The organism is Hydrocarboniphaga effusa AP103 (assembly GCF_000271305.1).
GTDB classification, from domain to species: Bacteria; Pseudomonadota; Gammaproteobacteria; order Nevskiales; family Nevskiaceae; genus Hydrocarboniphaga; species Hydrocarboniphaga effusa.
Map to the genome: position 1 here is coordinate 403701 of NZ_AKGD01000003.1, position 56513 is coordinate 460213.

At 65.9% G+C, this 56513-nt stretch carries 51 protein-coding genes and 4 pseudogenes (2 of these 55 cut by a window edge); 24 read left to right on the plus strand and 31 right to left on the minus strand.

Annotation, left to right across the window (positions count from 1 at the left end; translation table 11 throughout):
• Positions 1-846, minus strand: the 5' portion of a protein-coding gene (locus WQQ_RS18150; protein WP_007186711.1) for a DUF817 domain-containing protein. 51 nt of this gene lie to the left of the window's left edge; 846 of the gene's 897 nt are visible here — the first part of the coding sequence; its start codon is at positions 844-846; its stop codon lies off the left edge, out of view.
• On the opposite strand from WQQ_RS18150, the gene WQQ_RS18155 reads away from it, so the two are divergent.
• Positions 845-1573 (plus strand): RNA pseudouridine synthase, encoded by a 729-nt coding sequence (locus WQQ_RS18155; RefSeq protein WP_007186710.1) that lies wholly within the window; start codon positions 845-847, stop codon positions 1571-1573. The genes WQQ_RS18150 and WQQ_RS18155 overlap by 2 nt on opposite strands.
• Positions 1574-1582: 9 nt before the next feature.
• On the opposite strand, the gene WQQ_RS18160 is transcribed toward WQQ_RS18155, so the two are convergent.
• From WQQ_RS18160 to WQQ_RS18170, 3 genes are all read right to left on the minus strand, one after another.
• Positions 1583-2449, minus strand: a complete 867-nt coding sequence (locus WQQ_RS18160) for a CHAD domain-containing protein (protein WP_007186712.1) — start codon at positions 2447-2449, stop codon at positions 1583-1585.
• A 78-nt stretch (positions 2450-2527) separates the two neighbouring features.
• Positions 2528-3967 carry a DHA2 family efflux MFS transporter permease subunit gene (locus WQQ_RS18165; RefSeq protein ID WP_007186713.1) on the minus strand — a complete coding sequence of 480 codons (1440 nt, stop codon included), beginning with the start codon at positions 3965-3967 and terminating at the stop codon, positions 2528-2530.
• 74 nt (positions 3968-4041) lie between these two features.
• Positions 4042-4938 (minus strand): class I SAM-dependent methyltransferase, encoded by an 897-nt coding sequence (locus WQQ_RS18170; RefSeq protein WP_007186714.1) that lies wholly within the window; start codon positions 4936-4938, stop codon positions 4042-4044.
• Positions 4939-5105: 167 nt separating this feature from the next.
• On the opposite strand from WQQ_RS18170, the gene WQQ_RS18175 reads away from it, so the two are divergent.
• The 3 genes from WQQ_RS18175 (at position 5106) to WQQ_RS18185 (ending at position 8153) form a co-directional block, all read left to right on the plus strand.
• A complete protein-coding gene (locus tag WQQ_RS18175) occupies positions 5106-6836 on the plus strand; it encodes an N-acyl-D-amino-acid deacylase family protein (protein WP_007186715.1) in 1731 nt (576 codons plus the stop codon).
• 220 nt (positions 6837-7056) lie between these two features.
• Complete coding sequence (locus tag WQQ_RS18180) at positions 7057-7524, plus strand: metallophosphoesterase family protein (protein WP_007186716.1); 468 nt, start codon at positions 7057-7059, stop codon at positions 7522-7524.
• Between the two features lie 71 nt (positions 7525-7595).
• Positions 7596-8153, plus strand: coding sequence for a hypothetical protein (locus WQQ_RS18185; RefSeq protein ID WP_040454837.1), 558 nt, complete (start codon positions 7596-7598; stop codon positions 8151-8153).
• A 71-nt stretch (positions 8154-8224) separates the two neighbouring features.
• Here WQQ_RS18185 and WQQ_RS18190 read toward each other — a convergent pair whose 3' ends face one another.
• A complete protein-coding gene (locus WQQ_RS18190; RefSeq protein ID WP_007186718.1) occupies positions 8225-8710 on the minus strand; it encodes an Hsp20 family protein in 486 nt (161 codons plus the stop codon).
• Between the two features lie 186 nt (positions 8711-8896).
• On the opposite strand from WQQ_RS18190, the gene WQQ_RS18195 reads away from it, so the two are divergent.
• The 3 genes from WQQ_RS18195 to WQQ_RS18205 all read left to right on the plus strand — a co-directional run bounded on the left by WQQ_RS18195 (position 8897) and on the right by WQQ_RS18205 (position 10774).
• Positions 8897-9454, plus strand: a complete 558-nt coding sequence (locus WQQ_RS18195) for a DUF3228 family protein (protein ID WP_007186719.1) — start codon at positions 8897-8899, stop codon at positions 9452-9454.
• A gap of 70 nt (positions 9455-9524) precedes the next feature.
• Positions 9525-10103: a 2'-5' RNA ligase family protein gene (locus WQQ_RS18200; RefSeq protein ID WP_040454838.1), complete on the plus strand. Its 579-nt coding sequence runs from the start codon at positions 9525-9527 to the stop codon at positions 10101-10103.
• Between the two features lie 152 nt (positions 10104-10255).
• Complete coding sequence (locus tag WQQ_RS18205) at positions 10256-10774, plus strand: hypothetical protein (RefSeq protein WP_007186721.1); 519 nt, start codon at positions 10256-10258, stop codon at positions 10772-10774.
• Between the two features lie 52 nt (positions 10775-10826).
• Here WQQ_RS18205 and WQQ_RS18210 read toward each other — a convergent pair whose 3' ends face one another.
• Entirely contained in the window at positions 10827-11309 is a 483-nt protein-coding gene (locus WQQ_RS18210; RefSeq protein WP_007186722.1) for a GNAT family N-acetyltransferase, read from the minus strand.
• A 228-nt stretch (positions 11310-11537) separates the two neighbouring features.
• On the opposite strand from WQQ_RS18210, the pseudogene WQQ_RS25295 reads away from it, so the two are divergent.
• From WQQ_RS25295 to dbpA, 3 genes and pseudogenes are all read left to right on the plus strand, one after another.
• A pseudogene (locus tag WQQ_RS25295) lies at positions 11538-13154 on the plus strand (GMC family oxidoreductase); the annotation flags it as partial.
• Positions 13155-13301: 147 nt separating this feature from the next.
• A pseudogene (locus WQQ_RS25300) lies at positions 13302-14369 on the plus strand (enoyl-CoA hydratase/isomerase family protein); the annotation flags it as partial.
• 100 nt (positions 14370-14469) lie between these two features.
• Positions 14470-15888 carry an ATP-dependent RNA helicase DbpA gene (gene dbpA, locus WQQ_RS18220; protein ID WP_007186724.1) on the plus strand — a complete coding sequence of 473 codons (1419 nt, stop codon included), beginning with the start codon at positions 14470-14472 and terminating at the stop codon, positions 15886-15888.
• 208 nt (positions 15889-16096) lie between these two features.
• Here the strand turns inward: dbpA and WQQ_RS18225 are convergent, their stop codons facing one another.
• Positions 16097-16480, minus strand: a complete 384-nt coding sequence (locus WQQ_RS18225; RefSeq protein WP_007186725.1) for a hypothetical protein — start codon at positions 16478-16480, stop codon at positions 16097-16099.
• Positions 16481-16653: 173 nt separating this feature from the next.
• Here WQQ_RS18225 and WQQ_RS18230 point away from each other — a divergent pair, with 173 nt between their 5' ends.
• Positions 16654-17556 (plus strand): universal stress protein, encoded by a 903-nt coding sequence (locus tag WQQ_RS18230; RefSeq protein WP_007186726.1) that lies wholly within the window; start codon positions 16654-16656, stop codon positions 17554-17556.
• 87 nt (positions 17557-17643) lie between these two features.
• Here the strand turns inward: WQQ_RS18230 and WQQ_RS18235 are convergent, their stop codons facing one another.
• The gene (locus WQQ_RS18235; protein WP_007186727.1) at positions 17644-18159 is read right to left on the minus strand and encodes an Lrp/AsnC family transcriptional regulator; all 516 of its coding nucleotides are present in this window, start codon (positions 18157-18159) and stop codon (positions 17644-17646) included.
• A 114-nt stretch (positions 18160-18273) separates the two neighbouring features.
• Between WQQ_RS18235 and WQQ_RS18240 the strand changes: the two genes are divergently transcribed.
• From WQQ_RS18240 to WQQ_RS23275, 5 genes are all read left to right on the plus strand, one after another.
• Positions 18274-19335 carry a Glu/Leu/Phe/Val family dehydrogenase gene (locus WQQ_RS18240; RefSeq protein ID WP_007186728.1) on the plus strand — a complete coding sequence of 354 codons (1062 nt, stop codon included), beginning with the start codon at positions 18274-18276 and terminating at the stop codon, positions 19333-19335.
• A gap of 2 nt (positions 19336-19337) precedes the next feature.
• Positions 19338-20570 (plus strand): 3-methyl-2-oxobutanoate dehydrogenase (2-methylpropanoyl-transferring) subunit alpha, encoded by a 1233-nt coding sequence (locus WQQ_RS18245; protein ID WP_007186729.1) that lies wholly within the window; start codon positions 19338-19340, stop codon positions 20568-20570.
• Entirely contained in the window at positions 20567-21583 is a 1017-nt protein-coding gene (locus WQQ_RS18250; protein ID WP_007186730.1) for an alpha-ketoacid dehydrogenase subunit beta, read from the plus strand. Before WQQ_RS18245 ends, WQQ_RS18250 begins: the two co-directional genes overlap by 4 nt.
• On the plus strand, positions 21583-22860 hold the full coding sequence (locus tag WQQ_RS18255) for a dihydrolipoamide acetyltransferase family protein (protein ID WP_007186731.1): 1278 nt from the start codon (positions 21583-21585) through the stop codon (positions 22858-22860). The genes WQQ_RS18250 and WQQ_RS18255 overlap by 1 nt, the downstream gene beginning before the upstream one ends.
• 161 nt (positions 22861-23021) lie before the next feature.
• Positions 23022-24125 carry a GGDEF domain-containing protein gene (locus WQQ_RS23275; RefSeq protein WP_157534768.1) on the plus strand — a complete coding sequence of 368 codons (1104 nt, stop codon included), beginning with the start codon at positions 23022-23024 and terminating at the stop codon, positions 24123-24125.
• A gap of 13 nt (positions 24126-24138) precedes the next feature.
• Here the strand turns inward: WQQ_RS23275 and WQQ_RS18265 are convergent, their stop codons facing one another.
• From WQQ_RS18265 to WQQ_RS18295, 7 genes are all read right to left on the minus strand, one after another.
• Positions 24139-25335, minus strand: coding sequence for an AGE family epimerase/isomerase (locus WQQ_RS18265; RefSeq protein WP_007186733.1), 1197 nt, complete (start codon positions 25333-25335; stop codon positions 24139-24141).
• Positions 25336-25343: 8 nt separating this feature from the next.
• Entirely contained in the window at positions 25344-26507 is a 1164-nt protein-coding gene (locus WQQ_RS18270) for a glycoside hydrolase family 1 protein (RefSeq protein WP_007186734.1), read from the minus strand.
• Positions 26504-27940 (minus strand): MFS transporter, encoded by a 1437-nt coding sequence (locus WQQ_RS18275; RefSeq protein ID WP_007186735.1) that lies wholly within the window; start codon positions 27938-27940, stop codon positions 26504-26506. Before WQQ_RS18275 ends, WQQ_RS18270 begins: the two co-directional genes overlap by 4 nt.
• A 25-nt stretch (positions 27941-27965) precedes the next feature.
• Positions 27966-29531 carry a carboxylesterase family protein gene (locus WQQ_RS23280; protein ID WP_007186736.1) on the minus strand — a complete coding sequence of 522 codons (1566 nt, stop codon included), beginning with the start codon at positions 29529-29531 and terminating at the stop codon, positions 27966-27968.
• Between the two features lie 26 nt (positions 29532-29557).
• Positions 29558-31015, minus strand: coding sequence for an AMP-binding protein (locus WQQ_RS18285; protein WP_007186737.1), 1458 nt, complete (start codon positions 31013-31015; stop codon positions 29558-29560).
• A 1-nt stretch (position 31016) separates the two neighbouring features.
• Entirely contained in the window at positions 31017-33452 is a 2436-nt protein-coding gene (locus tag WQQ_RS18290; RefSeq protein WP_007186738.1) for a TonB-dependent receptor, read from the minus strand.
• 88 nt (positions 33453-33540) lie between these two features.
• On the minus strand, positions 33541-34182 hold the full coding sequence (locus tag WQQ_RS18295) for a TetR/AcrR family transcriptional regulator (protein ID WP_007186739.1): 642 nt from the start codon (positions 34180-34182) through the stop codon (positions 33541-33543).
• 182 nt (positions 34183-34364) lie between these two features.
• Between WQQ_RS18295 and WQQ_RS18300 the strand changes: the two genes are divergently transcribed.
• Entirely contained in the window at positions 34365-35204 is an 840-nt protein-coding gene (locus tag WQQ_RS18300) for a class I SAM-dependent methyltransferase (RefSeq protein WP_007186740.1), read from the plus strand.
• Positions 35205-35236: 32 nt separating this feature from the next.
• Here the strand turns inward: WQQ_RS18300 and WQQ_RS18305 are convergent, their stop codons facing one another.
• The 11 genes and pseudogenes from WQQ_RS18305 to WQQ_RS18350 all read right to left on the minus strand — a co-directional run bounded on the left by WQQ_RS18305 (position 35237) and on the right by WQQ_RS18350 (position 44855).
• Complete coding sequence (locus WQQ_RS18305) at positions 35237-36349, minus strand: DUF1615 domain-containing protein (RefSeq protein WP_007186741.1); 1113 nt, start codon at positions 36347-36349, stop codon at positions 35237-35239.
• A gap of 14 nt (positions 36350-36363) precedes the next feature.
• Positions 36364-37242 carry an oxygen-dependent tRNA uridine(34) hydroxylase TrhO gene (gene trhO, locus WQQ_RS18310; RefSeq protein ID WP_007186742.1) on the minus strand — a complete coding sequence of 293 codons (879 nt, stop codon included), beginning with the start codon at positions 37240-37242 and terminating at the stop codon, positions 36364-36366.
• A 94-nt stretch (positions 37243-37336) separates the two neighbouring features.
• On the minus strand, positions 37337-37603 hold the full coding sequence (locus WQQ_RS18315) for a hypothetical protein (RefSeq protein ID WP_040454839.1): 267 nt from the start codon (positions 37601-37603) through the stop codon (positions 37337-37339).
• A 28-nt stretch (positions 37604-37631) separates the two neighbouring features.
• Positions 37632-37754: an NAD(P)-binding protein gene (locus WQQ_RS24455; RefSeq protein ID WP_007186743.1), complete on the minus strand. Its 123-nt coding sequence runs from the start codon at positions 37752-37754 to the stop codon at positions 37632-37634.
• Between the two features lie 166 nt (positions 37755-37920).
• A complete protein-coding gene (locus tag WQQ_RS18320; protein ID WP_007186744.1) occupies positions 37921-38763 on the minus strand; it encodes a ferritin-like domain-containing protein in 843 nt (280 codons plus the stop codon).
• A gap of 36 nt (positions 38764-38799) precedes the next feature.
• Positions 38800-39963 carry a ferritin family protein gene (locus WQQ_RS18325; RefSeq protein ID WP_007186745.1) on the minus strand — a complete coding sequence of 388 codons (1164 nt, stop codon included), beginning with the start codon at positions 39961-39963 and terminating at the stop codon, positions 38800-38802.
• 133 nt (positions 39964-40096) lie between these two features.
• Positions 40097-42046, minus strand: coding sequence for an ATP-binding protein (locus WQQ_RS18330; RefSeq protein ID WP_007186746.1), 1950 nt, complete (start codon positions 42044-42046; stop codon positions 40097-40099).
• Positions 42043-43570 (minus strand): annotated as a pseudogene (locus tag WQQ_RS25305) (ATPase domain-containing protein). Before WQQ_RS25305 ends, WQQ_RS18330 begins: the two are co-directional and overlap by 4 nt.
• 46 nt (positions 43571-43616) lie before the next feature.
• A complete protein-coding gene (locus WQQ_RS24460; protein ID WP_007186749.1) occupies positions 43617-43898 on the minus strand; it encodes a hypothetical protein in 282 nt (93 codons plus the stop codon).
• A gap of 315 nt (positions 43899-44213) precedes the next feature.
• On the minus strand, positions 44214-44471 hold the full coding sequence (rpoZ, locus tag WQQ_RS18345; protein WP_007186750.1) for a DNA-directed RNA polymerase subunit omega: 258 nt from the start codon (positions 44469-44471) through the stop codon (positions 44214-44216).
• Between the two features lie 201 nt (positions 44472-44672).
• Complete coding sequence (locus WQQ_RS18350; RefSeq protein WP_007186751.1) at positions 44673-44855, minus strand: hypothetical protein; 183 nt, start codon at positions 44853-44855, stop codon at positions 44673-44675.
• A 117-nt stretch (positions 44856-44972) separates the two neighbouring features.
• On the opposite strand from WQQ_RS18350, the gene WQQ_RS18355 reads away from it, so the two are divergent.
• The 3 genes from WQQ_RS18355 (at position 44973) to WQQ_RS18365 (ending at position 46746) form a co-directional block, all read left to right on the plus strand.
• A complete protein-coding gene (locus tag WQQ_RS18355) occupies positions 44973-45614 on the plus strand; it encodes a hypothetical protein (protein WP_157534769.1) in 642 nt (213 codons plus the stop codon).
• 3 nt (positions 45615-45617) lie between these two features.
• The gene (locus WQQ_RS18360) at positions 45618-46205 is read left to right on the plus strand and encodes a nitroreductase family protein (RefSeq protein WP_007186754.1); all 588 of its coding nucleotides are present in this window, start codon (positions 45618-45620) and stop codon (positions 46203-46205) included.
• A 112-nt stretch (positions 46206-46317) separates the two neighbouring features.
• Positions 46318-46746 carry an anti-virulence regulator CigR family protein gene (locus WQQ_RS18365; RefSeq protein WP_007186755.1) on the plus strand — a complete coding sequence of 143 codons (429 nt, stop codon included), beginning with the start codon at positions 46318-46320 and terminating at the stop codon, positions 46744-46746.
• 87 nt (positions 46747-46833) lie between these two features.
• Here the strand turns inward: WQQ_RS18365 and WQQ_RS24465 are convergent, their stop codons facing one another.
• Both WQQ_RS24465 and WQQ_RS24470 read right to left on the minus strand, forming a co-directional pair.
• Positions 46834-46977: a hypothetical protein gene (locus WQQ_RS24465; protein WP_007186756.1), complete on the minus strand. Its 144-nt coding sequence runs from the start codon at positions 46975-46977 to the stop codon at positions 46834-46836.
• A gap of 101 nt (positions 46978-47078) precedes the next feature.
• Positions 47079-47246 carry a hypothetical protein gene (locus tag WQQ_RS24470; protein ID WP_007186757.1) on the minus strand — a complete coding sequence of 56 codons (168 nt, stop codon included), beginning with the start codon at positions 47244-47246 and terminating at the stop codon, positions 47079-47081.
• A gap of 522 nt (positions 47247-47768) precedes the next feature.
• Between WQQ_RS24470 and WQQ_RS18375 the strand changes: the two genes are divergently transcribed.
• On the plus strand, positions 47769-49832 hold the full coding sequence (locus WQQ_RS18375; RefSeq protein ID WP_007186759.1) for an amidohydrolase: 2064 nt from the start codon (positions 47769-47771) through the stop codon (positions 49830-49832).
• 190 nt (positions 49833-50022) lie between these two features.
• On the opposite strand, the gene WQQ_RS18380 is transcribed toward WQQ_RS18375, so the two are convergent.
• Together WQQ_RS18380 and WQQ_RS18385 are read right to left on the minus strand one after the other, a co-directional pair.
• The gene (locus WQQ_RS18380; protein ID WP_007186760.1) at positions 50023-51159 is read right to left on the minus strand and encodes a hypothetical protein; all 1137 of its coding nucleotides are present in this window, start codon (positions 51157-51159) and stop codon (positions 50023-50025) included.
• Positions 51160-51677: 518 nt separating this feature from the next.
• Positions 51678-51884, minus strand: coding sequence for a hypothetical protein (locus WQQ_RS18385; RefSeq protein WP_007186761.1), 207 nt, complete (start codon positions 51882-51884; stop codon positions 51678-51680).
• 531 nt (positions 51885-52415) lie between these two features.
• Here WQQ_RS18385 and WQQ_RS18390 point away from each other — a divergent pair.
• Entirely contained in the window at positions 52416-53462 is a 1047-nt protein-coding gene (locus WQQ_RS18390) for a PLP-dependent cysteine synthase family protein (protein ID WP_007186762.1), read from the plus strand.
• Positions 53463-53584: 122 nt separating this feature from the next.
• Here WQQ_RS18390 and WQQ_RS18395 read toward each other — a convergent pair.
• Positions 53585-54262 (minus strand): annotated as a pseudogene (locus tag WQQ_RS18395) (IS5/IS1182 family transposase); the annotation flags it as partial.
• On the opposite strand from WQQ_RS18395, the gene WQQ_RS24475 reads away from it, so the two are divergent.
• Complete coding sequence (locus WQQ_RS24475; protein WP_157534771.1) at positions 54170-54493, plus strand: hypothetical protein; 324 nt, start codon at positions 54170-54172, stop codon at positions 54491-54493. The pseudogene WQQ_RS18395 and the gene WQQ_RS24475 sit on opposite strands and share 93 nt — an antisense overlap.
• Positions 54494-54697: 204 nt before the next feature.
• Positions 54698-56513 carry the start of an RHS repeat-associated core domain-containing protein gene (locus WQQ_RS24480; RefSeq protein ID WP_007186764.1) on the plus strand. Its footprint extends 2585 nt past the window's final position, so only the first 1816 of its 4401 coding nucleotides appear in the window; it begins with the start codon at positions 54698-54700; its stop codon lies beyond the right edge, outside the window.

Genomic DNA, 56513 nt, shown 5'->3' on the forward strand with positions numbered 1-56513 from the left:
CGAAAAGGTCATGATCACGAGCAGTGACCACGATCCCCACTTGCCGAGATGCACCGTGGCCCAGGCGCCGAACTGGTTCGGGTACTGCCAGATGCCGAAGAAGGTGCCGAAGTTTTCGGCGAGCCACAGGAAGAATCCGATCAGCACGAAGGCCAGCACCAGCGGCATGCGGCGGTCGCGATCGAGCGGCCGGAACACCACGCCGCAGCGCGCGTAAAGCCCCAGCGTGAGCGCCGCCAGCGGAACACGGATGTCGGCGATGTAGTGATGCGTGAAGAAGTTGAGGTAGATCAGGATCGAGACGGTCCAGGTCATCCAGTACGGCGGATGGCGCTCGATGCGCAGATCGAGCAGTCGCCAGGCCTGGATCATGTAGCTGCCGACCGCGGCGTACATGAAGCCCGAGAACAGCGGCACGCCGAGCAGCTTGCTGTAAGCCGCATCGGGATAGCGCCAGGAGCCGATCGCCGCCGACACCTTGAAGGCTTCGAGCGCGAAGCCGAGCGCATGGAACACCATGATCGCCTTGAACTCGTCGACGCTTTCGAGCCGGCTCCAGAGCAGCCAGGCCTGAGTGACCAAAGCAATCACGAGCAGCAGGTCGTAGCGCGCCAGGCCGAACAGCCCGGCCTTCGGAACCAGCACGACGGCACCGAAGATGATCACCGCGAACAGACAGGCGCGGGCCTCCTTGATGCCGAACCAGAGCAGTTCGAGCAGGCCGCGGCGCCAGCCTTCGACGATCGAACGGCGGTCGGGATCGAGCAGGACGCGGTCGAGGCTGGCGAGCATGCGCGAATGATGCCTGCGGAGCGCCTTGCGCGAAACGCGCGACAATGCGCCCATGAGTGAACCGATCCGTTTGTCCAAGGCTGTCATCGCCCTCACGGGCTGTTCGCGGCGCGAGTCCGAGCTGTACATCGAAGGCGGCTGGGTAACGGTGGATGGCGAAGTCGTCGACGCGCCGCAGTTCATGGTCGCCGAAGGCCAGCAGGTGGAGCTGCTGCCGGGCGCCAGGCCGGATGAAGCCGAGCCGGTGACGATCCTGCTGCACAAGCCGGCCGGCATCGAGTCCGACAGCGGCGAGCAGCGGGCCGCGAGCCTGCTGGGCGCCGACACCCGCGTGAGCGAGCACACCGAGCCGCCGATGCGCGTGCTGCGCCGGCATTTCACGCGACTCGACGTGCCGATGCCGCTGACGCGCCAGGCCAGCGGCCTGCTCGTGCTGACGCAGGACTGGCAGGTCAAGCGAAAGCTCACCGAGGACGCGGGCCGGCTCGAGCAGGAGTACGTTGTCGACGTCGGCGGAACGATCGCCGAAGGCGGTCTCGAGCGGCTCAATCGCGGCGAATCATCGGGCAAGTGGAAGCTGCCGGCCTGCAAGCTCAGCTGGCAGAGCGAGAACCGCCTGCGCTTCGCCGGCAAGGACTTGTCGGCCGAACGCATCGAGGCGATGTGCGCCTCGGTGGGGCTCTCGGCGAGCGCGATCAAGCGCATTCGCATCGGCTCGATCGCGATGGCCAGGCTGCAGCCCGGCCAGTGGCGTTACCTGCACAAGGGCAAGCGCTTCTGAAGCGGCGCCTCAGTGCTTCCAGGGGCGCAGCGAATGCCCGAGCCTGAGCGTCGCCAGGCGCCCGCGTTCGCAACGCAGGCTCGACAAGGCCCAGCCTTCGACGAGCGCAGCGGCGGGCGCATCGGTGTTCGTGAGCACCGGGTCGCTCGCGAGCTCACGGGCGACGCTTTGATCTTGCAGCTGGCCCAGATGCGATTGAATGAGCTTGAGCTGCTTCACGTAGCGCGCCGTCGCGGCTTCGTCGAATAGCGGGCCGAAGAACTCCGCCGTGTAGCGCAGCTTCTTGAAGCGTTTGCGCAACTCGTGCAGATCCAGGTCCGACAGCTTCGCGCGTTGCCGCCAGAGCTTGCGAACCCGGCGATGCTGCTTGCGCAGCAGTTTCAGTGCGTGCTGCTCAAGCGTGACTTCGGAGCCGTCGATCGTCGCACGCGCCTGGTCGCTGCCGAGTTCGCGCAGTGATTCGATCACGTGCCTGAACGCCGGTTGCGAGATCGCATCGACGCAGGCCTGCAAGGCCTGTTCGCCCTGTTTCTGCGCCGCCCGGCGCAGCCGGGTGATCGGCAGGCTCGACGGTTCCCGGGCGAGGACGTCGAGGGTTTCGTCGACGAACACGTGCCAGTTGCGTGCGATGCCGCTTTGCCGCGAAAGCAGCCTGAGCTCATCGAGCAGGCCTGGTTTGAGCGCCGGCGACGAAGCCGCGCAGTAATTGCGTACGGCCACGCGCAGGCGACGCAGCGAAATCCGGTAGTCATGCAGCGCATCGGCCGTCGGTTCGCGCAGGAGTGCTTGCGCGAGCGCTGCGAATTCGGACGTGCAGGCCTGCGTCACGGCCAGCGAGCCGCTCACGGCGTCGACGTTCGGTTTCGGCGATTTCATCGCAGGCTCCAGTCGAAATGAGGCCATGAGGCTAGCAAAGGTTCTTTCGGCCTGAGCGGCCGTGAACACCTCCGAGCATCAATGCGCGATCGGCATCGCGGCATCGGGCGCCTGCGGCCTGGGCCTCACGAACACGCCGCCGATCGCCGCGCCGAGCAAGGTCATCGCCGCGCCGATCTCGAAGGCCAGCTGGTAGCCGGACTTGAGCGCGTCGCGCTCGTCGCTGCCGGAAGCGAGCAGCTCGCTCGTCGCCGCATCGGCCAGGCTCGCGAGCACCGCCAGGCCGAGCGCGCCGCCCATCATGAAGGCGGTGTTGGCGATGCCCGAGGCGAGACCGGACTGGCTTTCGTCGACATCGCTCATCGCCGCGAGCAGCAGCGGGTTGAAGGCCATGCCGCCGCCGATGCCGAGCAGCAGCATGCCGGGCAGGATATGGGCGACGTAGCTGCCGGACAGCGGCGCCTGCGAGATCAGCAGCAGGCCGCCGCCCGCGATCGCGAGCCCGACCCACAGCGGCGTGCGGATGCCGAAGCGGATCACCAGCTTGGCCGACAGCCCGAGCGAGAACACCGCCATGAAGAAATCGGCCGGCATGAACGACAGCCCGACCTGCAGCGGCGAATAGCCGAGCACGCGCTGCAGATACAGCGCGGTGATGACGAACCAGGCGAACATGCCGGCCGACCACAGGATGCCGACGATGTTGGCGGTGGCGAGGTTGCGCAGCCTGAGCAGGTGCAGCGGCATCAGCGGATCGCGCACGCGCGCTTCGACGACGAAGAAAGCCAGCAGCAGCGCCGCCGCGATCGCGAGCAGCGTGATCGTCTGCGTCGAAGCCCAGCCGGCCGCGTTGCCGCCGATCACCGCGTAGACCGCCGCCATCAAGCCCGAGGTCACCAGCACCGCGCCGGCGATGTCGAGCCGCTGGCGCTGCTCGGGCTGCGCGTCTTCGGGCAGCAGCTTGAGGCAGAACGCATAGACCGCGATGCCGATCGGCAGGTTGATCAGGAACACCCATTCCCAGCTCATGAGCTCGGTCAGCACGCCGCCGAGAATCTCGCCGAGGCTGCCGCCGGCCGCACAGATGAAGCCGTAGACGCCCATCGCTTTCGCGCGTTCGTCCGGGTCGGTGAACAGATTCATGATCAGCGCGAGCGCCACCGCGGTGACCACGGCCCCGCCGACGCCTTGCACGGCCCGCGCGACCACCAGCAGCCACTGCGTCTGCGCGACCCCGCAGGCCAGCGAGGCCACCGTGAAGACGACGAGCCCGCCGAGAAACCAGCGCCGGTTGCCGTAGAGGTCGCCGAGCCGTCCGCCGAGCAGCAGGAAGCCGCCGAAGGTCAGCATGTAGGCGTTGAGCACCCAGACCAGCGTGGTCTCCGAGAAGCCCAGGCTGGCCTGGATCGAGGGCAGCGCGACGGTCACGACCGTGGTGTCGAGCACGATCATGAGCACGCCGAAGCAGAGCACGTAGAGTGCGAGCCAGCGCTGGCGCAAGGTCAGGTTCTGGGGCATGGGTTTGGGTCTTTTTTTGGGAGCTTGCCTGAACGTCGAACGGGATGGGGCGGAATCGACAATCCTGGCGCGTATCAGCGCGCAGCGCGTAAACCGCCCTTGACCGCCAGCACCCCATCGCCTTCGAGCTGGGTCGCGAAGCCGGCTTTCTGCAGGCGATTGGCGACTTCGCGCTGCACGTCGCGGCCGCTTGTGAGCTTGTTCGGCGAGCCGGTGTAATGGAACAGCCGGCCGCGCGGCCTGAGCACGCGCGCGAGCTGGTCGTAGAAGGCCTGCGAATAGAGCTCGCCGGCGATGCCGAAGCGCGGCGGATCGTGCAGGGCGGCGTCGAACGAGGCGCTCGGCAGCGTGGCGATCTGCTCGGAGACATCCGCATTCGTCAGCGAGAACGCAGGATTCGCATCGGCGCCGGAATGTGTGGGCGACCACGGATTGAGCGTCCGCAGCCAGATCACGTCCGGGTTCTTCTCGAACGAGGCGACCTGCCGGGCGCCGCCGCGCAGGCACCAGGCGGCGAAATAACCGAGCCCGCCGCAGGTATCGAGAATCGCCTTGCCGGCCGGCTGGATCAGCCCGACCTTGCGCTCGGCGTCGGCGTACGGCGACACCTGCGCGGTCGGCAGCATCTTGATGCCGTCGATCTCGAAGGTCGGCGGGCCCCAGTCGGTCGGCACGAGCTTGATCAGCGAGCCGGAGTAGCGCGACACCGGCTCGAAGCCGGCACCGGTCCACCAGTAGACCGTGCGCTCCTTGCAGGCGGCCATGAACGGGAAGTCCCGGCCGTCGCAGCGCCAGGCGTCTTCGCCGACGTCGACCGAGACCCGGCTCAAGCCCAGGTCGAGCGAGCATTCGAGCGTGCCGCCGCCAGCCGAGCGCGCCTTCAGCAGCGCCTCGTGCACGGCCAGCGTCAGCAGGGGAGTCTGGAGGGTGTTCATGCGGGCCGGCAGCCGAAGAAACGGGCGCCGGATCATATAGAAAAACGCCGTTGTGCCCGGCCGCCCGCATAACCGGCGGTTATGCGGCGGCACGATCAATTCATTGGTCGCGACCGGCTGCCGCTGGCTAAGTTCGAGGACGACCGCGCGGACCGCGAGAGTCCGCTGGCCGCCTTCCGATCGCCGAGCACAGGAGTTCACGCATGCGCATGCCCGTTCGTTCCGCCGGGGCCTTCTGCCTCTCTGCTTTGACTGCGGCCCTGCTGCTCGGCTGCGCGAGTTCCCCGCCGCCGATCGTGGCGGGCGAGCGGCCCTACGACATCCTGATCCAGAACAGCCGCGTGCTCGACGGCACCGGCGCGCCGTGGTTCCGCGCCGACGTCGCGGTGCGCGACGGGCACATCGCCGCGGTCGGCAATCTGGCCGGAGCGAGCGCGAAGGAAGTCATCGACGCTCGCGGCCAGGTGCTGTCACCGGGCTTCATCGACATGCATGCGCATTCGGACCTGTCGCTGCTCAAGGACGGTCGCGGCATGAGCAAGATCATGCAGGGCGTGACCACCGAGGTGATCGGCGAGGGTGTGTCGGTGGCACCGCGTCATGCCGATGACGACGACGGCCAGTACGGCATCAAGCCGGACTGGACCACGCTGAGCGGCTATTTCGATCGCCTGAGGGCCACCGGCACTTCGGGCAACGTGATGTCGTACATCAGCGCCGGCCAGCTGCGCCGATACGTGATGGGCGAGGGCGCGCAGCGCCGTCCCACGGCCGGCGAACTGGAGCAGATGAAGCAGCTGATGGCCGACGGCATGAAGCAGGGTGCCGCCGGCCTGGTGATGGCGCTCGAGACGCCCGGCTCGGTGCAGTTTCCGCCCGAAGGCGATCTGAGCCCGGCGATGCCGACCACCGACGAGCTCATCGAGATTTCCAAGGTCGCCGCGCAGTACGGCGGCATTTACGCGACGCACCTGCGCGACCAGGGCGAACACTTCGAAGACGGCGTGCGCGAAGCCGCGCTGATCGGCGAAAAGGCCGGCATTCCGGTCGAGATCTTCCATCTCAAGGCGGCGGGCCGGCCGAATTTCGGCAAGATGGCGCCGGCCCTGGCGACCCTCCACGAGGCGCGCGCCCGCGGCATCGACATCGCCGCCGATGTCTATCCGTACATCGCGGCGGCGCATCCGCTGTCGGTGGAGATTCCGCGCTGGGCGCACGAGGGCGGCACCGAGAAGATGCTGCAGCGCCTGGCCGATCCGGCGCTGCGCCCGCGGCTGCAGGCCGAGGTCAGGAAGTACATGACCACCAAGTACTACAACGAGCTCACGGGTGCCTCGGGCGCCGACGCAGTGATCGTCTCGTCGGTGCCCAAGTCGCCCGGAAAATACGTCGGCAAGACGCTCGGCGACATCGCCCGCGAGCAGGGCAAGGATCCGTACGAGCTCGTGCTGGACCTGTCGATCGAGCAGGACAACAAGGTCGGCATCGTCATGTACTACATGTCCGAGAAGGACATGGTGCTGGCGCTGCGGGATCCGTTCATCAGCTTCGATTCCGACGGTACCGCGGCGAGCCCGGAGTTCGGCGGTCGCCCGCATCCGCGCTGGTACGGCACCTTCCCGCGCGTGCTCGGCCACTACGTGCGCGAGCAGAAAGTGCTGAGCCTGGAGGACGCGGTGCGCCGCATGACCTCGCTGCCGGCGCAGCGCCTGGGCCTGATGGACCGCGGCATCCTGCGCCCGGGCATGTGGGCCGACCTGGTGCTGTTCGACCCCGATCGCGTCATCGACAAGGCCAGCTTCGAAAGCCCGCACCAATACCCCGAAGGCATCAGCCATGTGATCGTCAACGGCGTGACCGTGATCCGCGAGGGCGAGCACAGCGGCAAGCTGCCCGGACAGCCGTTGCTCGGGCGCGGGGCGGGCAGCCCGTAAGGGCTATCGCGCGAAAATCATCTGAGCTCATCGAGGATTAAGCCGAGAAATTCAACGATGTCTCCGTAGCCATCGCACGACGCAGGGACGCGGCGGACGCCACTGGACAGGGACGTTCAACCGGCATTCGCGTGGATACCGCAAGAGCCGCCCCTCGGGGCGGCTTTTGTCGTTCCGGGTCCTGGATGATCCCATCGCCGCATCGATTAGCATCGCCCGGATGACCCGCATCGGACTGATCTCGGATACCCATGGACTGCTGAGGCCGCAGGCGCTGGCGGCGCTCGCGGGCTGCGCGCACATCGTCCATGCCGGGGACATCGGCGACCCGGCCATTCTCGACGCGCTCGCGCGCATCGCCCCGGTGAGCGCCGTGCGCGGCAACAACGATCGCGAGCCCTGGGCCGAAAACGTGCCCGAGCAGCTCGGTTTCAAGGTCGCGGGCCTGCGTGTTCACCTGCTGCACGAGATCGCGCATCTGCGGCTGGAGTCCTTGAGCCCGAAGCCGCAGGTCGTGATCTACGGGCATTCGCACAAGCCGCTGGTCGAGCGCCGCGACGGCCTGCTCTACGTGAACCCGGGCAGCGCGGGGCCGCGACGCTTCAGGCTGCCGGTCAGCGTCGCCGAACTGCTCGTCGATGAAAGTGGAGCTCCGAGCGCACGCATCATCGAGCTGGTTTCCGATTGACCGGCGGATTTCCTACGTCAGAATGCGTAGCGGCCGATCACGGATTCGGCCGATCTCTGGGGAGAGAACGCATGTCGCATCGTATGGGAGTGCTGGTACTGGCCTTGGCGCTGGCGTCGGGACTCGGTAGTGCCGTTCAGGCGGCGGAGTCGCAGAAAGCCAGGACGCAGGCCTTGCCGACCGTCAGCGCGGACGACATCGACCTGTGGGCGTTCTCGACGGTATCCGCCTCGGTTTCGGCGAAGACGGTCGCCGAGTTCCGGGCGATTCCGAACCTGGCTTCGGAGTCCAAGGACGATTTGCGCGGCCTGAAGGAAGACAACGCCGAAGCCCAGGCGAGCTACGGCCCGGTGGGCTATCGCTTCACGTATTCGGATGGCCTCGACCTGCGCGTGCTCGATTACGGCGAAAGCGCCTTCGTCACGCGCATGCGCCTGAGCGGTGCCGATCGGGTGGTGAAGGACGAGGTGAAGATCGGCGGCCCGCGTTCGGGCATCGAAGCCGCGCTCGGCCGGCCTTCGCGCGGCGGTGGAAGCTACGCGGTCTACGAGGGCAAGAACGACGTGGTCCGCGTGTTCTACACGCCGACCGGTTTGATCTCGGCGGTCGAGGTCGATCGCGGCGGTTGAGCGTCGATCGGGCCGCAGGAACAGCAAAGGCGCCTCTCGGCGCCTTTGCTTTTTACCGCTCCTGCTCGAACTTACGCAGCGTCCTTGTCCAGGGTCACGACGTTCGGGCGCGACTGGACCGAAGCTTCGGCCGACACTTCACCATTGATCGCGATGCGGCGCGGCTTGGCGGCATCGGGAATGCGGCGGACCAGATCGACGCTCAGCAGACCGTTCTGCAGCTTGGCGCCAGTGACCTCGATGTGGTCGGCCAGGCGGAAGCTCAGCTTGAACGCGCGCTGCGCGATGCCCTGATGCAGGTACTGCACGGACTCGGCGGTCTTTTCGCGACGGCCGCCGGTGATGGTCAGCACTTCGCGTTCGACCTGGATGTCGAGGTCGCCATCCTGCAGGCCGGCGGCCGCCACGACGATGCGATAGTCGTCGGCGCCGTGCTTCTCGACGTTGTAGGGCGGATACGTGGTGGACTCGGCGCGCAAGGCCGTTTCGAACAGATCGTTGAAACGGTCGAAGCCGATGGAGGAACGGAACAGCGGGGCGAGGGAAAGCGTATTCATCGTCAAAGCTCCTGTTTGATCAGCGAGGTTGGTTTTCACCGGAACCCAGACTTCGGCATCCCGGTGCAACTCAATCTGGAGAGAGGCAAACGCTTTTCAAGAGCATCGAAAATTCGACGAAATTTAGACGCCGGCCAGTCGGCCGACTATGCTTTCGGGCCTTCGCAGAGCGCCCTTCATCGCCGCATGTCCATCGTCATCACGCCTTTCGCCAAAGCCCGCCTGTTCCCGCGCGACGGCCGGCTCAACGCCATTCAGGACATCACGCCGGCCCAGTTCGAGCAGCATCTGAACGCTCACGCGCCGCTCAAGGTTCTCGACGGCTATGCGCCGTTCTGCAAGCTTCACGTGCATCGCAACTGGACCTCGACGCGCTGCCTGACGATCCCGATCACCGACGACAACCGGCACCAGCTGCGTTCGGCCTACGAGGCGCGCAACAAGTCCGAACTGCCGGTGCTCGTGCGCTGGTTCGAAGGCCTCGAAGCGCCGGTGGCGAACTACCTGGTCGTGATCCTCTACAGCCGCGAGCAGCTCGAAAAGGAAGGCGAACGCATCGACGGCGACTGGGGCATCGTCGGTTGTCTGTACACCGCCGAACCCGACGAGATTCCAATGGCGCCGATCACGATGATGCGCAATGCGCTCGGTGTCGAAGAAGGCGGCTCGGGCGTGCCGATCGATCGCGAGGCCTACCGGCGCAGCGCCGAGTTCTGGCAGCGCAACGCCAACTGGCGCGTCTGAGCGCTTGATGCACCCGGCGGCTGCGACGATGATCGCGCCCTTTCGATGTCGCCTTCAGGAGAACCAGACGATGGCAAGCGAATCGAGACTGCTGTTCATGATTCTGCCTCCGGCCGAGATCCGCGAGGCATTGTCGGCCGCGTTCGAGCGCACCGGCCTGATGTCCGAGCTGGGCGACGCCCTGTTCGCTCCGACCAACTGGCATCAGTCCGTATCCGATCGTTATGCGGACATCGCCGCCAACCGCGAGCGCCTGCGCGATGCGGGCGCGGCGGTGCGTGCCGCCCCGTTCCTGATGAGCTTCGAGCGCCTCGGCAGCCGTGGAAAAACCGCGGGCGTCGACCTGCACTGGGAGTTTCAATCGCGGCGCAAGAAAGTCGACGGGCTGATCCAGCTCATCGACACGCTCAACGCGCGGCTGGCCGAGCAGCAGATGGATGCCGGCGGTGGCCACACGCCGCACATCACCGTGAGCTATCGCGCGCCGCGCGTGCTCGAAACCACCGAACTCGGCACGCCGGTGCTCTGGCGGGTCGAAGACTTCGTGCTCGCGCGGGGCGGTGGCTTCCCGTATCGCTATGAAGTGCTCGATCGCTGGCCGCTCACGGGCGTGCCGCAAACCGCGAGCGGACAGCAGCTGCTGTTCTGAACCCTCGGCTTTGCCATCCTTCGCTCATGCGGGCGCAGAAAAGCGCCGAGCGCGAACGCTCACCGGCGGCGAGCTACGTTCCGTTACGTTTCTCGACGTGACTTTACAGAGGCAGGGGGCAAGCTAAGCGCCTCGCTTCCATGCCCAGTCCCATGTCGATCTCGACCGCCGCCCGAACGCGCACTCGCCACGCCCTTCTGCTCGCCACGCTGCTCGTGCTGACCGCCTGCGGCGGGCGCGGTGGCCCACGCGGAGGCTGCGATCGCGAAAGCCCACAACAGCAGCGGTATTCCGAGAAGGCGGTGATGCGGGCGCTCGGTCAAGTCGAGGCCGACGAGCAGCAGCGGCTGGCCGTGCTGAACGCCTTCGATCGCGACGACGCCGAGCGTCGCAGGCTGGTCACCGACGGCGAGCAACTGCGCAGGGACATCGCGTCGCTGTCGAAATCGCAGCCCGATTATCTGGCCCGCATCGAGCCGCTGGCCAAGCGCAAGGGCGAGCTCGTGACCGAAGAACTGTTGATCCAGGCGCGCTTCGATCAGGCCGTCGTCAATACGCTGACGCCCGAGCAACTCGAGCGCTGGGACGAGCAGTTCCGCCAGGGCGTCGAGCGTGGCGGATTCGGCGAGAGCGGCGGTGGTCGCCGCGGCCGCCGCGGGCCGATGGGTTGAGTCACCGTAGCGCCGCTCCGTCATCCGGACGGCGTTGCAGGCGGCTGAACACTCAGCCGCCCTGCGGGTTCGGCGCTAGCGGCTTGTGCATCGCATAGCGACGGAACACCAGGCCGCGCCGCTCGACGCGCTGTTCCTCGACCACGTGAAAGCCCTGGCGCGTGAAGAACGGCGCCGCGACGAGGCTCGCCTCGGTGTACAGCCGCTTGGCCCCCAGCGCGATGAGCCGATGCTCGGCCTCGCGATACAGCGCGGAGGCCACGCCGCGTCGTGCCGCATGCGGAGCGACGTAGAGCAGATCGACGTGGCCGTCGTCTTCGAACGACAGAAAGCCGGCGAGCTGGCCGGCATCTTCCGCGACGAGCGTGGTCAGCGTGCTCAGGCGTTGCGTCCACTCGGCGAGATCGGGTGAGCGCGGCGCCCAGGCCGCGCGCTGAGCTTCATCGTAATGCTGCCTCGCGAGCCCGTGGATGGAATCGCCGAACAGCTGGACGATGTTCTCGACATCGTCGGCCTGGGAGAGTCGAATCTGCATGTCGTGTGGTGGCTGCGCGGGTCCGTCGATCGAGACTTGGGAACGATATTGGAGATGCTCATATCGTGCTTGAGTTTAAATCATTGGTTGTAGCCCTCGCGATGAGCGCTAATGCGCGAACGCTTTTCAAGCGAAACCGTGCGACATGAGCGAGATACTGAAAATGGGCCGTTATGCTGCGAACCGGGAGACGGATCGGCCCGTGGCCCGCGAGCCGGCGAGCGCGAGATGAAAAGCTACGGCCACTACGACTACCTCATCGTCGGTGGAGGCAGCGCCGGCTGCGTGCTCGCCAATCGCCTGTCGCAAGATCCCGGTGTCTCGGTGCTGCTGCTCGAAGCGGGCGGCAAGGACAACTGGATCTGGATCCACATTCCGGTCGGCTATCTGTATTGCATCGGCAACCCGCGTACGGACTGGTGCTATCGCACGCAGGACGAAGCCGGGCTCGGCGGTCGCAACATTCTGTATGCGCGTGGCCGCGTGCTCGGCGGCAGCTCGTCGATCAACGCGATGATCTACATGCGCGGCCAGGCGCGCGATTACGACGAATGGGCTCGGTTGACGGGCGATGCGTCGTGGTCCTGGAACCATGTGCTGCCGCTGTTCAAGCGCAGCGAAGATCACTGGCGCGGCGGCGACGCGAACCACGGCAGTGGCGGCGAGCTGCGTGTCGAAGAGCAGCGCCTGCGCTGGGACATTCTCGATCGCTTCGCCGAGGCGGCCGAGCAGGCCGGCATTCCGCGCACCCGGGATTTCAACACCGGCGACAATACCGGCTCGGGCAAATTCGAAGTCACGCAGAAGCGCGGCACGCGCTGGAGCGCTTCGCGCGCGTTTCTGCGTCCGGTACTCAAGCGGCCGAACCTGCGCGTGGTGACGGGCGCCCTGATCGAGCGCGTGAGCCTGCAAGGTGCGCGCGTGACCGGCGTGGAGTTCACGCTCGGCGGCGAGAAGCTGCATGCGGGTTCGCGCATCGAGACCGTGCTCGCCGCAGGTTCGATCGGCACGCCCGCGATCCTGCAGCGCTCGGGCATCGGCGATGCGCGGCGGTTGTCGGCGCTCGGCATCGGATCGACGCTGCATGCACCGGGCGTCGGGCGCAATCTGCAGGACCATCTGCAACTGCGCTCGATCTACAAGATCGAAGGCATCCGCTCGCTCAACGCGATCGCCAACAGCTACCTCGGCCAGATGATGATGGGCATGGAATACGCGTGGCGACGCGGAGGCCCGCTGAGCATGGCGCCGAGCCAGCTCGGCGTGTTCACCCAGTCCGACCCTGCGCAGCCGAGCGCGAACATCGAGTATCACGTGCAGCCGCTTTCGCTCGACAAGTTCGGCGATCCGCTGCATCGCTTTGCGGCCTTCACCGCGAGCGTCTGCAACCTGCGGCCGACCTCGCGCGGCTCGGTCGAGATCGTCTCGCGCGAGGCGGCCGATGCGCCGAGCATCGCGCCGCGTTATCTGTCGACCGACGAGGACCGCCAGGTCGCGGCCGACAGCTTGAGGCTCACGCGACACATCGTGTCGCAGCCGGCGCTCGCGCCGTACAAGCCGGTCGAATATCTGCCGGGGCCTGCGTACCAGACCGACGAGGAACTCGCGGTCGCCGCGGGTCTGGTCGGTACCACCATCTTCCATCCGGTCGGCACCTGCCGCATGGGGCGCGGCGACGATGCGCAAGCCGTCGTCGACGAGCGCCTGCGCGTGCGCGGGCTCGAAGGCCTGCGCGTGGTCGATGCCTCGATCATGCCGACGATCACTTCGGGCAACACCAACGCACCGACGATCATGATCGCGGAAAAAGGCGCACAGATGATTCGCGAAGATAGACTGGCGAGCCACGGCCCTGCGCAATCGATCGCCACGGGCAATCAATCGAATTCCACGGCGGCCGGCGCGCAGCGCAAAGCGGCCCTGTCTGAGGTGCAGATGGAAGCTGCAGTTCTGTTTCGCGAGCACACCACGCCGGGCGGCCATCGCATCGGCTACGCCGAGCTCAACTCCGAGCGCACGCTCAACTCGCTCACGATCGAAATGATCCGGCTGCTGCAACCGCAGCTCGACGCCTGGGCAGCGGATACGGGCATCGCGCTCGTGGTGCTCAGCGGACGCGGAACCAAGGCGTTCTGCGCGGGCGGTGACGTGCGCCGCCTGCAGCAGACCATCGTCGCCGATGCCCAGGCCGGCGCCGACGCGGCGCTGCAATTCTTCACCGAGGAATATCGGCTCGACCACGCCATCCATCGCTACACCAAGCCGATCCTCGTCTGGGGCAGCGGCGTGGTTATGGGCGGCGGGCTCGGCTTGATGGTCGGCGCGAGTCATCGCCTCGTCACGCCGAGCTCGAAGATCGCGATGCCCGAGATTCGCATCGGCCTGTTCCCGGACGTCGGCGGCAGTTACTTCCTGAGCCGGCTGCCGCGTGGCTGGGGATTGTTCGTCGGCATGACCGCCGCGCTGCTCAATGCGCACGACGCGATCGTCTCGGGCCTGGCGACGCATCTGCTCTCCGAGCAGGATCGCGACGCGCTCTTCAGCCAGCTCGAAAGCACGCGCTGGCACGATGCTGCCCAGGACAACCACCGCCAGCTCGATGAGCTGCTGCGGCCGTTCGCAGAAGCCGCGAAGCCGCTATGGCCCGAATCGAACCTGCTCAAGCATGGCGATCATCTCGAGCGGCTCGCCGCGAGCGCCGACTTCCGCAGCTTCTATCGAGGCGTGACCGGCTACGACGGCGACGATCACTGGCTCGCGGCGGCCGCAACGACGCTGCGCGCCGGCTCGCCGACGACCGCCGTGCTGGCCTGGGAGCTGCAGCGTCGGCTGGCGAACGCGAGCCTCGGCGACGTATTCAGAACCGAACTCGTCGTCGCCGTGCGCTGCTGCGCCGAAGCCGATTTCGTCGACGGCGTGCGGGCGCTGCTCGTCGACAAGGACAACCAGCCGAGCTGGTCTCCGGCGAGCGTCGATGCGCTGACGCCGCAATGGGTCGGGCATTTCTTCGAGTCGCCGGATTGGCCGTCCGTCCGGCATCCGCTAGCCGAGCTCGACTAGCGGAGCAGGCCGTGCTCGCGGGACGCATCGGCGGCCGGATGCGACACACCGACCGGCGCGGGTTACCCTTCGCGGCCTCATCGCTTCCCGATCGCCGCACGTGACCACCTCAGAACCCGCCACCGAACAGCCCAGCCCGCAGACCGCGGCTTTTGCCAGCCTGGCGCTCAAGCCCGAGCTGCTGCAGGCGCTCGAGTCGCTGGGCTTCACCCGGATGACGCCGATCCAGGCGCAGAGCCTGCCGCCGATCCTGCAGGGCCGCGACGTGATCGGGCAGGCGCGCACCGGCAGCGGCAAGACCGCCGCGTATGGCCTGGGCCTGCTGTCGCGCATCGACCCGGCGATCGAACAGGTGCAGGCGCTGGTGCTGTGCCCGACGCGCGAACTGGCCGACCAGATCGCCAAGGAAATTCGCCGGCTCGCGCGCTGCCTGCCGAACGTCAAGCTCAGCCAGCTCAACGGCGGCATCTCGCAGCGCCCGCAGCTGGCTTCGCTGCAGCATGCGCCGCAGATCATCGTCGGCATGGCCGGCCGCGTGCTCGAACATCTGGAGCAGAGCTCGCTCGATCTCTCCGGCCTGCGCGTGCTGGTGCTCGACGAGGCCGATCGCATGCTCGACGGCGATTTCGAGGCCGCGAGCCAGGCCATCGTCAAGCACACGCCCGCCCAGCGGCAGACCTTGTTCTTCTCGGCCACCTACAACGATTCGGTGCGCGCCCTGAGCGCCCGCATCCAGCGCGATCCGCTGAGCATCAGCGTCGACACCGTCGCCAGCGCAGCGCAGATCGAACAGCAGTTCTACGAGGTCGATCCGCTGCGCCGCGTCGATGCGCTCGCGCAGCTGCTGAGCTCGCGCCAGCCCGAATCCGCACTGGTGTTCTGCCATACGCGCGGCGATGCGCAGACGGTGGAGCAGCAGCTCGCCAAGCGCGGCTACGCGGTGCTGGCCTTGCATGGCGACATCGACCAGCGCGATCGCGACGAAGTGCTCGTGCGCTTCACCAACGGCAGCGCGCGCGTGCTCGTGGCCACCGACATCGCGGCGCGCGGGCTCGACATTCCGAATCTCGCCGCGGTGATCAGCTACGAACTGCCGGCCGATCCGGACGCCCACGTGCATCGCGTCGGCCGTACCGGACGGGCGGGGCGCAGCGGTTTGGCCCTGCACCTGTTTTCGCATCGCGAACATGCGCGCGTCGCCGCCATCGAAGCCAAGCTCGGCAAGCGCATCGAGACGCGCAAGCTCGGGGTGCCCGCCAAGGTCACCGACAAACCGGTGCCGGCCACGCGCGTGACGATCTGCATCGACGGCGGCCGCCGCGACAAGCTGCGTCCGGGCGATCTGCTCGGCGCATTGACGGGCGATGCGGGGCTACCGGCCGAGGCGGTCGGCAAGATCAGCAGCTTCGACACGCGCACCTACGTCGCCATCGACAAGAAACTCGCGACCGTCGCGCTCAAGCGGCTGCGCGAGGGCAAGATCAAAGGCAGGAACTTTCGCGTGCGGCCGATCGAGTAGGGAAGCGTCGCGCAAGCGGCCGCGCTGTGCCTTTCGCGCGAGGGCGGTGCCCGGAGAATGCTCACGCACGACTCGCAGGCTGGGCCTGCTGCACTCCATCCTTGGGCGAGCCGTGTCACTCACAACACCCGATCTGCATCCTTGGAGAGCCGCGAACCCGCAGGCCCGATGCGTCGTCGGCCCGGCTTGACGCAGGTGGCGGAGTGCATCACTCGACGATGCGCCAGCCGCCCTGCTTCTCGCAGGCGGTGCCGCTCGCACGCGTGCGCCTGTCGTCCGCCTTGGCCTCGATCTCGAATTCACGGCATGGGCCTCGGGCGGTCTTGAACACCGGAGCCAGGATCATCGTGTAGTCGATATCGCGGTCGCTATTGCTCCAGCGGACGGTATGGCGGCCCGGGCCGCCGGCGAAGGCGTCGTCGATACGCTCGCGATCGGCATCGGTCATCAGCGTTCCGAGCCGGTTCTCGGTCTGCGTCGAGCGAATCACTGTTTCGGTGCTCGCATCGACGTACATGGACGAGACGCCCGCCAGCAGCAGAACCGCCACGGCGAAGGGCAACAAGCCCCGATGCCATTCCAGTGTGTCCATCTCGTCGCTCCTTCGGCGGGTCTTCGCAGTCCAGCCTGCATGCTCCACTTCATGAGCAGGACCCGCCTTGACGATGATCAATCTTTCCCGATTCGCGCCGGATTGATTCGCGTCAAGGCCGGTGCGGTCCAGGCGAGGCAGGATGAGCGCATCTCGACCAAGGACGCCACGCCGTGAGCCAGTACCGCAGAATCCTGCTGATCGCCGATCCGGCGATGAAGCGCACGCCGGCTTTCGAGCGCGCGGTCTGGCTCGCACGCACCTGTGGCGCTGCCCTGCACATCGCGCTGTTCGATCGCAACAGCGTCATCAAGGGCGCCGCCCTGATCGACCGGGATGCGGCGGTCGAGGCGCGTAGAATCTGGATGCTCGAACGCGAGCACTGGCTTCGCGTCGAAACCGCCACGCTGCAGGCCGGCGGTGTGGTCGTGACGAGCGAAGTGGTGTGGGCCCGCCCCGTCGCGGACGATATTCTGAACGTCGCCGCCGACCAGCAGGCCGATCTCGTCGTCAAGGACGTGCACCTGGAAGGCGTGCTGCAGCGCGTGCTGCTGACGCCTCTCGACTGGCAGCTGCTGCGCCAGTGCGCGGTGCCGCTGATGCTCGTGAATTCGCTGGGCCATGCGCTGCCGCGCCGCATCGTCGCCGCCGTCGATGCGAGCCACGACTACAAGGCCGGCGATCTCAACGATCGCGTGATCCAGGAGGCGCTGCGGCTGGCGATTCCATGCGACGCGGAACTGCACCTGATCTACGCCTTCTCGGGGCCGCAGCAGCTCATCGATCCGAACGGCGCCGGTGTCGGTTCCATCGGTCAGCTGGAACGCATCCTGTTGCCGACGCATCAGAAGAACTTCGCTGCGATCGCCGATGCGCACAGCGTTCCGGCCGACCGCCGCCACTTCCTGCGCGGCACGCCGGTGCAGGTCATCAGTGACTTCGCCCGGCGGCAGCACAGCGACGTCATCGTCATCGGCTCGGTTCGCCACAATTTCATCGACCGCCTGATCCTGGGCACCACGGCCGAAGCCCTGCTCGACAAGGCGCCGTGCAATCTGCTGGCGGTGAAGCCCTGAAGTCGGGCTCGCAGCGGTAGCGGTTTGAGCTCGACGCCGGCGGTTTCCGCCGGTTGGGCCGAGCGCAACCGGGCGCTGGTCACGCCGTCACGATGCTGGCTTGTGCGCGGGTTCCGCCAGCAGCGATGGCGACAGCGGCAGCCGCGTGGTGTTGACGCCCTGGCTCATCGAGATCGACGAGTGCACTTCCTGCACGCCTTCGATCTGCGAGAGCTTGCGCCAGACGAAATTCTCGTAGGCCTCGAGCGAGGGCACCACGATCTTGAGCAGGAAATCCACCTGGCCCATCAGCGTGTGGCATTCGAGTACCTGCGGAAACGTCTTGATCGCCTTGATGAAGTCGGGCAACGCGTCCTTGCCGTGACGCGCCATCTTCACGTGGGCGAACACCATCACCGAATAGCCGAGCTTGCGATGGTCGAGCACGGCCACGCGCTCGCGAATGATGCCGCTGCCGAGCAGGCGCTGGATGCGCCGCCAGATCACCGTCTTCGACGACGAGAGCGTCTTGGCGATGACTTCGTGCGAGGTCGTCACGTCCTTTTGCAGGATCTCGAGGATGCGCAGGTCCAGGGCGTCGAGGGGCTGGTCCAGTGTTTCCATTATTGGCCTTTGATGGGAACTTAAAACCGAAAAGGAGGCTGGAAGCGCCCAAAATAGGACCGCGATTCCCCCGGTCCGAGAATACATTGTTCCCACACTCTGGAGGGGGCGGTGATGTTCGACAACGAAGGATTCGACGGCCACGAAGCCGTTACCGCATTCAACGACGAGCGCAGCGGCCTGCGCGGCTTCGTCGCCATTCATTCGACCGCGCTCGGGCCCGCGATGGGCGGTTGCCGCGTCTGGCAATACGCCGATGCCGGCGCCGCGCTGACCGACGTGCTGCGGCTGTCGCGCGGCATGAGCTACAAGAACGCGATCGCCGGCCTGCCGCTCGGTGGCGGCAAGGCGGTGATCATGCGCGAGCCGAACACGCCGACGAACGAAGCGATGTTCGAAGCCTTCGGCGACGTGGTCGAACGACTCGGCGGCCGCTACGTGACGGCCGAGGATGTCGGCGTCAGCGAACAGGACATGGTCAGCGTCGCGCGTCGCACGCGCTACGTCGGTGGTCTGCCGCGCGACGGTGTCAGCGGCGATCCGTCTCCGAAGACCGCGCTCGGCGTCTTCCTGGGCATACGCGCGGCGGTGAAGGCGCGCCTCGGCCGGCGCGAGCTCGCGGGCCTGACGGTGGCCGTGCAGGGCCTCGGCAACGTCGGTCGGCATTTGTGCACGCTGCTGCACCGCGCGGGTGCCAAGCTCATCGTGGCCGATCTCAACCCTGCCGTGGTCGACAGCATCTGCGAGCGCTTCGGCGCGGTGGCGGTCGATGTCGACAGCATCCTGAGCCAGAAGGCCGATGTGTTCGCTCCGTGCGCGCTCGGCGGTGTACTGACGGCCGACACGATCGCGCGCCTGTGCGTGCCCATCGTCGCGGGCGCGGCGAACAACCAGCTGCGCAGCGACGAGGACGGCCGCCGCCTGTTCGACGCCGGCATCCTTTACGCGCCCGACTACGTCATCAACGCGGGCGGCATCATCGCCTGCGGCCTGGGCTATCTGCAGCCCGGCGACGATGCGCTGGTGAACGATCGCGTCGCCGGCATCGGGCGCAGCCTGTCCGAGCTGTTCGAGCGCTCGGCCAGTGCGCGTGTTCCGACCAACCTCATCGCCGACGCGCTCGCGCGCGAGCGCCTGGGCCTGCCTGCGAAATCCGCGCTCCGGAGGGCCGCCTGATCATGGGAGCCTCACCGCTGCGCCTGCACGTTCCGGAGCCCAAGGCGCGTCCGGGCGACGCGCCGGACTTCGCCCTGATCCGGATTCCGAAAGTCGGTGCGCTGCCGCGTCCGGCGATCGATGCGCCCGCCGCCGAGCTCGGCGCCTACGCCAACGGCCTGATCCGCGTGCTCGACGACGCAGGCCGCGCGAGCAGCGACTGGAACCCGCAGCTGCCGGCCGACGAACTGCGCGTAGGCCTGCGCTACATGATGCTCACGCGCGCCTACGACGAGCGCATGGTGAAGACGCAGCGCCAGGGCAAGACCTCGTTCTACATCAAGTCCACCGGCGAAGAAGCCATCGCCATCGCCGCCGCGATGGCGCTCGACGAGCGCGACATGTGCTTTCCGAGCTATCGCCAGCAAGGCCTCTACATCAAGCGCGGCTGCTCGCTCGTCGAGATGATGTGCCAGGTCTTCAACAACGAGGGCGATCGGCTGAAAGGGCGGCAGATGCCCATCATGTATTCGTCGCGCGAGCACGGCATGTTCTCGATCTCGGGCAATCTCGGCACCCAGTTTCCGCAGGCCGTGGGCTGGGCGATGGCGTCGGCGATCAAGGGCGACACGCGCATCGCCGCGAGCTGGATCGGCGATGGCACCACGGCCGAGGCCGACTTCCATTACGCGATGACGTTCTCGTCGGTGTACCAGGCGCCGGTGGTGCTCAACGTCGTCAACAACCAGTGGGCGATCTCGTCGTTCCAGGGCATCGCGGGCGGCGATCGCGCGACCTTCGCGGCGCGCGCGATCGGCTACGGCATGCCGGGCCTGCGCGTCGACGGCAACGATTTTCTCGCCGTCCACGCGGTGACGCGCTGGGCCGCGGAGCGTGCACGCTGCAATCTCGGCCCGACCCTGATCGAGCTCTATACCTATCGCGCGGCTGCGCATTCGACCAGCGACGATCCTTCGGCCTACCGGCCCAAGGACGAGGCGAGCCGCTGGCCGCTCGGCGATCCGATCGAGCGCCTCAAGCGGCATCTGATCGCGATCGGCCAGTGGAGCGAAGCGCGCCATGCGGAGCTCGCCGCCGCCTGTGACGACGAAGTGAAGAGCGCGCTGCGCGAGGCCGAAAGCAAGGGCACGCTCGGCAGCCGCCGCGACGCCGAAACGATCTTCGAAGATGTCTTCAAGGAGATGCCCGCGCATCTGCAAGGTCAGCGCGAGCAGCTGCGCAGGAGCCCCAAATGAGCTCGATGAACATGATCCAGGCGCTCAACTCGGCGATGGACGTCATGCTCGGCCGTGACGACAACGTGGTGGTGTTCGGCGAGGACGTCGGCTACTTCGGCGGCGTGTTCCGCGCGACCGCCAACCTGCAGAAGAAATACGGCAGGACGCGCGTCTTCGATACGCCGATCGCCGAAGGCGGCATCATCGGAACCGCGGTCGGCATGGGCGCCTATGGCCTGCGTCCGGTCACCGAGATCCAGTTCGCGGATTACATCTATCCGGCCTTCGACCAGCTGGTGTCCGAAGCCGCGCGCCTGCGCTATCGCTCGGGCGGCGACTACTGGGCTCCGCTGACCGTGCGCGCGCCTTGCGGCGGCGGCATCTTCGGCGGGCAGACGCACAGCCAGAGCCCCGAAAGCATCTTCACGCACGTCTGCGGCATCAAGACGGTGATGCCGTCGAATCCCTACGACGCCAAGGGCCTGCTGATCGCCGCGATCGAGGACGACGACCCGGTGGTGTTCTTCGAGCCCAAGCGCATCTACAACGGTCCCTTCGATGGCCACCACGACAAGCCGCTGACGCCCTGGTCCCAGCACGCGGCGAGCGAAGTGCCCGAGGGTTATTACGCGATTCCGCTCGGCAAGGCCGCGGTCGTGCGTGCGGGCAAGGAAGCCACCATCGTCACCTACGGCACCATGGTGCACGTGTGCCTTGCGGCCGTCGAAGCCAGCGGCATCGATGCCGAAGTGATCGACCTGCGCACGCTGATTCCGCTCGACATCGACACCATCGTGGAATCGGTCAAGCGCACCGGCCGCTGCGCGATCGTGCACGAGGCGACGCGCACGAGCGGCTTCGGCGCCGAGCTGTCGTCGCTCGTGCAGGAGCATTGCTTCTGGCATCTCGAAGCGCCGATCGAGCGCGTCGCGGGCTGGGACACGCCGTATCCGCATGCCTTCGAGTGGGAATATTTTCCGGGCCCCGCACGCGTGGCTCAGGCGTTGAAGAACCTCATGGAGCCGGTCTGATGGGCGCGTACGTGTTCAAGCTGCCGGACATCGGCGAAGGCATCGCCGAATCCGAGATCGCCACCTGGCGCGTCGAAGTCGGCGACCGGATCAGCGAAGACCAGCCGCTGGTCGACATGCTCACGGACAAGGCGGCGGTGGAAATTCCGTCGCCGGTGACCGGCAAGGTCATCGAACTGCACGGTGCGGCCGGCGACAAGATCGCGGTCGGCGGCCGGCTCGTGACGATACAGCTCGACTCGGCGACGATCGAAGTCGACGAGACGAAACCCGCTGCCACGCAATCGAGTGCGAACGAGGTCGCGTCGCGAGCCAGCGCTGGCGAGCCGGCTTCGTCCCGGTGGGTGCCGGATGCGGTTGCGGACTCGACGCCGGTTCCGGCCGCGCCGTCGGTGCGCAAGCTCGCGCGCGAGCGCGGCATCGATCTGCGCGAGGTCAAGGCCAGCGGGCCCGCGGGCCGCGTGCTGCGCGACGATCTCGATCGCCATGCAGCTGCCGCGCCTGCGCCGGTCGCGGTTGCGGTCGAAGACCTGCGCGAGCCGGTGGTTTCGGCGCAGCCGGCGGTGCAGGGCGACGACGGGATCGAACAGATCAAGCTCATCGGCCTGCGCCGCAAGATCGCCGAGGCGATGCAGCGCGCCAAGCAGCGCATTCCGCATTTCGCCTACGTCGAGGAAGTGGACGTCACCGAGCTCGAAGCGATGCGCGCGCGGCTCAATGCGCTGTATCCGGACCGTCCCAGGCTCACGCTGCTGCCGCTGCTGATCCAGGCGCTGGGCAGGGCGATCGCCGATTTCCCGATGATCAACGCGACCTACGACGATGAGGCCGGCGTGGTGTCGCGCCATCGCGCCTTGCACGCGGGCATCGCCACGCAGACGCCGGCCGGGCTCGTGGTGCCGGTCATGAAGGATGCGCAGCGGCTGTCGCTGTGGCAGCGCGCCGCGGAGCTGCGCCGGCTCGCCGATGCGGCAAGGGCGGGCAAGGCCACGCGCGCGGAGCTGTCGGGCTCGACGCTGACGATCACCAGCCTCGGCGCGCTCGGCGGCATCGTCACCACGCCGGTCATCAACGCGCCCGAAGTGGCGATCATCGGCGTCAACAAGATCGCGCAGAAGCCGGTGGTGATCGACGGGCAGGTCGTGGTGCGATCGATCATGAACCTGTCGTCGAGCTTCGATCATCGCATCGTCGATGGATTCGACGCCGCGAGCTTCATCCAGCGCGTGAAAGCCCTGCTCGAAGCCCCGACCCTGATGTTCATCGAAGGGGCTTGAGCCGGGCGGTGCCGTCGCCGAAACCGCGATCGGCTCCCGAACTCGAACTGAACCCGAACCCGATCCCAAACGTGGATCGGCTCAGGCTGGTGTCGCGGCATCGGCGGGCTTATCGTGCTTGGCGCGCCGGGGCTTCGGGCGCGAATGTCATGGGGGATGGCGTGAGCACGACCGGTTCGGCGGCTTTTTCGGAAAGCTTTCATCATTTTCATTTTCGCCAGTCGCGCTGGATCATCGCGGCGGCTTTCCTCGTGCTCGGCCTGAACTACTTCCTGAGCGACTGGTATCCGGCGTCGACCTTCGGCCTGTCGCCCGATGTTCCGGTCGGCGTGCTGTGGGCCGAGCGCGGCGTGATCATGCCGGTTTCGTTCGTGCTCACACTCGCGCTGGCGATCTGGGGCGAGCGGCGCTGGATGGAGTGGGTGGTGATCGTCGGCGCGCTCATGGTGGGTTGCGCGATGGTGCTCGGACGCCGGTTCTGGCAGGTCACGGGCGGCGACTTCTCGGTCGACTACTCGGTTTATCTGCCCTGCGCGCTCGCCGCGCTGACCTCGTTCGGTCCGCGCATCTGGCTCATCGCCGCACCGATGCTGCTGCTGGATCTGGCGAGTGCCTACTATGTTTTCGGTCCGGCTCCAGCCGCGCACTTCGAGACGATCAACATCGTGGCGTCGGCGACCGTGATCGCGACGATCAACTGGCAGTTGCGCCGCGTGGTCGGCCTGATTTGGGACGAGCGCAAGCATTTCGAAAGCCTTTCGCTGATCGATCCGCTGACCGATCTGTACAACCGGCGCGCATTCGAGACGCGCGCCGAGACCGCGATCCGGCAGGCGATTCGCCAAAGCGAGCCGATTGCGCTGGTGATGGTCGATATCGATTGCTTCAAGCTCTACAACGATCGCTACGGGCATGCCGCCGGCGATCGCGCGCTCAAGGCCGCTGCGGTCTCGATGGCGACCTTCAGCCGCAGGCCCATGGATGTGATCGCCCGCATGGGCGGCGAAGAATTCGCTTGCTTGTGGTTCGGCGTGAGCCGGCAAGGCGCCCGGCATCTCGCGGACGGACTGATCGACGGCATCCGCGACCTGGGCATCGAGCATGAGGCTTCGTCGGTCGGCGCTTTGCTGACCGCCAGCGCCGGCGTCTACTACTGCGTGCCGCAGCAGGGCCAGACCTTGTCGTCACTGCTGCATGAGGCCGACGCCGCGCTCTACGCGGCCAAGCTCGAAGGCCGGGATCGAGCCGTGATGATGCCGCGCTGATGCGGTTGCGCGCTCAGCGTGGCCGTCGCTCGAGCGAGCGCAGGATGTCGTGGCAGGCGCTGAACGTGTGGTATTCGGACAGGCATGAGAACGGCGCCGCCTCGGGCCAGACGCTGTTGTCGGGCCCGCGAATCCGGTACCAGCATTGCGTGCGCGCGTCGACGAACACCCGCTCGCAGTAGTCGGCGAGCCTTGCTTGCCATGCGGCGTATCGCTCGTCGCCGGTGCGTTCGTGCAACAGCGCGGCGGCGGCCATCGTCTCGATCTGCACCCAGCCGTACTTGTCGCAGTCGTAGGGCGCACCGCCGGGTTCGTAGCCGTAGATCATGCCGCCGTGTTGCGCGTCCCAGCCCGATTCGACGGCGGCCGAAAACAGCTCGCAGGCGCGCCGCAATCGCCAGGGTTCCGGGGCATGCCGATCGATCTGGACGAGCAGCTTGGCCCACTCGACCTGATGTCCGGGCTGGAGGCCCCAGGGGCGAAAGATGTTGCTGCGATCGTTCCGGCTGTAATCGCGGTCGATCCGCCAATCGCGCTGATAGTGTTCCCAGATCTGTCCGCCGCACTGCGCGGCCTGGCGATTCACCATGTTGTCCGCGAGCAGGCCCGCGCGATGCAGGAAGCGGGCATCTCCGCTGGCTTCGGACGCGGCGATGAGCGCCTCGCACAGATGCATGTTGGTGTTCTGCCCGCGGTAGTCGGAGACGATCCAGTCCGCGTTCGCTTCGTCCGCGTAAAGGCCATGCTGCGGCTCCCACAAGTGTTGCTCGAGCAAGGCCCAGGTTTCGTCGAGGTGTTCGCGAACTTCGCTCACGCCGGCCTGCAGGGCCCTGGCGTAGGCGAGCAGGACGAAGGCCAGGCCGTAGCCGTGATTCGTCGCATCCGCGATCGTCTTGTCGCGCACGATCCAGGCGTAGCCGCCGCTGCGCGGCTGGCGATGCACGCCGCGCAGGAACGCGATGCCTTGGCGTATCGCCGCGAGATATTCGGCGTGGCCGAATTCCAATGCGCAGCAGGCGTAGTTGACGATTGCCCGGGTGGTGCCGATCAGATGCTGGCTGCGGCCGTCGTGTACGGCTCCGTCTTCGCTGAAGAATCCGAAGTAGCCGCCGGTCGGATCGAGGCAGCGTGGATGGTAGAAGCCGATGATCCGGGCCAGATGCCTGCGCAGTCCCTCGCGTGTGCGCAATGAAAGAACGTGGGCGGACATCGCGGCCGCTACCGCCTGGGCCTGTGCGATGCGGGCACGCCGCGCTCGCGGATGATGCTCTGGTAAGTTTTAACCGCATCGGTCGGTACGCGCGCGAGCGTCGGGTCGGTGAGCACGTCGACGGTGTAGAGGCCGAAGCGCGGGCCGTAGCTGCCCCATTCGAAATTGTCGGTCAGGCTCCAGTACAGGTAGCCGATCACGTCGATACCGTCGGCATGCGCGCGCTGGGTCCAGTAGACGCAGTCCTCGAGCGCCTCGCTACGCGTGACGCCGTCCGCGCGAGGCTGGGCGTTCAAGGTCGGCATGCCGTTCTCGGCGATCAGGATCGGCAGTTGCGGATATTTCTTCGCGTATCGCTTGAGCGCGCGGTAAAGCCCGTCGGGCGCGGGATCGCATTCCCACATGCGGCCCTTGAGCAGGGTCGGCGTGACGCCGCGATAGTAGTAGTCGATGGCGATGCAATCGAGCTTGTCGAGCACGCCGTCGAGGAACAGCCTGTCGGTGTGGCGCTGAAGAAACCAGGAGATCAGGCCTTCGCCGCAGCAGACCACGTTCGAAGACACCATCGCATCCGCTCGCTGCGCATGAATCAGATCGTAGACGCTTCGATGCGCTGCGATCAGGTGATCGCTCATCGCGCGCACGCCGCTGCGATCGAGCTTGCGGTACTTCTTCTCGATCATGACGAAGAAGCCGGCCTCGTTGAACGTGAGCCAGAGGCGCACCTGGTGGTGATAGCGGCGCACGATGAGGTCGCAATAGCGGATGAAGGCGTCTGGCGTCCGCGGATTCGTCCAGCCGCCCTGGCGATCGATCCAGCCCGGGTAGACGAAGTGATCGAGCGTGATCAGCGGCTGGATGCCGAGGTCCAGCATCGTGCGCAGCACGTCGTCGTAGTAGGCGAGCTCGGCTTCGTCGAATTCGCCCGGGCGAGGTTCGACGCGCGCCCAGTTGATGCCGATGCGGAAGGTATCGACGCCGAGCCGCTTGGCGAGCGCGATGTCTTCGCGATAGCGATGGCGAAAGTCCACCGAAAGGCCGTAGCGATCCTGCTTCGGTGTCTCGGCGTTGTAGCGATCCCAGTTGGAATCGACGTTGCCGCCTTCGCTCTGGTAGCCCGATGCGGAAACGCCCCAGATGAAGGACGGCGGTAGCGGTTCTAGGGGTTTCATGTCGTGGCCTTGGTTCTTTCTGCCAGTTGGCGCAAGGTCTTTTCGTGAATCTCGCGCGTGATCGGATAAAAGCTCAGTGCGATGAGCGCGAGGATCACGAACACCGTCAGCGAGACGACGAAGATCTGCGCGAGCTGCGTCACCACCGCGGGGTCGACGGTCGCCGGATCGGCCTTCTCGGGGAATCCGATGCCCGACAGGATCGCGCCCGACAGGAACACGCCGACGCCCGACACCGCCTTGCTCGTCATGATCATGGCCGCGAACATCAGGCCCTCCATGCGCCGGCCGGTCTTGAGCTCGATGTGATCGGCGACGTCGGCCACCATGGACTGGCTCACGACCAGCGCGGCGAACACGCCGGTGGTCATCAGCAGGTAGCTCGCGATGAGACAGGGCAGCAGGGTCTTGGTGCTTTGCGGCATCAGCCCGGCCAGGCCGAGCAGGACCGGCGATGCGCCGGCCAGCAGGGCGACCGAATACAGGCTCACGGCGACGCGCTTCTTGCTGAGGCGCCTCGCGAAGTGCAGGACGATCAGGGCCAGCAGCAGCCCGCCACCGGCGCCGCCCGCGACCGTGCCGATATCGTTGGCGCTCAGGCGCCAGAAGTAAGTCGAGATGTAGACGCCGAGCGTGGTCGCCACGCCGGTGGCGATAGCGAACAGGAACACGCAGAGCAGCACGCTCACATAGGTCCGGTCGGTCACCAGCACGCGCAGCCCGGACAGCAGGCTGCCGCCATCGCCGCGTTCGATCGAGATGGCCCGCAAGGACGGAATGCGGTGATGCGTGCCGGCCGTGGAGATCAGGATCGCGAGCACCATCACCACCGCCGCCACGCTCGCGTAGCGCAGGTAGCCCGCGGGGTTCAGCTGTCCTGTCGGATACTCGGGCGTCGGCACCAGCATGACCTTGAACACCAGCACCGCCATGACCAGGGTTCCGATCGCGAAGAACAGCGTGCGGAACGTCGACAGGCTGGTGCGTTCTTCGTAGCGGCTCGAGAATTCCGACAGCAAGGCGGCGGATGGAATTTCGTAGCAGCTGATCGCGGTGCGGACGATGATCGAGACGATCAGCAGGTGCGCGAACAGCAGTTCATTGCTGCCGGCGGGCGGCATCCACAGCAAAAAGTAGGCGACCGCGACCGGAATCGCCGAGGCGTACATGAACGGATGCCGCCGTCCCCAGGCCGATTTGACGCCGTCCGACCAATGCCCGATCAGCGGATCGGCCACCGCGTCGATGAGCATCGCCAGCATGATCGCCAGCCCGACCCAGGAGGCGGGCAGGCCGATCACCTGGTTGTAGTACAGCATCAGCAGCGTGTTGAAGCCGTGGTCCTTGATGCCGAATGCGATGGAGCCCAAGCCGTACGAGAGCTTGGTCGGGAAGCTCAGGCTTGCGGGCGCGGCGGGGTTGGCGGTGCTCATGGTTTTCTCGCGAGCGCAGGATCGGTCAGGACGCCTTCGCCGGCGCCGGCAAGCGCTCCCACACCTCGCGCCGGTAGCGGGCTTCGAGATCGTGCTTGACGCTGCAGCGGTCGCCCGAAACCCATAGCGAGGCGCGTCGCAGGGGTTCGTGCGCGGGCCATTCGCCGAGCGCATCGCCGGGCTCGCCGTAACGCGCGAAGTGCCCAAGCATCGCCACCCAGCGCCGCGCGAGCGGCGTCGCGTTCGGATGATCGGCGAACATCGGCACGGTGGCTTCGGGATCGTCGCCGGGGTTGAAGGTCAGCGCCACGTCGATGCCGTGGCTCGAGGCGATGGTGCGGCCCGCGAAGCGCATCGGAATGTCCATCGCATAGACCCAGGCCCGGCTGCCGGCGCGTGTGGTCATCTCGGCGTAGTCGACGGCTCCGCGGCGAAAGCCATCGGTCCAGATCAGGTTGCTGAACGCGCTGCCGAAGCCGATTCCGCCCGAGACTTTCCTGAGCAGCCGCAGGTAGCGTTTGACGTTGGCCTTGCCCTTGGCGCCATGCATGGCGATATGTCGCGCGACGATGTGGGCGACGATCGTGACGACAGGCTGCGGGTAGCCGCTGGCGACCTTGAGCATCAACTCCATCGACAGGCCTTCATGCGTCGCGTAGCCCGCGATCAGCGGAACCGCCTTGCCGCCGCGCGCTTCGATGAGTTCTTCCATGCTGCCGGGCAGCAGCGGCGTGCCGGCCACCGGCAGCGGAGACAGCATCTTGCTGCGCTTCTGCAAGGCCGTGAGCTCGGCGGTGGTGGCGGTTTTCAGATATTCGATCGTCTGCGCACGCGTCTTGCCGCGCGTCTTGGCGACGGCTGCGACCACATCGCGCGAAGGCTCCAGCACCAGGTAGCCGGCGCTGCAGGCGACCGCACGATGCACGAGCCCTTCGGCCTGCGGAGCGGCGCACAGCGCGGCCACGGAGACGGCGCCCGCGGATTCGCCGATCACGGTCACGCGGCCCGGGTCGCCGCCGTAGTCGGCGATGTTGTCGCGCACCCATCGCAGCGCGGTGATCTGATCGCCGAGCCAGAGCTGGCCCTGGCCGTCGCGCTCGGTGCCGAGCCAGTCGAGATCGAAGGCCGCGAACAGCCCGAGCCGGTAATTGATGCAGACCACCACCGCGTCCGCCCCGATCGCGAGCGCGGTGCCGTCGTAGCAATGCGCGCTGCCGGTGGTGAAGCTGCCGCCATGGATGAACACGATCACCGGCCGCGCTTCGGGGGCCGGCGCCTTGGGCGCGTGGATGTTGAGCAGCAGGCAATCTTCCGCATAAGCCGCTTCGGGCACGGGCCCGTAGACATCGGCCGAGATCGGAGGCTGCACCGCGACCGCCTTGCAAGTGGTGGCGTCGTAGACATCCCGCCACGGCCGGGTCGCGAGCACGGCGGCGCGAAAGCGCTGCGCAGGCTCGGCGTAGCGGACGCCGCGATAGGTTTCGACGCCCAGGCGATCGATGCCGCGAATGCGGCCCAGCCGCGTGGAGCGTTCGATCGTCGAGGCGCTCGTGGTTTGTCGTGCTGCCTTGTTCTTGATCGGCTGAGGCATCGCTTGTGATCCTGTGGGGTTGTCGCTCAACGGGGCATGCGCTCGGCACGCAATGCGGAGCGGCGAACCTTACCGTCGTCTCCGCGCACGGGCTCGCTCGAGAATTCGAACGAGGCTGGAATCTTGTAGTTCACGAGCCGGCTGGCGAGATGCGCTTTCAGCGTCTCGCCGCTCAGCGCCGTGCGCGCATGCACGATCGCGTGGATGCGCTGGCCGAGATCGTCGTCGGGCAGGCCGATCACCGCGCTCGAATGCACGGCCGGATGCTCGTCGATCGCGGCTTCGACCTCGGCCGGATAAATGTTCGCGCCGCCGCGCAGGATCAGGTCGGTGCGACGATCGGCCAGGTACAGGTAGCCGTCGGCATCGAGGCGACCGATGTCGCCGAGGCTGTCCCAATCGCCGATGCGCTTGGGTTCGGCGCCGATGTAGAAGTAACTCGGCGGCGCACCGGGCGCGGAGCGCATGACCACTTCGCCGATTTCATCGCGGCCGAGTTCGTTGCCGGCCTCGTCGACGATCCTGATCTGGCCGTGCACGCAGCGGCCGACCGAGCCGCGACGCTGCAGCCACTCGTCGCCGCGAATGATGGTCAGCGCCTGCATCTCGGTGCCGCCATACAGTTCGAAGATGCGTTCGGCGCCGAGCCATTCGATCCACGCGGACTTGAGCCAATCCGGGCAGTGCGAGGCCATGTGATAGACGACCTTCAGGGACGACAGGTCGTGGGCCTTGCGCTCGGCTTCGTCGAGCTTGTAGATGCGCGACATCATCGTCGGCACGAACAGCACGGCGTCGATGCGATGGCGCTCGATCAGCGCGAGCGTCTGCAGCGGATCGAAGCGACGCATGACGACGACGTGATTGCCGCGGAACAGCGCCTGCAGGCAGGTGGTGAACGGGGCGTTGTGATACAGCGGGCCCGGAACCAGCACCGCGCCTTCGCGCGGCAGCAGCAGCGGCATCGCATACGGCGGCGCCTGCTCGTCGAGTTCGGCCGCGGCGGTGGCGACGATCAGCTTCGGCCGCCCGGTGCTGCCGCCGGAGGTCGGCGCCTTCCAATACCGGACGGTGCGGATCGGCAGCGGATCGTCCGACAGTTCGGAAGCGGCGACGAAGCCCGCTTCGATCACCGCGCGCTGGGGGAAATCCGCAGGATCGGCGCCGACGATCAGCGCAGGCGAGGCGAGTTCGACGATCGCGGCGAGCTCCGCCATCGGCAGGCGGCTCGACACCGGTTGCGGCGTGGCGCCGAGCTTCAAGGCGGCGATGACGCTTTCGACGAAGGCGATGCCGTTGGGCAGCGCGATCGTGACGAAGCTGCCTTCGCGCACGCCGCGTTGCTCGAACGCGCGTGCGAGCCGGTTGCTGCGGCGTTCGAGCTCGGCACGCGTGAGTGTTTCGCCGTCGATGGTCAGCGCGGGACGGTCGGGATGCGCCTGTGCGTAGCGTCGCATCGATTCGGTGGCGGCAATGATCGCCATTTCAGAACTCCAGGCCCAGGCGCACGGTCAGCGTGCGCGGTGGATTGAGCAGGTAAACGGTTTGCTCCTGGCGCGTGACGATCACGGTGCCGGACGAGCCGGCCACCGGCCGCGTGGTGTCGAGGAGATTGATCATGTTGAACGCGAGCTTGGGCTTGCCCGGCATGTTTTCCGCTCCGAGCACCAGACCCGCGTTGAGCGTGCCGAGATCGTTGATCTCGACGTCGTGCGTGATGTTGCTGTAGCCCTTGCCGACGTAGGTGTAGCTCAGGTTCGGCGCGAGCGTGAACTGATCCCAGACGTGCAGGTATTGCAGCGATGAGCTGTACTGGAACTTCGCCGAGCCGGGCATGCGCGCGCCGGGTTCGACGACATCGCCGTTGGCCGCGGTGAAGCTTTCGGTGATGTGGGCATCGGTGTAGCCGCCGGAGAGCGAGGCGGTGAGCCCGCGGATCGGCGTGTTCCACAACAGGCTGGCTTCGACGCCCCGGCTGATCGCCGCCGAGACGTTGGTGTTGTAGTTGATCGGAATGCCCTGCGTCTGCTGGGTGATGATCGGGTTGTCGTAGCGAATGTAAAAACCCGTCAGATCCGCGCGCAGCGTGCGATCGAGCCAATCGCTGCGCAGCCCGATTTCGTAATTCCACAGCGTGTCCGACTTGAACGTCGGCGGCACGCCGTTGGTCGGCGTCGACGGCAGCGCCTGCAGGCCGCCGAAGCGAAAGCCCTTCGCCGCCGCTGCGTAAATCGAGAAATCACGATTGAAGCGATACGTCGCCGACAGCTTGGGGTTGAAGCCGCGCTCGTCGAGCTTGGCGACGGTGTTGCTGCCGAGCCCGTCGTTCTGGTTGCCGGTGATCAGCAGGCCCGAGCCGACGAAGCCGCCCTTGACTTCGGTTTCGTAGAAGCGCCCGCCCGCGGAGAGGGTCAGGCCGTCGAGCAGCTCGTAGGACACATCGGCGAACAGCGCGCGCTCCTGCGACTTGGCGTCCGAGGTGCCGTCGAGCAGGGAGGTGAGCGAACCGAGGTTCGGTACGCCCAGGGCGCCGAACAGCGCGCCGAGCAGCGGATTGCTGCCGAGCAGGCTGCCGGGGCCGAGCAGGCTCTGGTTGAGCGGCGTGTCGATGAGGATGTTGAAGTAGCCGTCGTAGGCGAAGAAGTACGCGCCGACGAGCCAGTTGAAATCGCCGCCGCCGGTCGATTGCAGGCGAATTTCCTGCGAGGTGCTCTTCGAATTGTTGGTGACCTTCGACAACACCGCGGCGGTTTCCGGATAGCCGGGCGGCGGAGTGCCGATCAGCGAGGTCGTGGCGTCACTCGTGAACACCGCGTCGCGGCTCACGTGCGAGGTCAGCGAGATCAGGCGCACGCTGTCGAAGTCGTAGCTGACTTCGAGGCTGTGGAGAGCGAACTCGTTCTTCGACGGCATCGCCAGCACCGCGCGATCGGTCTCGCGCGGGCCGCGTGGGGAATCGACGGCCTGCAGCAGGTTGTCGCCCGAGAAATCCTGCGCCAGATGCGTGAGCTTGAGCTTCCAGGCGCCGGGCTGCCAGAGCAGTTGCGCACGCAGGCCGTCGCCGTCGGAGCGATCGACGTTCTTCTTGTCGTGGCGCAGATCGTCGACGGTGCCGGAGTATTCGCGGCTCACGTAGTTCAGGCGTATCGCGAGGTCGTCGCCGATCGGCGCGTTGCCGGCGACGCCGTAGGTGAACGCGGTGCTGCCGCCCTTGGGCTGCGCGAGCTGCGTAAAGCCGCGCAACTGCCATTCGCGCAGCACCGGCTCCTGCAGCTGATAGCGCACCGCGCCCGACAATGCGGAGCCGCCGAACAGCGTGCCTTGCGGGCCTTTGAGCACTTCGACGTCGGCCAGATCGAAGGCGCTCAGGTCCGGAACGATGTTGGCGATGTACGGATCGGTGAACGGCGTGTCGCCGATGAAGATGCCGACCGGCTGCGCGTTGCCCGCATACGGATTGGTGTCCGTGGAAATGCCGCGGAAGGTCAGTCGCGTGTAGCCCGGCGCGCCCTGCGCCGCGGTGACGCCCGGTGTTTCCTGGATGAAGTCGTTGAGACCCAGCTTGCCCGAGCTCTCGAGCTTCTCGCCCGAGTACGCGGTGATCGAGGCCGGAATCTCGCGAATGCTCTGCTCGCGCTTGGTCGCGGTGACGATCACTTCCTCGATCTGCAACGGCCGGTCCTGGGCACGCGACAGCGCCGGAGCGTTGGTGTCGTCGCCCTGTTCGCCGACCGCAATCGCCTTCAGCGGGTCGGTCGAGGCATCGGTAGACGAATCGGTCGACGAGTGGGTGCCGAGCGAAGCATCTTCCGGGGTTTGGGTCTGTCCGAGAGCCGGCGAGGCCGGGTACAGCAGGACAACGGGCATGGCGATGGCCGTGCACAAGGCAGCCGGCCGCATCGCGCTCGAATGGCAGCGCATTTTCTTCTCCTCCGTTTGTTACGCACGTACAATTTCCCCAGCGGTCTGTCGCCGCCGGTGATGAACCGCTAAAACCCGCGCTTTTCGCCTACACCGCAGCTCCGACGAGCCGGCAGGCGAACTGCGCGAAGACATCGGCGATCTGCTCCGGTGTCCTCTTGTTGTCGGGCGCATACCAGTGCGCCACGCGCACGCCCATGGCGGCGATCGCGGCGAGCGCGAGTTCGGCGTCGGGCACGTTGAATACGCCGAGCTCGGTGCCGCGGCGGATCACGTCGAGCAACTGCATCTCCGAGTTGCGGCGCACTTCGAGAATCGGCGTCGCGAACTCGGCCGGCAGCGCGTGCATCTCGGCGCTGGCGACGACCGCGAGCATCGGGTATTCGGCATGCGCGAACACGTGCGCACGCACGACCGCGATCAGCTGCTGGGTCGGCTCAGGGCCGGCGGCCAGCAAGGCGGCGCGCATGCGGCGGAAATGTTCTTCGTGGCCGATGCGCAGCAGCTCGGCCAGTACGTGCGCCTTGGACGGGTAGTGCGAGTACACCGAGGCGCCCTTGATGCCGACCTGCTGGGCGATGTCGCGGATCGACGCGCCGCCGTAGCCATGTTCTGCGAACAGCCGCAGCGCCTCGCTCAGGATCAGGCCGCGCGAGCCCTCGGGCGTCATGCCGGGCGGCAGCAGCGTGGTCACGGCGGCCAGGCGGCGATTGGTGTTGGTTTCGTTCAAGCTAACACTCGTTAGGTTGGCATGGGTGGATTTTAAAGCGATGTTTTCAGGAAGTGCAAGCTATCGTTCGTTAGCTTTTTCTCGATTTATCGAGGCTAAAGAAATGTTCAGGCGGTCATCGAACGGACGGCTGATAAGCTCCGGAGTCCCCGATCCATTTTTCTCCCGCAGACATCGAACTCATGAAAACAAAAAGACTGCATCTGCCGCTCGCCGCATTGCTGTTGCTGACCGCCACCGCCGCGCAAGCCAAGGGCGAGTCCACCCAGGCCGATCCCAAGCTCAAGGCGGCGATCGCGAGCCAGGAGCGTCCCGAAGCCGATCGCGCGCGTGATCGCTACCGGCATCCGGCCGAGACGCTGACCTTCTTCGGCCTCAAGCCGGACTGGACCGTGGTGGAGATTTCGCCCGGCGGCGGCTGGTACACCGAGATCCTCGCTCCGTACCTGGCCGAGCGCGGCCACTACTACGCGGCCGGCCCGGCGACGAGCCTGCCGGATTCGTCGGAAGGCGCGAAGAAATCGGCTGCGGCGCTGGCCGCGAAGTTCAGCGCCAATCCGGCGCGCTACGGCAAGCCCACCATCACCGAATTCCAGCCGCCGCTGCGTACCGAAGTCGCACCCGCGGATAGCGCCGACCTGGTGGTGACGTTCCGCAACGTTCACAACTGGATCTCGCGCGAAACCGAGCTCGCGGCGTTCAAGAGCTTCTACGGCGCGCTCAAGCCGGGCGGAACGCTGGGCGTGGTCGAGCATCGCGGCAAGCCCGGCGAAACGCTCGAGGAGATGAAGAAGAGCGGCTACGTCAGCGAGGCCTACGTCAAGCAGCTCGCCAAGCTCGCGGGCTTCGAGTTCGTCGCCAGCTCCAAGGTCAACGACAATGCCAAGGACACCAAGGATTATCCCGATGGCGTCTGGACGCTGCCGCCGACGCTCAAGCTCGGTGCCCAGGATCGCGAGAAGTTTCTGGCGATCGGCGAGTCCGATCGCATGACCTTGAAGTTCATCAAGCCGAAGTCGTAAGGCTCGATGCACGCACGTCGCGGGCTCGCCCTTCAGCGGCCCGCGGCGCGCACCAGGCAGCGTTCGTAGCGTTCCTGCACGCGCTCGGCGAACCAGGCGGTGGTGAGCTTGCGCGTGATCTTGGGGCTCTTGAGCCGGATCTGCGGCAGCAGCGCGCGCGCTGCCGGTTTGCCTTCGAGCCGGTCGGCGAGCTCGAACACGCGCTCGTAGAGCCGGCTGCGTTCGAAGTCTGCGCCGTCCCCCTTTTCGAGATCGCGGCGGATCGCGCCGTCGCTCAGCTCGAGCCGCTTGCCGAGCACGCGCGCCGCGCGCTCGGTGGCGCCGGGCTCGCTCGAATTCGGCAGCACCAGATCGCCATCGAGATCGAGCGGAATGCCCGAGACGAGCGTCAGCGCGCTCTGGAACGCTGCGTTGCGGCTCGCGTAGTGGCCGGCGTTGTAGTCGGCGAAGCGATACAGCGGGCTGTCGTAGTTCGCCGGATAGTCGAGCAGGTGCGCGATGCCGAAGTACAGGCCGCCGCGACGCGTGAACACCTCACGGCGCACGCCGCCGTTCTCATCGATCACATAAGGGTAGGGACGCTGCTGCGCCTGCGATTGCGCATACGCGATGCCGACCTGCATCGGGCCGCCCGTGCGTACCGGATTGCGGTCGGCGAAGAAGCGCCGGCCCAGCGGCACGCGCGCGGTCAGCTCGTCGAAGATCTCGCTCAAGTCGCGTTCGGTGCGCGCCGCATCGATGCGTGCCGAATAGGACTTGCCGGTGGACGACGGCAGCTTGAGCGCGGTGCGCACCACGGTCTTCGGAACGCCGTGCTGCGCGGCCTGCTCGTCGATCTGCTTCCAGGCGATCGCCGGCAGATTGGCCACGGTCGGGTCGGCCTGGAAGCTCGATTCCTGCTCGGTCACCGCGATCACGCTGCAGACGTTCTGCACGCTCGGCTGCAGTTCCATCGCGGCGAACGCGGCGTAGATGTCGGTGGTCCAGCCGTCGCGATCCTTCGCCGATGCCGGCAAGGCGCGCGCGATCAGCGCGCGCGCCTGCGTCGGGCTGACCGCCGGTTCGATGCTGCGCTGCTCGCTTGCGCATCCGGCCGCGATCAGGGCGCACAGCGCTGCGAGAAAGCCTCGGTATCGAAAGCGCATGTCGTGGCGAGCGCTCAGCCCGCCTCGCGCTGGGCGCGGCGCATTTCGAGCATCGCGCGACGCTCGGGCGTCAGTTCGCCGACACAGTGCGGGCAGTGCACGCCGGGCACGAAGTCCGCAGAGGCCTGCTCCTCGATCGACAGCGGATCGCCGCAAGCCTCGCAGCGCCGCGTCCGGCCCTGCTTGAGGCCATGGCCCACCGCCACGCGCTCATCGAACACGTAGCACTCGCCGTTCCAGCGGCTTTCGGCTTCGGGAACCTGCTCCAGGTATTTCAGGATGCCGCCACGCAGGTGATAAACCCGTTCGAAGCCTTGTTCGCGCAAGTACGCGGTGGCTTTCTCGCAGCGGATGCCGCCCGTGCAGAACATCGCGATCGGCCGCTGCTCCTGGCCGCGCAACTCGCGCTCGACGTAGGCCGGGAATTCGCGAAAGCTCTGCGTCTGCGGCGACACCGCGTTCTCGAAGCTGCCGACCTTCACTTCGTAGTCGTTGCGCGTGTCGATGACGAGCACCTCCGGATCGGCGAGCAGCGCGTTCCACTGCCGCGGCTCGACGTAGGTGCCGACGATGCGGGCCGGATCGATGCCCGGCACGCCCATCGTCACGATCTCGTTCTTGAGCTTGATCTTGAGCTTGCCGAACGGCAGCTCGGCGGACCGCGATTCCTTGTGCTCGAGCGCGGCAAAGCGCGCATCCGCGCGCAGATGCGCCAGCACCGTGTCGATGCCTTCGCGCGTGCCCGCGATGGTGCCGTTGATGCCTTCGGAGGCCAGCAGCAGGCTGCCGCGAACTCCCGCGCGTGCGCAAACCTCGTGCAAGGGCTCGCGCAGGTCGGCGAAATCCGGAACGGCGGCGAAGTGATACAGCGCAGCGACAACGTACGGGGGCATCGATCCGGGCATCTCGTGAGGAGCCCGGATTGTAGTGCCCCACCGCTCGCGTCGCTCCGCCCGCGATGTCGGGCGGGATGCGAGGCGCTGTGTCTCAGCCCGACTTCGTTCGAAGCGAAGGTGTCGCGCCGCCTTCGTCGCGAGGGCGGAACGTGGCTCGCTCGCGCTTCGGGTTCAGCCGCCGTCGCTCCGCGTCCGATGACGGCTCGCTAGCGTCCGCTGATGCGGAGGCCTCGAGATGCTGGGCCTCCCGACCCCGCTGGGCCCGGGGCCTGAATCCGGCCTGTTCCTGTGCGGCGAGGTCGGGCGCCTTGTCGACGTCCTGCGGTTGGGCTCGGTCCAGCAGATCGCGGCGGTTCATGGTGCTTCTCCAGTGTCCGGTGGGGCATTCATCGCGGTTTCGAAGCTTCGAGCAGCACGATGCGCGGGCCGCTGCGACGCAAGGCCGCCGTGACCGACAGGCCTGCGATGCCGACACCGACGATGACGACGTCGGTGTCGGGCTTCGTCACAGGCCCGCCGGTCGCCGCCGCGACCGCGCTTCCGGTTCAACCCACCGAGTCAATGATCCTTGCGCTTCGGATGGCGTGCGGGCGTTGCCTTGGAGGCGCTGCGCGCCGCCTTCTTCACGGCGCTGGCACGAGGCTGGCGCTCGGCTGATTTGGCGGTCGCGCCGCGTTAGACCGGTGCCGCCTTGACGCCGCGCGCGGGCCCGTTGCCGACCCTCGCGCCACCGGCTCCGTCGCCGTCCGACAGCACATCGGCCACCGAAGCGAGCAGGCTCGTCTCGCCGAGCACGCTGGCCGTGTGCCAGGCCTTGATGCGTGCGAGATGCGCTTCCTCCTGCGCGAGCGCGCCCGCGAACTGTTGCGCGAGATCGTCCTGCCCATAGTGCTGCGCGAGGTCGATCAGCAGTTCCCAGCCCGCGTTGTCGGCCAGCTCGGCGGTCAGCAGCGCATGCAGGCATTGCGTCGGCGTGGTGCGCGGATCGCTGAGCGCCTGCAGCAGGCCCATGCCCTCGGTGCCGACGAGATCGGCCGAGGGCGTCTGCGCGGTCGGGTCGCCGCCGAGACGTTCCATCGCCTCGACGAGCAACTGCGCGTGGCTGATCTCGTCGAGCCGGATCTGGCGCAGGCCTTCGATCATCGGCGTTGCATCGGCGGCATCGTCGCTGGCGTCGGCCAGCACTTCGCACTTGGTGATGATCTGGTCGTAGAGCCGGGTGCCGGCGCGTTCGAAGGCCAGGCGCTCGGCGATCTTGTCGAGCAGCACCTGCGCGCGATTGCCCTTGAGCGCCTGCAGGCCGGCCTTGGCCATGCCCTTGACGGTGCCGGGCGGCGGAATCGAGCCGAGCGCATCGGCATCGACGATGTACTCGCCGCGCAGCGCGGCCGCATCGGTGGCGGCGACCAGGCGCGGCTCGCGCAGGCTCGCGGGCACCGCGAGCTGCGCCTTGGAATCGATCGGAGAACTCTGGATGCCCGTGCGATTGGCCGGGCTCATGGATGTGGACAGCGTCATGGAATCACCTCGATTTGATCTGGGTTTGCGTCGCGCTCAGGCCGCCCTGCGGACCCCTTCGCCGCCGGGCTGCCAGTGGTAGCCCGCTGCCACGGCCTCGGTCGGCGAGCCCTGCGAATTGAGCTGGTCGCGATAGATCTGCGAGGCCTTGCCTTCTTCGTCGGGGCCGACGAACTCGCTGCCGAGCGCACGCAGGTCCACTTCGTTCGACAAGGTCTGGCGCACGAACTCGCGCTGGCTCGCGAACGGCACCGGGTCGGGCAATTTGTCGGTGATGATCTCCTGCGGATCGCGCTGCTCGTAGCGCTTGAACATTTCGGCGACGACCTGGAAGTGCCCGAGCTCGTAGTCGAGGAAGCGCTCCCACAGCGCCTTGATGCGCGGATTGGTTTCCTGCTGCACGCAGCTGTAATAGGTGTAGCACTCCATCGCTTCGTGCATGAGCCATTGCTCCATCCAGCTCTGCGTCGGATCGATGATCGATTCGTACTGCGTGATGTGCTGCTCCTCGATCGAGGCGATCTCGGCGTAGACCTGGCGCGCGAGCGGATCGGCGAACAGCGGGCCGATGTTCATGTAGTAATTGTGCGTCTGCTGCTCGGCCGACATGATCATCAGCGCATGCAGCTTGGTCAGCGGCGCGGCCGTGGCCTTGTCGAAGGGCTTGCGCAGCTCGTCCTGCGGGGCGCGATGCTGCACGATCGTCGGCCGGCCCGGCAGGATGTCGGTGTAGCACTGCAGGATGTTGTTCGCGTCCTTGCCTTCGAGCCGATCGAGCAGCGCCGAGTAGCGGTGCATGTGGTCGAAGTCTTCGAGCAGGCCGAAGCGGTAGACCTGCGCGAGATACGGGTCGGGCTCCTTCTGCGCGACCGCGGCGGTCACTTCGATCGCCACCTGTTCGTAGGCGATGGTGGTTTCGAGTGGAGAGTGATCGGCTCCGATCAGCCAGTTCACCATCGTCGCCTGGTGTTGTTCCACGCGGCGGATCGTGGCGAGTGGCAGTTGCAGATCGCGGTTCATGCGTGCGCACGCATGCGAAAAGCGATGCGCTTCGAGCTCGATGCCATTCTGCAGAATGATGTGCACGCGCGTGAACGCGTCGTCGTCGAGTTTGCTATTCGGCTTTTGAACCAGATCGCGCCAGGTGAATTTCTGGTTCGCGAGCGGGCAACCCTTGCTGTCGAATAAGGACAGTGACATGAGTGGTTCCTTCCTTGGAGGTGGGTCTTGCGGCCGCATCCGCGACCGCCGTCCAAGGCTGGGAGCAAGCGCCGTTCCCGGCTTGCGCCGGCTTTGGCTCAGCAGCTTTGACGTAGCGCGAGAGCGGGGCGCTCTACGGAGCCGGGACGAGCGGTGCCAGCACCGCCTTGAGCGCGTCGTAGGCGGCCGGCTTGACCAGATGGAAGTCGAAGCCCGCTTCCCTGGACCGGCGCTTGTCCTCATCCTGGCCCCAGCCCGTCAACGCCACCAGCACCACATCGTCGAACTCGGGCAGCGCACGAATCCGTCGCGCCACCGTATAGCCATCCAGATGAGGCATGCCGATGTCGAGGATGGCGACGGAGGGCTTGTCGGCCCGTAACGCGTCGAGCACTTCTTCGCCGTCGTTCACCACGCCACACACGCCGCCGAGCATCTGGATCAATTGCCTCAGCACCGCGGCCGCGTCTTCGTTGTCGTCGGCGACCAGTACGCGCAGGCCTCGCAACGAGAACGCCGACTCCGATTGTGGAAACGTCTTCGAGGAGCCGTCGATCGGTGTCAGCGGCAGGTGAACGATGAAACGGCTGCCGCAGCCGATGCCGTCGCTTTCGGCGACCACCGAGCCCTGGTGCTGCTCGACCAGCCGCTTGACCAGGGTCAGGCCGATGCCGAGCCCGCTCGACGGCTTCTGGCCGCCTTCGCGAATCTGCCTGAACATGTCGAAGACTTCGGTCAGCATCTCCTTGGCGATGCCGATGCCGTCGTCCTCGATCACGATGCGGGCCTGGCGATCGGCGATGTCGACACGGATCGCGATCTCGCCCGCCACGGGCGTGTATTTGGCGGCGTTGTTGAGCAGGTTGGCGAACACCTGCGCCAGGCGCAGCGGATCGGCCCGCATGCGAACCGGGTCCGGTGGCAGCTGGGTGCTCAGACGGTGCCTTCCCGCCGCGATCAAGGGCTGGCTGATCTCGATCGCGCTGCGGACGATCTGCCGCAGGTCGACGATCTGCTCGTCGAGATCGGTGGTGCCGCGGGCGATGCGCGAGACGTCCAGCAGGTCGTTGACGAGGCGCACCATGGTTTCAACCTGCCGCTCGATGATCTCGTGCAGGTTCTGCCTCGTCCCCGGCTGGGTTTCGCGCTTGAGGATGTCGAGCGCGGTGCGCACTGGCGCCAGCGGGTTGCGCAGCTCATGCGCGAGGATCGCGAGGAACTCGTCCTTGCGGCGATCCGATTCGCGCAGCGCCAATTCGGCGCGGCGCTGCTCGGTCAGGTCGAGAATGGCGGCCAGCGCGCCGCGCGGCTCGCCGCGCAGATTGCGCAGCGGCGTGGCCCACACCATCGCGTGGATCACGCTGTCGTCGATGCGCAGATCGACGTGCTCGGCGACCACGTTTTCTCCGCGCGCTGCCCGCGTCAGCGGATGACGCTCGAACGGCACTTCGGTGTCGCCATCGAACACCCGCACCCGACCGTCGAACTTTTCGCCGGTGCGCACGCGCAGCAGAGCATGGGCGCGGGCGTTTCCGGTGATACGGCTCGTCTCGGTGTCGGAGGTCATGACCACGCCGATCGGCAGGGTATCGAGCAGGGTGCGCACTTCCTCAACGGTCTCGCGGAGCTGGGTTTCGGTGCGTTCGCGCAGGACCAGATGCTCGCGGAGCTGGTATTGGCGCCTGCGCGCGCGAATCGCCGAACGCACCACGCTGACGAGCGTTGCGATTCGCGTGGGACGGTCGATGACGGTGACGTTGGAAAGCTGCTCGACCGCGCGTGTCAGTGTTTCGGAGTCCGATCCCGGACGCGCGAGCAGGATGATGGGTAGATCGGACCACGGTTCCTGCCGGGCCAGCCAGGCGGCCAGCAGGCCGGAATGATCGACGGCGTAGATCTCTTCGGCGATCAGCAGCGCCGCCACGTCGCGATCGAGTTCGGCGGACAGCTGTTCGAGGCCCGGACAGGGGGTGCAGGTGACGCCGGCGCGACCGAGAATTTGCTCGCTGAGCTGCGCATCGCGGCTGGTCGGCACGAGCAGCAGCAGGCGATCCTCGGCCTGCGTGCCGGAGCCGGGCTTCACCTGGAAGCCTCGTCCGGTGGGGTTTCGACCGGCACGCCGGTCAGGATGCCCCGGTAATGGCGCAAAGGCGGGCCGACATGGACGCCGTCGGCGCTCAGCCGGAAATCGCGGATCGAACGCTCATGCGTACCGCTTCGCTTCTTCATCACCGAAATCGCCTGGCGGACTTCGCCACGAGTTTCGTAGTAGCGCATCAGCACCGCGGTGTCGGCGAGATAGCTGGCATCGACCGGCGAGGTCATCTGGCTGCCGATCAGACCCTGGTGCGCACTGATCAGGATCGTGGCGACGCCCGCATGGCCGAGATAAGTCAGCAGCTCGTGCAGCTGGATCACCAGAAAGCGTTCTTCGGGCATCGCATTCAGATAGCCGTTGAGGCTGTCGATGACGATGACGCTGGCTTGGCGATTGTCGACCTCGTGGCGCAGCCGGTGGATGAACTCGCCGGGCGACATTTCGGCCGGATCGATCTGCTGGATCACTAGCCTGCCGGCCGAGACGTGGGATTGCAGGTCGAGACCCATTCCAATGCCGCGGGTCATGAAGGTCTTGACGCTCTCATCGAAGATGAACAGCGCGGCGTTCTCGCCTTTTTGCGCGGCCGCGCAGGCATAAACCGCGGCGAGAGACGACTTGCCGGTGCCCGGTGCGCCGATGATCAGCGTGCTGCTACCGCGATCGAGCCCGCCACCCAAGAGGGCGTCAAGCTGGGGAATGCCGCTCGCGATGCGCTCAAGGCGGGGCTCGACCTCGCGCTCGCTCGCGATCAGCCGAGGGAACACCAGCAGACCTCCACGCCGGATCAGGTAGTCGTGGTAGCCGCCACGGAACGCCATGCCGCGGTACTTGAGCACCATCAGCCGTCGGCGCTCGGCGCCGTATTGCGGCGCCAGCTGTTCGAGCCGGATCGCTCCGTGCGCAATGCTTTGTACTTTGTACCTGCACGTCATGATTCGCACTGGTCATGTCGTCGAGCATCAGGACCGTGCATTTGCGTCCGGTGAAGAACAGCTTGAGCGCGAGGATCTGGCGGCGATAGCGCAAGGCGGAGCCTGCCAGCAGCCGCAGTTCCGACAGCGAATCGAATACCACTCGGGCCGGGTTGATGCGCTGCACGTCTTCGAGGATCGCCTTGGTCGTCTCGCCGAGCTCGACCTCCGACGGATGGAACATGGTGTAGTGATCTTCGACCGTCAGGCTGTTGCCCGCGGGGTTCAGCTCCCGGATGGTGATGCCGTCGAGCGACCAGCCATGCGAAGCCGCGACGTCGCGCAGTTCCTCTTCGGTTTCCGACAGGGTGACGTAGAGCACCGGATCGCCATTGCGGACGCCCTCCTGCAGGAACTGCAGAGCCAGCGTGGTCTTGCCGGAGCCCGGCGCGCCTTCGAGCAGATAAAGACGATTCGGGGTAAAGCCCCCGCCGATGACCGCATCGAACCCCGGTATTCCGGTTTGGGCGAGGCGCGGGGCTGGTCGCCGGGCTGAATCGTCGAATCGGACATCGAGGCCTCCACCGGCTCCCATGAGCCGCTAGCATCCGCAATGGAATCAATGCGTTGCCGTTCCTGTATCAGGTGGTGAAGGCAACGATCTCGTATTGAAGCTCGACCACGCAGGCCGAGCCTTGAGCCACACCGCGGCACTTTATGAGACCGTGGCTGATTCCGTCGTGACTGCCGGCCGCGCGATCCGCCGCAGTGCTCAGATCAAAGCCGCCTCCGGCGCACTCCCGGGACGGGCACTGCAGTTCGAAGAACGCCTGCATGTCGCCGGTGTAGATCTGCTTGTACGGGGACAGCAGTGGCTTGCCGGCTTCGCCCTTGAACCGGAGCTCGAACACCAGCTCCCGCACTCGTGGGAATCGTTCGGAGATGGTTCTCGAGGCGGCGTAGCCGCGCTGGCGCCGCTCTCGTTGTTGAAGGTCGGTGACACGTGGTTTTAGCGCCATAACGGAAATGTCTCGGGGCAAACGATGGAAAGTGGACCGCGTGGGCTGCGCGATGGCCTCGACAGCCGACTCCGACCGGCTCACGCAGGCATGCCCGGTTGAAGTCCCGAGGCGAGCCGCAGATGCACCGCCGGTAGCGTGAGGGCGACGATTCGCCAGCCCACGCGGTCATGAGCCGATTGGCGCAGGTGACCGGGCATTACGCCCGGCGAAGCAAGGTCACAGCAGATTGTCCAGGGAGTCGAGTTCGAGCTTCGGCGCTTCGACGAGGGGAAGATCGGCTTGTCCGAGAATGGAGGCGTCGACGAGGCCGCGTGCGATTTCCTGAAGCGCCACCACGGTGGACTTGTGGTCTTCGAAAGGCAGTTGCGATGTTGCGCCGCGCGCAAGTTGCCGGGCGCGCTTGGCCGCGACCTGCGTGAGGGTGAAGGGGTTGGAGATGTGAAGCTGGCAGTCTTCGGTAGTGACGCGTGCCATGGGGTTCTCTGTCGAGCCGCAAAAGCACGGTGGAGCCACTATACGCTCAAACGTCGAAGCCCGAACATGATCGCTGCGAGGGGGCCTCAGCAGCGGCTGCGCGCACCATCCCGTTTTCGCCTGGGCGCGGAGCGCGGGGGGAAGGCGGTGCCGGAGCGGCGCTGTGCCCTCGATGCGGCCGATTCGCAGCCGGGTAGGGGCTTACTGGGGCGGTCCCGGGGCGTCGGTCGCGATGTCGGTCGCGCTTTCGGTGGGCAACTCGGAAGGCGTCCCTTCGTCTTCGGCCGTGCCGCGCGCGAGCTTCTTCAGGCGCTTCTCCTCCTGCTCCTTGGCCTTCTTCAGTTCGCGTTGACGCTTATCGAAACGGTAATTGGGCTTTGGCATGGAGTTCACGAAGCAAGGGCGCTCCAGTGTAGACCCAATGCGACATCACCGGGCCGACGCGGCGCCGCGACCGGCCACGCGTTACTCTGGCCTGCCACCACGGACGGACGCGTTTTCATGATCATTGCCCTCAGCCGCTTCAGGATCACTCTCGGTCGCCTGGGCGGGCGGGGCGCTCGCTTCGAGCGTGATCTGGGCCACCGTGATGCGCTTGGGGCGCGCCGGCCGTGGGTGGGGCGAAGCCTGCTGTGTCCGGGCCTGCTGCTGTGGTCGGCCTGCTGCAGCGCGCAGTCGCTGCCCCCGGCGCAGCCTGCGCAGCCGGCCGCCTCGCGGCTTGCCCGCTACGCTTTCGTGGCGCAGTCCGACACCGTGAAGGTGCTCGATGGCCCTGCGATTCCGTTCACGGCCGAAAGCGGCCCTGTGTTCGACATCACCAATCTGCATATCGTCGCGACGAAACAGGCCAACGGCGTGTTCGTGGAAACGCGCTTCACGGGCAGCCCGTACAAGCGCCACTCGGCCGAAAGCGGCACGCCGCTGGTGGTCACGCTCAAGTCCGGCGAGCGCACGCTGGCCGCGCTGTCGGCGATCGACTGGACTGTCACCTGCTTTCGCACCGATATCTTCGGCGCCAAGACGCTGCTGCCGGGCGTGGAATTCGAGCGCATCGAGGCGGTCGAAATCGCGCCGATGCAAGCCCTCGCGCGGGTTTGCGTGAGTCCGCCGGTGCATCGCGAACGCAAGAAGAAAGGAAGCTGAAACATGATCAAAGGCAGTGAAAAGCGGCAGGCGGATCACCCGGTCGAAGCGCTGTTCGTCGACCGCTGGTCTCCGCGTGCGATGTCGGGCGAGGCGCTCGACGAAAGCCAGCTCATGAGCCTGTTCGAAGCCGCGCGCTGGGCGCCCTCGGCCAACAACAACCAGCCCTGGCGCTTCGTGTACGCGCGCCGCGATACCGCGCACTGGCCGACGTTCCTGGGCTTGCTGGTGGACGCGAACCGCCTGTGGGCGGACAAGGCCGCGGCGCTGATCGTCATCGTCTCGAAGACCACCTTCGATCACAACGGCAAGCCTTCGCGCACGCATTCGTTCGACACGGGCGCGGCCTGGCAGAACCTGGCGCTGCAGGCCTCGCAGAGTGGGCTCGTCGCGCACGGCATGCAGGGCTTCGATTACGAGCGCGCGCAAACCGAGCTCGGCATTCCGCAGGAGTACGCGGTCGAGGCGATGGTGGCCGTCGGCAAGCCCGGCGCGATCGAAGACCTGCCCGAGAAGCTGCGCGAGCGTGAATCGCCGAGCCCGCGCCGGCCGGTGGAACAGATCGCCTGCGAGGGCGCGTTCCGGCTCTAGCACTGGCAGCGGATCGCGATCGGGTTCAGAGGCGGCCTGGGTAAAGCCGACGTACAGTTTTGCTTCAGCTTCGCGGTTCTAGCGTGCAGCGGCCTTTACCCGGAGAACGACCATGAATCGAGCCAATCACTGGATCGCCGTCATCGCCAGCGCAAGCCTGCTGGCGAGCGCAGCCGCGTTCGCGGACCCGCCCGAAGGCAAGGGCAAATCGAAAGGCAAGGGGCATGGCAAAAGCCATGGGTCGCAGTCGTATGGCGACGATGCGCTGGTGCATGTCTCGGTGAATTTCTCGGACGCGCGCCGGCTCGCGGTCGATCACGGCTATACCGGCTACGCCTCGCTGCCTCCGGGCATTCGCAAGAACCTCGCGCGTGGCAAGCCGCTGCCTCCGGGCATCGCCAAGAAAGTGGTGCCGGGCCCGATGCTGCAGGGGCTCCCGCGCTACGACGGCTACGAATGGCGCGTCTACGGCGCCGACCTGATCCTCGTGCAGGTGGCCACGGCGGTGATCGCCGAGGTGCTGATCGACGTGTTCAGCTGAGCGCGCAATCGTGGACAACAGAAAACCCCGCCGCGGCGGGGTTTTTGTTGTCTGCTCGATATCCCTCGAACGCCCGGAGGGCAGCGCCTAGAGCGGCTTGGGGTTGCCCGTGCTGCTGGGCGGCCGGCCGTCGGATTTCACGGGCTTGAACTCCTTCTTGCCGCCCGATCGCTGGGCATCCTGCTCGCGCGCGGTGCGCTTTCTCGCGCTGCCGGGGTTGTCTTCTGCCATGGTTAGCTCCTGCGGATGAGTCGCTAGCACCCTACGCCGGGCCCCGGTCCGTGCGCTGAAGCAAAAGGACGCGGCCGCCGCGTCGGCCGCCTCGGACGCGATCAGCTGCGCCTGGGATTTGGAGGCCGCCCCTGGGCCTTGAGCGGATGGTGATCGACGATGCGCGCAAGCTCCCGCCGCGCGGCGCGAATCTGCTCGAGGGTCGATTTCATCTGCACGCGCTGCTGGTACAGCTTCTCCAGTTCCGCTCGTATGGGCTCATCCGACATGGCGTTCTCGCGTCGACAGGCACCTGCATGACTACGGCGCGGGTTCGCTTCGGGATGCATCCGCCCCGCCGATCACTGTCATTTCTTACAGGTGACAGTCCGGTCGGGTCTGTTAGCTTCGACGTCCGAGAAGAAGGGTAGGAGCGAGCGCCGCCGAGTACGGCGCATCTGCTCGGAAAGCCGGCCGATCCGGCCGATTCGAGCGAATGGCTTCGGCGCATTGGGAGATGCGCCACCTGTCGTGAACCTGTAGCCGACCCGGCGAATCGTTTTGCAACGCCAGCCGAGCGCATTCGCGTCGACCACGCGAGTGCCGGCGTATCGCGGTGCGCAGCTCGGGGCTACGCAGCGTGGATTCCAGCAACCGAGATCGGCATGTCCCGTCCGGCATGCCGCGGAGTCGTGCGCCCGGCAGCAGCCACAGCCCGAAGTGGGAGGCCTTCGGAAGTGGATCGCGGGGCGGCAGGCAAGGTCGCGGAAAAAAGCTTCCGCGCCAATCGTTGTCCAACCCAGGAGGGAATCATGAGAACAGCAATTCGCCGGCTGATCGGCGTGGGCGTCATCGCGGCTGCGGCTGCGGTCGTGCTGGGCAGTGCGGGCTGCGGCAGCTCGGGAGGAGCGGCGCAGGGCGGCAGTCCCGATGCGGGCGAGGCAGGCAATGCCTCGGTGATCTTCTTCAACGCCAACGTCATCACGCTGGACCCGAGCCAGCCGATCGCGCAGGCGATCGCCGTCCGAAACGGGCTGATCACGCTCGTCGGCAGCAACGAGGCGGTGAAGGCGCAGGCCGGCGTCGGCACGCGGCGCATCAATGCCGACGGGCAGACGATCCTGCCGGGCTTCATCGACCCGCATTCGCATATGTCCGGCTATGCGTACTACAACGACCCCGACAACTGGCTCGATGTCTCGAGCATCAACATCCTGTTCAAGCCCGCGCCGGACGATGCGCGCTGCGCCGCACCCAAGGATCCGCAGCAGTGCTTCATTCCGGTGACCAGCCACGACGAGGTGATCGCGCGGATCAAGGCCAAGGTCGAGGAGCGGCGGCAGCAAAAGCGAACCGACCCGGTCATGGCGTTCAACTACGACCCGTCGCGCCTCGGCCGCGGGCCGAGTTGTCCGAACCTCAACGGCCTGGGCTTCGACTGCCCCAACTTCGAAGACGGCAGCGCCCGCCAGCAGCTCGACGCCATCGCCCAGGACATGCCGATCTACGTCACCAGCGAGTCGGGGCACATTTCGTACGTCAACTCGCAGGCGCTGGCGATGCTCAACATCTGCCCACCGGACAACCAGTCGCAACCGCTGCAGTGCCACCAGCCGACCACCAACATCAAGCAGGAGAAGGCGCTGGCTCTGATGGGGCAGCTCGACGAGGACCTGTCGCTGTACGCCACCTCGTATTTCGAAGGCCAGCTGCTGAGCCGGCCGGGCAACGAAACGCTCGCGCTCGACCTGCTCAACAAGGGCGCGCACATCTACGCGCAGCACGGTTACACGCTGGTGCAGGACGGCGCGGTCAGTGCGGGTGTCATGAAGATCTACAAGGCCGCGATGGCGGTGCCCGAGCGCTTTCCGGTCGCGGTCGCGCTGGTGGCCTATGACGCCAACAGCGCCAACTTCCAGGACACCATCAACGCCGGCCTCGAAGGACGCAAGCTGTTCGGCGACAGCGATCCGCTGGCCTCGGTCGCCGCGCTCAAGAGCTTCAGCGACGGTTCGGCGCAGGGCTACACGGCGGACCTGCTGCAGCCGTACCAGCAGTGGTATGCGCCGTTCAAGGATCCGCTGCTGTTCCAGCAGCCTTACACCGGCTTGCCGGATCTGAGCACGGCGCAGATCGCCGAGCGCCTGAAGGCCTCGCACGCCAACGGCTTCCCGATGGTCATTCACCAGATCGGCGATGCGGCCATCCAGAGCGCCATCGACGCGCTGCTGGCGACCAAGGCGTCCCGGCCGCCGGGCAGCACGCGCGACGTCGTGCTGCACGCGCCGATGATCAGCGGCGAGAACCTGGACGTGCTGCAGGCCCTGGGCACCACGGTGGTCAGTGAGATGTCGCCCAACGTCTACTACTACTCGCTGCCCGAATGCCAGCAGGTGCTCGGTCCGGCGCGCACCTGGCAGATCTATCCGTCGCGCGAAGTGCTGCAGAAAACCGGCAGCCTCACGCTGCATAGCGATTCGCCGGTGACGCCGCCGTATCCGCTGTTCGAAATCTGGGCCGCGGTCACGCGCAAATCGCAGCAGCCGGCCTGGTATCCGAACCGCGATACCTCGAAGTGTCCGACCGTGATGATCGACAGGACCGACCCGGTCAATGGCGACCAGCGCATCGAGCTGCTCGACGGCATCAAGGCCTTCACCACGTATGCGGCCCAGCAGTACGGCATGGAGAGCGTTCGCGGCTCGATCACGGCCGGCAAGTACGCCGACCTCGTGCTGCTGTCCGAAAGCCCGCTGTCGGCGGAAGTGATCGCCGACCCGGACCTGCTGAGCCGCATCCGCGTGATCGGCACGGCGCGCTACGGCAAGTACTTCCCGAACCCGAACGCGGATCAGCCGCCGGTCTGGCCGAAGTGAGTTAAAGGCTGCAGCGGCCGGAGCTTTCGCCGCGCCGCTGCAGCGACTTTGCCGAGCTGCGCTGCTCGCGCGGAGGCAGGATGGAGCGCCGCGAGCGGAACAAGACCGAGGCGGCGTAATCATCGACTCTCGGGCGCCGGCGGAGAGAGAGGGATTCGACCCCCCGGAACCTGGAGTTCCAGCGATTTCCTTACTGCGCCGGCGAGGCGCTCGCCTGCGCTTCGAGCTTGGTCTGCAGGGCCTGGAATTCGGCGATGCGACCGTCGCCGTCGATGTCCTTGAGCACGTCGCGCCAGACGTAGCTGTTGGCCTGCGTCTGCTTGATCAGCGCGTTGACGCCGCGAGCGCAGGTGAGGTTGTTCGGTTGCTCGGCGAGGCAGCGCTTGTACTGCATGTAGGCCAGGCGGCGATAGTCGTCGATGTCGTACCAGTAGCTGTACGAATCGAATTCCTTGAAGTCGTAGTAGGTCTTGTCCTTGTAGCGCTTGGGCGGCTGCCAGCCGAGTTCGGCTTCGCGCTCGTAGGCGGCGACGATGCCGTTGACGATGGCGTTGTCGTAGGCCTGCAGAATCAGCGTCTGCGGCTGCTTGCCGAGCAGCTTGTCCACGCCCGGCGCGGCCTTGTTGCCGTCCTCGTAGATGCGGCCGAGCCAGTAGCAGGTGCCACCGCAATGCGCATCGCAGCCGGCCTTGGCGATCGCGAAGCCCTTTGCCGGGTCCTTGGGCTCGCCGTAGACGAGCGTGCGCGCGAGCTCGCTGGAGACCTCGCACATGCGGCGGTTCTGCAGCGGATCGCTGCCCTGGACCCAGGGCTGGTCCGCCCGCGCGGCGATGTCCGCGTAGCGGCTCAGCAGCGTGCCGGCCTGGATCGCCGCATCGATCTCGCTGCGCAGCGCCGCGCCTTGCTCGGGCGTCACCGAGGCGTTGGCGTAGACCTGCACGTCGGTGCGGTAGTTGGACGGAATCACCGCGTGCGCGGTGGATTCCTGCAGGTTCATGAAGCGCGTGCGGTCCCACTCGTTGACGCTGTCGCGCGTCGCCTCCACGCGGGCCCGGAATGCCGCCTGCTCCTGCGCTTCTTCGGCCTGACGACGCTCGATCATGCCCTGCATTTGCGAGCCGACCGCGTTGATCGAGCCGTAAGTGTCGGCCGGCCCGCCGGGCTTGCAGGCGACATAGTCGGAATTGCGGGCGTCGCCGTCGGAGTAGCGGCCTTTCTTCGAGTCGGTGTTGAGGCAGTTTTCGGCCAGCGCCTGGCCGCAGCTCAATAGGGCCAGCACGAAGGCGGCGGTGCGCAGCGCTGGACGGGAAGCGGCGGAAAGGAGCATCGGCGAAACTCGGCAGGCAGGATCGGTATCGCCGATATGGCGACAGCTCATGCTAGGCGGCCGATCGGCAGCGAAGCTGCCCCCTGTTCAGGGGGGCGAGGATGCCGACTCCCGCTGGCAGCGGTGGCGGGCTGATCGGCGCGTCAACGTAAAGCAGGCATGAGCGAAGACGGGATCCCGTGCACGAAGCCAAGCGGCTCTTCCAATAATCCTGAGTATCGGTATCGTCGGTGCCGGCCGAGAAATCGATCCCTCGGCCAGCCCAGCAACCTACTGGGTGCCTCATGGGCGGGCCTCGGCCCGCCTCTCTATTGACCGATCCGAAAAAGCACTCGCCCCCGAGGATGCGCCGGCACCCAACAAGTCCGCGCGCTGCATCTGTGCGCACCCCGCAGGGCGGTAGGTGACCTGCCATTTGCGGCGGGCTCGGCAAAACGGTGGCTTACGTCTTGGCCCAGCGGCCCGACGTTGCTAACGAGTTTTAAGAGGGGCGGCGACGTAAGCGCTCTGAGCGGCCATCAGCTCGCGAAGCAGGGGGACGCTCGGTCGACTTCGAAGGGCGCCGTCTCGTCGATGCTGGGCGGCCAGTCGAACGGTTTGATGCCACGGAACGAAACATCTTCTCCGAAGGTGTCCCGTTGCGGCAGGGCGCGCAGATCGTATTGACCGGGCTCGATGAGGCTATAACGCACGGCCAGCATCGCGAAGGCATTGTCCAGGCCCATCGGGCTCTTGGTGTAGACGCCGGTGCCGCGCCCGCTGGGCCACTGGTAGTAAGGGGGCCTGTTCCCTCGGCGATCACCAGCACGCGCCCCATGCCGACTCGCGCTCTGTCGAAGCCGGCACGCCATTCTTTCTTCAATGGAAGGGACCAGCCCGTCGAGGTCAAGCGATCTTCATTGGCCGCTTTGAGCAACTCTTCGGATGGCGTCAGCACCACCACGTCGCAACCCTTGGCTTTCAAGGTCTCCACGAGCTTGGCTCGCACCTCTTGCGCGAGCGGCGCGGGTGGAGCGGCGTGATGGAGGAAGCTGTTGAAGATCGTGGTTCCGAAGCGGTAGCGCACATATTTTTGTCTACCGCACTTCTGGCTTTGCCGAAGCCCAAACCCTGCCGGGCGAGCGTCGCGAACCGCGCCGGAAATGTGCACGGCGGCCAGCTTGGCTGCCACCGCAACACCACGGCACATGGCAGGCGCGATCGAATGATGCAAGCATCTTTGGCCCAAGAGCGGCGTATCGATAGCGAGGGATCACATGGCAAGGTTCGACAGCATTCTGGAAACCATCGGCAACACGCCGGTGGTGCGTATCAACCGGCTGGCGCCCAAGGGCGTCAATCTGTTCGTGAAGGTGGAAGCCTTCAATCCACTGGGCTCGGTCAAAGATCGCCTCGCGCTCGGCGTGATCGAGGCTGCTGAACGATCCGGACAGCTCAGGCCCGGCCAGACCGTGATCGAAGCCACCAGCGGCAACACCGGCATCGGCCTGGCGATGGTCTGCGCCGCCAAGGGCTATCCGCTGGTGGTGACCATGGCCGAACAGTTCAGCGTGGAGCGCCGCCGGCTCATGCGCTTTCTGGGCGCCAGGGTGGTGCTCACGCCGGCCGCAGGGCGCGGGCTGGGCATGGTCACCAAGGCCGCCGAACTGGCCGAAAAGCACGGCTGGTTCCTGACCCGCCAGTTCGAGAACCAGGCCAACGCCGACTTTCATGCCCGTACCACGGCGCAGGAAATTCTCAGGGATTTCGCAGGCGATTCGCTGGACTACTGGGTGACCGGCTACGGTACCGGCGGCACGCTCAACGGTGTCTCGCGCGTGCTGTCCAAGGAGCGGCCGGATACCAAGATCGTGGTCTGCGAACCGGCCGACGCCCAACTGCTCGGCAGCGGCCTGGAACAGGCTCGCAAGCCCGATGGCTCCGCCGCCGCCCCGCACAGCGCCTTCAACCCCCACCCGATGCAGGGCTGGACGCCGGACTTCATCGCCAAGCTCGTCGGCGATGCGGTGCAGAGCGGCAGCATCCATCGTGTGATTCCGGTGCCGAACGCCGAAGCGCTGCGGTATTCGTCGGAGCTGGCGAAGAAGGAAGGCATCTTCGTCGGCATCACCTCCGGCGCCACGTTCGCGGGTGCCCTAAGGATCGCCGCCGAAGCGCCGCAGGGCAGCAACATCCTCTGCATGCTTCCAGACACCGGCGAGCGCTACCTGAGCACGCCGCTGTTCGCCGACGTGCCGCAAGACATGACGGCGGCGGAGCTGGAGCTGTCGCGGTCTACGGAGAGCTGGCAGTTTTCGAGCTGATGGCGGGGGCCGTCTTACGCTGGGTCGAGGCGAGCAGCTTGATCGCGATGTAGTGCAGGCCCGCGCGAACGCGCGGCTCGCCCGAGCCATGCAGCACCAGGCCATACGAAGCCGCGAGCATGTCGCTTGAGGAGGCGGCGCAGCCGCTTGAACTGCCTGGCATGCGTATAGCCAGCAGCCGCGCGACGCCGCAGCGTCGGGCCTTCGCGCTCGTAGCGCTGCCGAAGCGTGATGCCACAGCGCAGCGCCAGCCGCACCAGCTTCTTGCGTACCACTTCGAGCAGGCGGCTGTCGGTGGGATACGCCACAGCTTTCTCTTGCACCGCGGTGTCGACGATCACGCGCGAAAGATCAGCCGGCTTGATCGCATTCAGCTCCTTGGCCGCGGCGATGCTCTGCGCCAGCAACTCTTCCACCCCGGCTTCGCCCAGGCGCTTGCGAAAGCGCGTCAGCGACGAGGGATCGCAGGGAAAGCGGGTTTGAAAGAACACTTCGCCGCAGAAGAACTGCCAGTACGGGTTTTCCAGCCAACGCTCGCAGAGAGCTTCGTCCGACAAGTTGTACGCATGCTTCAGGTACAGCAGCCCGCACATCAAGCGCAGCGACAGAGCAGGACGGCCGCCCGCCTTGGGCTCGGCTGGCAACAGGCTCGACAAACGCTGGGCCATGGCGTCCCAGGGCATCACCGCCGAAAGCTTGCACAGCGAATGCCGCAGATCGATCTGCGCATCCAGGCGATTGCGAAACAGGTCGGTCGAAACCGACGCGGCGCTCTGAGCGGGAGTGGGCTGATGCCGCATGCGAAAACCCTTGCTGAAATTGCCAGGAATCCATCAGCCGGCATTATCTTTCCGGCAATTTCAGCATGCCATTTCCGCGCCTATCTGGCTGTCTGGGAAAGACTTTTCGGATTCTTCAGGGACGACGAATTCGCCTCACGCTTGCCTGTTACAACTGCGGGGCGCGGCTTGTCCAGGGCCTGCTGTCTGAATCCGTCAGATAAATTCCGCGGTCTGCGAAAACCGCTTTAAGTGGATGTAATCGGCATGGGCACCGATTCCACTCATCCAGCACCCCGTGCTCCGAGAACTGCCGCCGCCAGATGCCATGGCGCGGAAGCGATACCTGTAATTTCTTACAGGCGCCCCCTGGATTCAACTTTGACATGCTGTTTCATCAGCGTTGCAGTCGATACGACGCGGCTTCTAGCGACATGGCAATAAATTGGGGGAAAAATGGCTCTCGTTGCAAAGGTCTCAAAGCAGTTCATCAGACCAATCGGAATTCAGAAAAAAGTACTTTTCCATCTGCGCTCCGCGCTACTTGCGTCTATCCCGTTAGGTATGGCGCATGCTGATTTTGACAACAGGCCCATAATCCTTACGGACGGCGGTGGTATTGACACCGTCTATGTGACCATGAGCGGGCTGGGAGCTTGGGGCTTCATACCACCTTCCGTCGGCACAGTTAGCCACCCAAGAACCACTGGCCATTCCGATGGCGGCGCTACCCGGCCTAGTAAAAATCCGGGTAACACTCCCAACGATGAAGAAAAACCGGGCCCGGACAAAAAGGGCGCCTGTGAGGTTTCGGATAACCCGGTAATCATTGCAAGCGACACGAAGGTGAAGTCGGAAGTCGACTTCCAAACTGCGCATTTGTATCCACTTGAATTACGTCGCGTTTACAACCAAACCAACGACATAAAGGGGATATTTGGCGATCGTTGGTCAACGGAATTCGATAAATCTTTAGGCTTCGGCCTGAGCGGCGGCGCAATATGCAATGCCATACCCGGTCAGTCTACGGCTTGTGTCAATGCGTCCACTGTAGTGGAGAAAGTTGTCGCCAAACGTCCTGATGGTGGCCAACAGACGTATAACTGGTCTCCTACAGCTCAGCGATATGAAAATCCGGCACCTGATGCCGATGATTGGATCATTCGAAATGTCGATGGAACGTGGACACTGCAAAATAAGTCGGGACCCTACGAGAATTATTCAATTACTGGTTTCATCACTTCGTCGAGGGACGATACCAATATTGGCTGGACATTTTCGTACGCATCAAACCGCCTTCAAACCGCAACGCACAGCAATGGCCTATCTGTGCAGTTCGGGTGGACAGGTAATGTCGTCACCTCGGTATCTGATCCGGCAGGGAATCTCTACTCGTACGCGTATAACAGCTCCGGATACCTCTCGTCAGTAACGTACCCAGGCTCGCCGACAAGTGTCCGTGTGTACCACTATGAAAATGGCAGCTTTCCGTGGGCGCTGACTGGCATATCAATCGATAACAAGCGGTACAGCTCGTACGCATATCGTAGCGATGGACGCGTTAGTGAGAGTGGATTGGACGGCGGCTTCGAGAAACTGACATTCGCTTACGGATACAACCCCAACAACATCATGCATGTGACCAATGCAGCTGGAGCGAGGGCCACCTATTGGTATGATTTGACAAACGGAAGGAAAAAGCTGGTTCGAATTGACACCACGGGCATCACAAGCTGTCCTGACACACAGTCGAGCATTACCTATGACGTTAATGGCTTCCGTGGTGAATCAGTAAACGAACGTGGGGTAAAGACCGACTATTCCTACAGTGCGAATGGTCTGCTTCAGAGTGTGACTACGGGCATCGATGCTTCGAACCCGGGAGAGGAGCGCACCACCGTCAATGACTGGGACGTGACGCGAAACCGCCTTAACTGGACTAAGAAACTAGGCCCGAACTCCTCGCCGATTAACATCACCAACTACTCATATTTTCCAGATTCGTCGTCTCTAAAAAACAGAGTCAGCTCAATCTCTGTCACCAACCTAACGAGTAACGGCACGCCTAACCAAGTTCAGTCGACGAGTTATACCTATACCCTTCACTCCAATGGCATACCGCAAACGATTACAGTCGCGGGGCCCAGTGGCACTATTACTCGTACCTATGACTCATATGGGCGCTTACTTTCCGTTCGAGACGCAGTCGGGTCGCAGACCAACTATTCAAACTTTAATAATCTTGGTCTGCCAAGCACAATCAGTTATCCCC

Coding starts and splice junctions, on each gene's coding strand:
- WQQ_RS18155 (WP_007186710.1), top strand. CDS start 845: ATGAGTGAACCGATCCGTTTGTCCAAGGCTGTCATCGCCCTCACGGGC.
- WQQ_RS18160 (WP_007186712.1), bottom strand. CDS start 2,449: ATGAAATCGCCGAAACCGAACGTCGACGCCGTGAGCGGCTCGCTGGCC.
- WQQ_RS18165 (WP_007186713.1), bottom strand. CDS start 3,967: ATGCCCCAGAACCTGACCTTGCGCCAGCGCTGGCTCGCACTCTACGTG.
- WQQ_RS18170 (WP_007186714.1), bottom strand. CDS start 4,938: ATGATCCGGCGCCCGTTTCTTCGGCTGCCGGCCCGCATGAACACCCTC.
- WQQ_RS18175 (WP_007186715.1), top strand. CDS start 5,106: ATGCGCATGCCCGTTCGTTCCGCCGGGGCCTTCTGCCTCTCTGCTTTG.
- WQQ_RS18180 (WP_007186716.1), top strand. CDS start 7,057: ATGACCCGCATCGGACTGATCTCGGATACCCATGGACTGCTGAGGCCG.
- WQQ_RS18185 (WP_040454837.1), top strand. CDS start 7,596: ATGTCGCATCGTATGGGAGTGCTGGTACTGGCCTTGGCGCTGGCGTCG.
- WQQ_RS18190 (WP_007186718.1), bottom strand. CDS start 8,710: ATGAATACGCTTTCCCTCGCCCCGCTGTTCCGTTCCTCCATCGGCTTC.
- WQQ_RS18195 (WP_007186719.1), top strand. CDS start 8,897: ATGTCCATCGTCATCACGCCTTTCGCCAAAGCCCGCCTGTTCCCGCGC.
- WQQ_RS18200 (WP_040454838.1), top strand. CDS start 9,525: ATGGCAAGCGAATCGAGACTGCTGTTCATGATTCTGCCTCCGGCCGAG.
- WQQ_RS18205 (WP_007186721.1), top strand. CDS start 10,256: ATGTCGATCTCGACCGCCGCCCGAACGCGCACTCGCCACGCCCTTCTG.
- WQQ_RS18210 (WP_007186722.1), bottom strand. CDS start 11,309: ATGCAGATTCGACTCTCCCAGGCCGACGATGTCGAGAACATCGTCCAG.
- WQQ_RS18225 (WP_007186725.1), bottom strand. CDS start 16,480: ATGGACACACTGGAATGGCATCGGGGCTTGTTGCCCTTCGCCGTGGCG.
- WQQ_RS18235 (WP_007186727.1), bottom strand. CDS start 18,159: ATGGAAACACTGGACCAGCCCCTCGACGCCCTGGACCTGCGCATCCTC.
- WQQ_RS18240 (WP_007186728.1), top strand. CDS start 18,274: ATGTTCGACAACGAAGGATTCGACGGCCACGAAGCCGTTACCGCATTC.
- WQQ_RS18245 (WP_007186729.1), top strand. CDS start 19,338: ATGGGAGCCTCACCGCTGCGCCTGCACGTTCCGGAGCCCAAGGCGCGT.
- WQQ_RS18250 (WP_007186730.1), top strand. CDS start 20,567: ATGAGCTCGATGAACATGATCCAGGCGCTCAACTCGGCGATGGACGTC.
- WQQ_RS18255 (WP_007186731.1), top strand. CDS start 21,583: ATGGGCGCGTACGTGTTCAAGCTGCCGGACATCGGCGAAGGCATCGCC.
- WQQ_RS18265 (WP_007186733.1), bottom strand. CDS start 25,335: ATGTCCGCCCACGTTCTTTCATTGCGCACACGCGAGGGACTGCGCAGG.
- WQQ_RS18270 (WP_007186734.1), bottom strand. CDS start 26,507: ATGAAACCCCTAGAACCGCTACCGCCGTCCTTCATCTGGGGCGTTTCC.
- WQQ_RS18275 (WP_007186735.1), bottom strand. CDS start 27,940: ATGAGCACCGCCAACCCCGCCGCGCCCGCAAGCCTGAGCTTCCCGACC.
- WQQ_RS23280 (WP_007186736.1), bottom strand. CDS start 29,531: ATGCCTCAGCCGATCAAGAACAAGGCAGCACGACAAACCACGAGCGCC.
- WQQ_RS18285 (WP_007186737.1), bottom strand. CDS start 31,015: ATGGCGATCATTGCCGCCACCGAATCGATGCGACGCTACGCACAGGCG.
- WQQ_RS18290 (WP_007186738.1), bottom strand. CDS start 33,452: ATGCGCTGCCATTCGAGCGCGATGCGGCCGGCTGCCTTGTGCACGGCC.
- WQQ_RS18300 (WP_007186740.1), top strand. CDS start 34,365: ATGAAAACAAAAAGACTGCATCTGCCGCTCGCCGCATTGCTGTTGCTG.
- WQQ_RS18305 (WP_007186741.1), bottom strand. CDS start 36,349: ATGCGCTTTCGATACCGAGGCTTTCTCGCAGCGCTGTGCGCCCTGATC.
- trhO (WP_007186742.1), bottom strand. CDS start 37,242: ATGCCCCCGTACGTTGTCGCTGCGCTGTATCACTTCGCCGCCGTTCCG.
- WQQ_RS18315 (WP_040454839.1), bottom strand. CDS start 37,603: ATGAACCGCCGCGATCTGCTGGACCGAGCCCAACCGCAGGACGTCGAC.
- WQQ_RS18320 (WP_007186744.1), bottom strand. CDS start 38,763: ATGACGCTGTCCACATCCATGAGCCCGGCCAATCGCACGGGCATCCAG.
- WQQ_RS18325 (WP_007186745.1), bottom strand. CDS start 39,963: ATGTCACTGTCCTTATTCGACAGCAAGGGTTGCCCGCTCGCGAACCAG.
- rpoZ (WP_007186750.1), bottom strand. CDS start 44,471: ATGGCACGCGTCACTACCGAAGACTGCCAGCTTCACATCTCCAACCCC.
- WQQ_RS18350 (WP_007186751.1), bottom strand. CDS start 44,855: ATGCCAAAGCCCAATTACCGTTTCGATAAGCGTCAACGCGAACTGAAG.
- WQQ_RS18355 (WP_157534769.1), top strand. CDS start 44,973: ATGATCATTGCCCTCAGCCGCTTCAGGATCACTCTCGGTCGCCTGGGC.
- WQQ_RS18360 (WP_007186754.1), top strand. CDS start 45,618: ATGATCAAAGGCAGTGAAAAGCGGCAGGCGGATCACCCGGTCGAAGCG.
- WQQ_RS18365 (WP_007186755.1), top strand. CDS start 46,318: ATGAATCGAGCCAATCACTGGATCGCCGTCATCGCCAGCGCAAGCCTG.
- WQQ_RS24465 (WP_007186756.1), bottom strand. CDS start 46,977: ATGGCAGAAGACAACCCCGGCAGCGCGAGAAAGCGCACCGCGCGCGAG.
- WQQ_RS24470 (WP_007186757.1), bottom strand. CDS start 47,246: ATGTCGGATGAGCCCATACGAGCGGAACTGGAGAAGCTGTACCAGCAG.
- WQQ_RS18375 (WP_007186759.1), top strand. CDS start 47,769: ATGAGAACAGCAATTCGCCGGCTGATCGGCGTGGGCGTCATCGCGGCT.
- WQQ_RS18380 (WP_007186760.1), bottom strand. CDS start 51,159: ATGCTCCTTTCCGCCGCTTCCCGTCCAGCGCTGCGCACCGCCGCCTTC.
- WQQ_RS18385 (WP_007186761.1), bottom strand. CDS start 51,884: ATGGGCCTGGACAATGCCTTCGCGATGCTGGCCGTGCGTTATAGCCTC.
- WQQ_RS18390 (WP_007186762.1), top strand. CDS start 52,416: ATGGCAAGGTTCGACAGCATTCTGGAAACCATCGGCAACACGCCGGTG.
- WQQ_RS24475 (WP_157534771.1), top strand. CDS start 54,170: ATGCCGCAGATCGATCTGCGCATCCAGGCGATTGCGAAACAGGTCGGT.